Origin of the sequence: Spirosoma utsteinense (assembly GCF_014282275.1) — a bacterium.
GTDB classification, from domain to species: Bacteria; Bacteroidota; Bacteroidia; order Cytophagales; family Spirosomataceae; genus Spirosoma; species Spirosoma utsteinense.
The window spans coordinates 288,358-334,859 of the sequence record NZ_VFIA01000001.1 but is presented as its reverse complement, the minus strand read 5'-3'; the positions used below and the strand labels follow the sequence as shown (position 1 = coordinate 334,859).

General features: G+C 53.7%; 39 protein-coding genes and 1 other RNA gene (1 of these 40 running past the window's edge). 18 read left to right on the top strand and 22 right to left on the bottom strand.

Annotated elements, in window-relative coordinates; all coding sequences use genetic code 11:
- Positions 1 to 127: 127 nt before the first annotated feature.
- From FH603_RS01340 to FH603_RS01320, 5 genes are all read right to left on the bottom strand, one after another.
- Positions 128 to 1,135 carry a glycosyltransferase gene (locus tag FH603_RS01340; protein WP_186735247.1) on the bottom strand — a complete coding sequence of 336 codons (1,008 nt, stop codon included), beginning with the start codon at positions 1,133 to 1,135 and terminating at the stop codon, positions 128 to 130.
- 87 nt (positions 1,136 to 1,222) lie between these two features.
- Positions 1,223 to 2,506, bottom strand: coding sequence for a glutamate-1-semialdehyde 2,1-aminomutase (gene hemL, locus FH603_RS01335; protein WP_186735245.1), 1,284 nt, complete (start codon positions 2,504 to 2,506; stop codon positions 1,223 to 1,225).
- A gap of 100 nt (positions 2,507 to 2,606) precedes the next feature.
- A complete protein-coding gene (locus FH603_RS01330; protein ID WP_244967981.1) occupies positions 2,607 to 4,397 on the bottom strand; it encodes an amino acid ABC transporter substrate-binding protein in 1,791 nt (596 codons plus the stop codon).
- A gap of 144 nt (positions 4,398 to 4,541) precedes the next feature.
- Positions 4,542 to 6,422 (bottom strand): membrane protein insertase YidC, encoded by a 1,881-nt coding sequence (gene yidC / locus FH603_RS01325; RefSeq protein WP_186735242.1) that lies wholly within the window; start codon positions 6,420 to 6,422, stop codon positions 4,542 to 4,544.
- A gap of 139 nt (positions 6,423 to 6,561) precedes the next feature.
- A complete protein-coding gene (locus FH603_RS01320) occupies positions 6,562 to 8,268 on the bottom strand; it encodes a CTP synthase (protein ID WP_186735240.1) in 1,707 nt (568 codons plus the stop codon).
- Between the two features lie 342 nt (positions 8,269 to 8,610).
- Between FH603_RS01320 and FH603_RS01315 the strand changes: the two genes are divergently transcribed.
- A complete protein-coding gene (locus FH603_RS01315) occupies positions 8,611 to 10,980 on the top strand; it encodes a T9SS type B sorting domain-containing protein (protein WP_186735238.1) in 2,370 nt (789 codons plus the stop codon).
- A 29-nt stretch (positions 10,981 to 11,009) separates the two neighbouring features.
- Here the strand turns inward: FH603_RS01315 and FH603_RS01310 are convergent, their stop codons facing one another.
- The 6 genes from FH603_RS01310 to FH603_RS01285 all read right to left on the bottom strand — a co-directional run bounded on the left by FH603_RS01310 (position 11,010) and on the right by FH603_RS01285 (position 17,532).
- Positions 11,010 to 11,537 carry a hypothetical protein gene (locus FH603_RS01310; RefSeq protein WP_186735236.1) on the bottom strand — a complete coding sequence of 176 codons (528 nt, stop codon included), beginning with the start codon at positions 11,535 to 11,537 and terminating at the stop codon, positions 11,010 to 11,012.
- Positions 11,528 to 12,454, bottom strand: a complete 927-nt coding sequence (locus FH603_RS01305; protein ID WP_186735234.1) for a vitamin B12 dependent-methionine synthase activation domain-containing protein — start codon at positions 12,452 to 12,454, stop codon at positions 11,528 to 11,530. Before FH603_RS01305 ends, FH603_RS01310 begins: the two co-directional genes overlap by 10 nt.
- Before the next feature lie 37 nt (positions 12,455 to 12,491).
- Entirely contained in the window at positions 12,492 to 13,235 is a 744-nt protein-coding gene (locus tag FH603_RS01300; RefSeq protein ID WP_186735232.1) for a peptidase associated/transthyretin-like domain-containing protein, read from the bottom strand.
- A 163-nt stretch (positions 13,236 to 13,398) separates the two neighbouring features.
- Positions 13,399 to 14,889 (bottom strand): S41 family peptidase, encoded by a 1,491-nt coding sequence (locus FH603_RS01295; RefSeq protein WP_235985294.1) that lies wholly within the window; start codon positions 14,887 to 14,889, stop codon positions 13,399 to 13,401.
- 251 nt (positions 14,890 to 15,140) lie between these two features.
- Complete coding sequence (locus FH603_RS01290) at positions 15,141 to 15,779, bottom strand: gluconate 2-dehydrogenase subunit 3 family protein (RefSeq protein ID WP_186735230.1); 639 nt, start codon at positions 15,777 to 15,779, stop codon at positions 15,141 to 15,143.
- Between the two features lie 7 nt (positions 15,780 to 15,786).
- Positions 15,787 to 17,532 (bottom strand): GMC oxidoreductase, encoded by a 1,746-nt coding sequence (locus FH603_RS01285; RefSeq protein ID WP_186735228.1) that lies wholly within the window; start codon positions 17,530 to 17,532, stop codon positions 15,787 to 15,789.
- A 262-nt stretch (positions 17,533 to 17,794) separates the two neighbouring features.
- Here FH603_RS01285 and FH603_RS28885 point away from each other — a divergent pair, with 262 nt between their 5' ends.
- Positions 17,795 to 17,926 (top strand): hypothetical protein, encoded by a 132-nt coding sequence (locus FH603_RS28885; RefSeq protein WP_262891241.1) that lies wholly within the window; start codon positions 17,795 to 17,797, stop codon positions 17,924 to 17,926.
- Here the strand turns inward: FH603_RS28885 and FH603_RS01280 are convergent.
- Together FH603_RS01280 and lpxK are read right to left on the bottom strand one after the other, a co-directional pair.
- A complete protein-coding gene (locus FH603_RS01280; RefSeq protein ID WP_186735226.1) occupies positions 17,923 to 19,965 on the bottom strand; it encodes a putative porin in 2,043 nt (680 codons plus the stop codon). The two genes, FH603_RS28885 and FH603_RS01280, sit on opposite strands and share 4 nt — an antisense overlap.
- A 52-nt stretch (positions 19,966 to 20,017) precedes the next feature.
- Positions 20,018 to 21,082 carry a tetraacyldisaccharide 4'-kinase gene (lpxK, locus tag FH603_RS01275; protein WP_186735224.1) on the bottom strand — a complete coding sequence of 355 codons (1,065 nt, stop codon included), beginning with the start codon at positions 21,080 to 21,082 and terminating at the stop codon, positions 20,018 to 20,020.
- An 85-nt stretch (positions 21,083 to 21,167) separates the two neighbouring features.
- Between lpxK and FH603_RS01270 the strand changes: the two genes are divergently transcribed.
- Entirely contained in the window at positions 21,168 to 22,274 is a 1,107-nt protein-coding gene (locus FH603_RS01270) for an o-succinylbenzoate synthase (RefSeq protein WP_186735222.1), read from the top strand.
- A gap of 96 nt (positions 22,275 to 22,370) precedes the next feature.
- Here the strand turns inward: FH603_RS01270 and hemF are convergent, their stop codons facing one another.
- The 3 genes from hemF to ssrA form a co-directional block, all read right to left on the bottom strand.
- On the bottom strand, positions 22,371 to 23,279 hold the full coding sequence (gene hemF / locus FH603_RS01265) for an oxygen-dependent coproporphyrinogen oxidase (protein ID WP_186735220.1): 909 nt from the start codon (positions 23,277 to 23,279) through the stop codon (positions 22,371 to 22,373).
- A gap of 50 nt (positions 23,280 to 23,329) precedes the next feature.
- Positions 23,330 to 23,956, bottom strand: coding sequence for an AlbA family DNA-binding domain-containing protein (locus FH603_RS01260; protein WP_186735218.1), 627 nt, complete (start codon positions 23,954 to 23,956; stop codon positions 23,330 to 23,332).
- 443 nt (positions 23,957 to 24,399) lie between these two features.
- Positions 24,400 to 24,773: a transfer-messenger RNA gene (gene ssrA / locus FH603_RS01255) on the bottom strand.
- Between the two features lie 175 nt (positions 24,774 to 24,948).
- Here ssrA and FH603_RS01250 point away from each other — a divergent pair.
- Complete coding sequence (locus FH603_RS01250) at positions 24,949 to 25,590, top strand: hypothetical protein (RefSeq protein WP_186735216.1); 642 nt, start codon at positions 24,949 to 24,951, stop codon at positions 25,588 to 25,590.
- A gap of 38 nt (positions 25,591 to 25,628) precedes the next feature.
- Here FH603_RS01250 and FH603_RS01245 read toward each other — a convergent pair whose 3' ends face one another.
- Complete coding sequence (locus FH603_RS01245) at positions 25,629 to 26,603, bottom strand: alpha/beta hydrolase family protein (RefSeq protein WP_186735214.1); 975 nt, start codon at positions 26,601 to 26,603, stop codon at positions 25,629 to 25,631.
- A gap of 337 nt (positions 26,604 to 26,940) precedes the next feature.
- Between FH603_RS01245 and cobT the strand changes: the two genes are divergently transcribed.
- The 4 genes from cobT to FH603_RS01225 are packed head-to-tail and all read left to right on the top strand — an operon-like array spanning position 26,941 to position 29,994.
- Positions 26,941 to 27,957 carry a nicotinate-nucleotide--dimethylbenzimidazole phosphoribosyltransferase gene (cobT, locus tag FH603_RS01240; RefSeq protein WP_208492994.1) on the top strand — a complete coding sequence of 339 codons (1,017 nt, stop codon included), beginning with the start codon at positions 26,941 to 26,943 and terminating at the stop codon, positions 27,955 to 27,957.
- A 35-nt stretch (positions 27,958 to 27,992) separates the two neighbouring features.
- Complete coding sequence (locus tag FH603_RS01235) at positions 27,993 to 28,775, top strand: adenosylcobinamide-GDP ribazoletransferase (protein WP_186735210.1); 783 nt, start codon at positions 27,993 to 27,995, stop codon at positions 28,773 to 28,775.
- Positions 28,776 to 29,417 (top strand): histidine phosphatase family protein, encoded by a 642-nt coding sequence (locus FH603_RS01230; RefSeq protein ID WP_186735208.1) that lies wholly within the window; start codon positions 28,776 to 28,778, stop codon positions 29,415 to 29,417.
- 7 nt (positions 29,418 to 29,424) lie between these two features.
- On the top strand, positions 29,425 to 29,994 hold the full coding sequence (locus tag FH603_RS01225) for a DUF6580 family putative transport protein (RefSeq protein WP_186735206.1): 570 nt from the start codon (positions 29,425 to 29,427) through the stop codon (positions 29,992 to 29,994).
- Between the two features lie 44 nt (positions 29,995 to 30,038).
- Here FH603_RS01225 and chrA read toward each other — a convergent pair whose 3' ends face one another.
- Positions 30,039 to 31,241, bottom strand: coding sequence for a chromate efflux transporter (chrA, locus tag FH603_RS01220; protein WP_186735281.1), 1,203 nt, complete (start codon positions 31,239 to 31,241; stop codon positions 30,039 to 30,041).
- A 98-nt stretch (positions 31,242 to 31,339) separates the two neighbouring features.
- A complete protein-coding gene (locus tag FH603_RS01215) occupies positions 31,340 to 32,299 on the bottom strand; it encodes an isopenicillin N synthase family dioxygenase (RefSeq protein WP_186735204.1) in 960 nt (319 codons plus the stop codon).
- A gap of 260 nt (positions 32,300 to 32,559) precedes the next feature.
- On the opposite strand from FH603_RS01215, the gene FH603_RS01210 reads away from it, so the two are divergent.
- The 5 genes from FH603_RS01210 (at position 32,560) to FH603_RS01190 (ending at position 37,307) form a co-directional block, all read left to right on the top strand.
- Positions 32,560 to 33,660: a carboxylate-amine ligase gene (locus FH603_RS01210; protein ID WP_186735202.1), complete on the top strand. Its 1,101-nt coding sequence runs from the start codon at positions 32,560 to 32,562 to the stop codon at positions 33,658 to 33,660.
- 74 nt (positions 33,661 to 33,734) lie between these two features.
- Complete coding sequence (locus tag FH603_RS01205) at positions 33,735 to 34,607, top strand: type 1 glutamine amidotransferase (protein ID WP_186735200.1); 873 nt, start codon at positions 33,735 to 33,737, stop codon at positions 34,605 to 34,607.
- A gap of 57 nt (positions 34,608 to 34,664) precedes the next feature.
- The gene (locus FH603_RS01200; RefSeq protein ID WP_186735198.1) at positions 34,665 to 35,882 is read left to right on the top strand and encodes a hypothetical protein; all 1,218 of its coding nucleotides are present in this window, start codon (positions 34,665 to 34,667) and stop codon (positions 35,880 to 35,882) included.
- A gap of 98 nt (positions 35,883 to 35,980) precedes the next feature.
- Positions 35,981 to 36,769, top strand: a complete 789-nt coding sequence (locus FH603_RS01195; RefSeq protein ID WP_186735196.1) for an SDR family NAD(P)-dependent oxidoreductase — start codon at positions 35,981 to 35,983, stop codon at positions 36,767 to 36,769.
- 10 nt (positions 36,770 to 36,779) lie between these two features.
- On the top strand, positions 36,780 to 37,307 hold the full coding sequence (locus FH603_RS01190; RefSeq protein ID WP_186735194.1) for a DinB family protein: 528 nt from the start codon (positions 36,780 to 36,782) through the stop codon (positions 37,305 to 37,307).
- Positions 37,308 to 37,322: 15 nt separating this feature from the next.
- Here FH603_RS01190 and FH603_RS01185 read toward each other — a convergent pair whose 3' ends face one another.
- The 3 genes from FH603_RS01185 to tilS all read right to left on the bottom strand — a co-directional run bounded on the left by FH603_RS01185 (position 37,323) and on the right by tilS (position 42,330).
- Positions 37,323 to 38,051 carry an SDR family NAD(P)-dependent oxidoreductase gene (locus tag FH603_RS01185; RefSeq protein ID WP_186735192.1) on the bottom strand — a complete coding sequence of 243 codons (729 nt, stop codon included), beginning with the start codon at positions 38,049 to 38,051 and terminating at the stop codon, positions 37,323 to 37,325.
- Between the two features lie 145 nt (positions 38,052 to 38,196).
- Complete coding sequence (locus FH603_RS01180) at positions 38,197 to 40,479, bottom strand: OmpA family protein (protein ID WP_186735190.1); 2,283 nt, start codon at positions 40,477 to 40,479, stop codon at positions 38,197 to 38,199.
- Between the two features lie 483 nt (positions 40,480 to 40,962).
- On the bottom strand, positions 40,963 to 42,330 hold the full coding sequence (tilS, locus tag FH603_RS01175) for a tRNA lysidine(34) synthetase TilS (RefSeq protein WP_186735188.1): 1,368 nt from the start codon (positions 42,328 to 42,330) through the stop codon (positions 40,963 to 40,965).
- Between the two features lie 33 nt (positions 42,331 to 42,363).
- On the opposite strand from tilS, the gene FH603_RS01170 reads away from it, so the two are divergent.
- The 5 genes from FH603_RS01170 to coaBC all read left to right on the top strand — a co-directional run.
- Positions 42,364 to 44,184: an OstA-like protein gene (locus FH603_RS01170; RefSeq protein WP_186735186.1), complete on the top strand. Its 1,821-nt coding sequence runs from the start codon at positions 42,364 to 42,366 to the stop codon at positions 44,182 to 44,184.
- Positions 44,185 to 44,279: 95 nt separating this feature from the next.
- Entirely contained in the window at positions 44,280 to 44,939 is a 660-nt protein-coding gene (locus tag FH603_RS01165) for a T9SS type A sorting domain-containing protein (RefSeq protein WP_186735184.1), read from the top strand.
- Positions 44,940 to 45,060: 121 nt separating this feature from the next.
- On the top strand, positions 45,061 to 45,960 hold the full coding sequence (locus tag FH603_RS01160; protein WP_186735182.1) for an outer membrane protein assembly factor BamD: 900 nt from the start codon (positions 45,061 to 45,063) through the stop codon (positions 45,958 to 45,960).
- Between the two features lie 79 nt (positions 45,961 to 46,039).
- A complete protein-coding gene (locus FH603_RS01155; protein WP_186735180.1) occupies positions 46,040 to 46,354 on the top strand; it encodes a DNA-directed RNA polymerase subunit omega in 315 nt (104 codons plus the stop codon).
- A 98-nt stretch (positions 46,355 to 46,452) separates the two neighbouring features.
- Positions 46,453 to 46,502, top strand: the 5' end (the start) of a protein-coding gene (gene coaBC / locus FH603_RS01150) for a bifunctional phosphopantothenoylcysteine decarboxylase/phosphopantothenate--cysteine ligase CoaBC (RefSeq protein ID WP_186735178.1). The gene runs 1,171 nt beyond the window's last position; the window shows 50 of its 1,221 coding nt (coding positions 1-50); its start codon is at positions 46,453 to 46,455; its stop codon lies beyond the right edge, outside the window.

Genomic DNA, 46,502 nt, shown 5'->3' with positions numbered 1-46,502 from the left:
TTGGAGTTTCACGGTGGCTACGGCTGAAGATAAACTCAAACGATGGTATGAGCAGGTCAATCCTATGAATAAATCAGATTATTCTAATAATTAAATTGGACAAGTACTAGTGTAAACGCATTCCGGGTCAGGATGGATATTCCATCGTTGCACCGGTCTCGCGGAAATGACTCGGTTCGCGCAGTCGTTTCCATCCTTCGCTCAGGAACCCTGTCCCATACCCGACCAGTTGTACCCAGGCGGCTGCCACACTCAGCAGGCCCACCTTAAGGCTCTGTTGGGTCCAGGTGGCGTGAATCAAAATCAGTGCCGAGAATACCAGCAGCACCCCCAAAGCTACCGCTAAAAGGACCGGACTAACCAGCGCCCAAACCGGAATCGAGGCCAGGCCCAGCGTAAACAGTGCCGGAAACGCGTGGACAGCCTTCAGTTCTTTGGGATAATAGCGGGCAATATTGATCCGGGCCCGGCCGAAGAACCGGAGCTGGCGAAAGAACTGCCCGAAGTTTGTCCGGCGTTTATGGTAGATCAACGCATCCGGGACGAGACCGGTTTTGAAGCCGTTTTCGATGATACGGATGGCAAACTCGATGTCCTCCCCCATCCGGCTCAGTTTATACCCGCCCGTTTGCTCCCACACCTGCCGCGACAGGCCCATATTAAAACTACGGGGGTGGAACGTTCCGCCCAGGTTTTTCCGGCTTCCCCGGATGCCACCCGTCGTAAACGGCGATGTCATCGAATAGCTGATGGCTTTCTGAACGTCGGTAAAATCCGGGTGGGCCGCATCGGGTCCGCCGTAGGCATCGAGCCAATCGGTCTGGAGCCGTTGGTTGACAACGGCAAAGTAAGGCGAGGGGATAAGCGCGTCGGAATCGAAAATGACGAAGTACTCGCCCGTAGCCCGCTCAAAGCCGTAGTTGCGGGTAAACCCCTGCCCCGTGTTCTCCTTGTAGAAATAGCGGATTGTCAGCTGGCTGGCAAATTCCTGTACCACCCCGTCGGCCTTGTTGGTCGAGCCGTCTTCGATCACCAGCACCTCAAAATCCCGGTACGTCTGTTTTGTCAGACTGACCAGCAGTTCGCGCAGTTCGTCGGGGCGGTTGAAGACAGGGATGATGATCGAGAAACGCATATCGGACGGAATTACGGGACTACAGGACTCGCTGGCGGGTTATCAATTCATCCGGGAAAGAAAATCCTGTATTCCTGTCTAAAAAAATCAAATCGCTTCGGTCAGGCTTTCGGCATGGGCCTGGATAACCTGCCCGATCAGCTCGTCGGTCAGGGCTACGGACACGAACAGGCTTTCGAACTGCGACGGGGCCAGATAAACACCCCGCTTGAGCATGGCATGGAAATACCGACCGAACATAGACACGTCGCAGGTTTTGGCGTCGCTGAAGTTCGTAACGGTCCGTTCGGTCATAAACGGCGTGAACATGGAGCCAATCTGGTTGATGGTGAAGTTCAGGCCTGCCTTAACGAATCCTTCCCGGAATCCGGCGGCTAGTCTACCCCCAACCTCATCCAAACGCGTATACACGTCGGGATGATCGTTCAGGTGATGCAGCATCGCCAGACCTGCCGACATGGCTATGGGGTTGCCCGACAGCGTACCCGCCTGATAAACCGGACCAGCAGGCGCGACGATATCCATGATCTCGGCCCGGCCACCATAGGCACCAACGGGCATACCGCCCCCGATGATCTTGCCCATCGTCGTCAGATCGGGGGTGATCCCGAACCGTTCCTGCGCCCCGCCTTTGGCGAGCCGGAAACCCGTCATTACCTCATCGAAGATCAGAACCGCTCCATGGCTGGTACATAAGTCCCGCACCCCTTCCAGGAAACCCGGCTCAGGCAATACACAACCCATATTACCTACTACAGGCTCCAGGATCACCGCAGCGATCTGATTGTGGTTCGAATCGAATAGCCGTTCTACAGCCGCCAGATCGTTATAGGGCGCTGTCAGCGTATCGGCCGCCGTCGCTTTGGTCACGCCGGGCGAATCGGGAATTCCCATCGTCATGGCCCCGCTGCCGGCCGCAATCAGAAACGAGTCGCCGTGGCCGTGGTAGCAGCCTTCGAACTTGATCATCTTGTCGCGGCCCGTAAAGCCACGGGCCACCCGTATTGCCGCCATCGTGGCTTCGGTACCGGAGTTGACCATCCGCACCTTCTCCACCGACGGTACCATGCTGATGATCAACTCGGCCATTTCTACCTCCTTGCGGGTTGGCGCACCGAATGAAAATGAATGCTGGATGGCGTCCCGTACGGCTTTTTCAACGGGCTCGAACGCATGGCCCAGGATCATGGGACCCCAGGAATTGATCAGCTCGACATAGCGATTACCATCTTCATCATAGACGTACGGGCCTTTGGCCGATTTAATGAACAAGGGGGTACCCCCTACTGACCGGAATGCCCGTACCGGAGAATTGACCCCGCCGGGTATAATTGTCTTAGCCTTCTCGAAAAGTTGTTCGCTGGTTGTCATTCGTATAGTGGGTAGTGACGCAACCGGTTTGTCTCACAGGCGTCAGTCATTTTATTAAAAAAGCCGTGACCCGTGAGCCGAACCGGATGGTGCCGCCACGCTAGTTTATTTTGATAAATCGGCCGTCTTCGTACTTCACGATGGGAACGACCTGGTTTTCGTTACTTTCTGTATAATCGAAGCCCGACAGAACATAATCGCCCTCGGGATCGGTACGCAGGGCGGTTCGACTACGGAACGGAACCCCGTTTTTAGCCATCTGCCGCCCGAAGAACAGCAGCATATCGTACCCTTCCCCGGCGAACACCGATGGAATCGTGTTCCGTTTGGCAATATACTGTTCCTGGAACGCCATGACGGGCTCGCGCATGGTGTCGATATAGTCCGGATAGAGGAGATACAGCTCCCAGCGCGTAAAGGTCGACATCGGGTTGCGGTAGTAATCGAAGGCGCTGGCCGTAGCGATCAGTGGGGCCGAAACCCGTCGGCGACTCAGGGCATCCAGCATCCGGGCACCATCGTCATCGTTGCTACTGGCAAAGAAAACATGGCTCACCGTGATCGGCACTGGCGTTGTCGGCACCGCCGAAACCGACCCGACGGTAGTCATTTTCCCATCGAAGCGCATGGCCTCGGCCATTGCCTGCGCGGTACCGCTTAGTCTCTTGAAATCAAGTATCTGGTAGTTCTGCTGTTTCAGCTCGGCCTGGTAAGCGGCTGCCAGCAGGGAATCCTTGCGCGACGTACCAAAGTAGATCGCTACCCGTCGGGCACCCCCGCCTATCAGACTCCGGGCCTGTTCGGCTGCGCGCCGGGCCTGCTCGTTCAGCGATGGCTGGGCCAGAAACGACATGGGCTGGCTGGCGACCAGTTCGCTACCGGTCGCAATCGGATTGACAAGCAATATGTTGTTCTGGTTGGCAAAAGCCGATGCAATTCGGTTCGGCTCTACGTATAGCGGCCCGATAATCAGATCCGTTTGCGCAAAGCCGGGACTGTTGACCAGTTCCAGGGTTTTATTGGGATCGTTCTCAACATCATAGGCAAACAGGTTTACTGTAATTCCTTCCTCCTGAAGCTTCGCCCTGGCCATTTTCATCCCCTCATACAGGTCATAGGCGTACTGGTTGGAACGCCCTCGCTTGTCGGCATCGAATTCGTCCAGGCGAAACGGAAACATCACCGCCACGTTGTAGTACCCTTTGGCGCGGTTTGGGCGGGTTGTCGGGCGGTTGGCCGAAGTCGTGGTACCAGATGAGACAGGCGACACAGGACGGCCTGCAACCGAAACGGGGACACCGAACTGGTTGGTCAGCCGGTCGGAAAGCTCCAGATCGTCTTTGTCGGTGGCGGTACGCTGAATCAGATCGATCAGCGCCAGTGCCACAGGTTTATCGTCAGGATAGTCGCGGTTGATTCGTTTCAACCGGTTCAGATCCGTCAGTCGCCCCATGAAGTTCTGCTCCAGTTTAACCCCTTCTGTCCGGAGGGCTGGCGTACCGATTGGTTTGAGCGCTGCCAGACCATCTTCATACTCTCCCATCTCCATACAAACGGCCGCCAGCAGGTACTGCGCATCGTCGATCTTCTGCCAGTTGGGGAAACGCGTCACCAGTTGTTTCAGCATGAGCCGTGACTGGCTGAAGTTTTTCTGGCGAAAATCCGCCAGCGCAACATAGTAACTGGCATAGGGAGCCAAGGGCCCGGTGCGCTGAATGATCGGATTCAGTTCATTCTTAGCCCTGTCGTAGCTCCCGGTCTGTATCAGTCGGATGGCTTCTTTGTACCGTTTCTGAGCCTCCACCGACACCTGGGCGTTGACCGTCAGAAAACAGGCTACCACGAGCCAGCCTGTCAGGGATAAGCGGTACCAACGGAAGGTTGTATTCATGATCTGCTCGGTTGGGTTAATGCACAAAAGCAACGCCGTCGCGTTGCTTTTGTTGACTAAATAGGTAGTGTATAGAATGATGTAACCGGCACGTATACGTTAGCAACATGTCTGTTCGTATCAGCACACACCATCCCGAAACGATTATTTCTTTTGTTTTGCTTTTCGGCTGGCCTCATCGGCCAATTTCCGGGCTTCGTCGGCCGCTGCCAGCTGTTTCTGCAGCATCGCCTGAAAGCCGCCCGGTTTCTTACCCTGACCGGATGCATTCTTGCGCCGGTTTTCGTCCAGTACTGCTTTCAGTTTGTCTTCATCGACAAACCGGCGGATCAGTTGCTGCTGGGCAATCGTTACCACGTTGGACACGAAATAATAAAACGTCAGGCCAGCGGGGTATGAGTTCAGCACGAACATGAACATCAGCGGGAACACGTAGCTCAGGGCTTTCATATTTACCGGGCCGGGCTGCGTGGGGGTCGTCTGGTTATTGTAATACGCAAACGCAATGGACGAAGCCGTCATCAGTACCGTAAACAAACTCAGGTGGCTGCCCACGAACGGAATGGCCGGGAACGTGATGAATGCGTCGTAGGTCGAGAGATCGCTGGCCCACAAAAATGGTTTCTGCCGCAGTTCGATCAGGTTCGGGAAGAGCATGAACAGCGAGAACAGGATCGGCATGGTGGCCAGCACGGGTATACACCCGTTGAGCGGACTTACCCCTACTTCCTGGTAGAGTTTCATCTGCTCCGACTGCTGCTTGGCCATGTCGTCGCCCACTCGCTCCTTCATTTCATTCAACTCCGGTTGTAATACCCGCATTTTAGCCATACTGATGTATGACTTATACGTCAACGGGGTTAAGACGAGCTTGACAAATACAACCAGCGCAATGATCAGCAAGCCGTAGTTGCTGATGAATTTCTCCAGAAAGTTAAATACGGGGACAAAGAAGTACTTGTTGATCGGCTTCAGTACGGAGTAACCCAGGTACACGTTCTGGTCGAACTCAGGAGCTACATCACCCAGTAGCTGGAAATCGTTGGGGCCGTAGTAGAACTTGTAGTTTCCTTTGCCAGCCTTCACATCGGCCATCGGCAGCGACACATCGGCAATGGCGGTCTTGACCACGTCGGCTACGTCAGGATTAACGAGTGCTTTGAAACTCGCTTTTTGCAGGGGGGCGTTTTTTGCAACAAACCCCGCCAGAAAGTATTTGTGCTTGATGGTGAACCACTGAACGGGTTCCTCAATGGTGGCTTCCTCGCTCGACTCACTTTCTTTTAATTTATCGAAGTTCTCGTCAGCGGTGAGGTAGTTGATGGTAGCGGCCATCCGGTTGTTCTTGAAGTCGTTCTCGTATTGCTGCATCTGGTCCATCCACAGGAACCGGATGTTATCGTTCCCAACGAGGTTGGTGAGCCCGTTGAGTTTAAGATCGTAGTCCATCACGTAACCATCGGCGGGTATGGCATATACCTGCTCCACCGACTGCCCCGGTGCGATCTCGGCCCGGAACACAATCGACTGCGACTGCCCGCTCACGGTGCCGCTCTGGGCGGTCGTCTGGTAATAGAGCTTGTGCAGATCAACTTTGCCCCGACTGGTGGGTAGCTCGAGGGCGGTCTGGCTGGTTTCCGCATCGATCAGCACCAGCGGCTTCTGGTCGTAGGTTTTATACTTCTTAAGGATGACTTCCTTCACGCGCCCACCCTGGGTGCTGAAGGTTACTTTCATGTCCTTATTTTCAACGACAATGTCACGGGACTGGCCCACCGCTACGGATGAGAATTCGCCGTATTTTGCTTTGGCTGCGGCCGAGTCGAGCGGCTGTCCCGCTGAGGTACTTGCAACAGCACTCGAGGCTGACCCCACGGGGGCCGTAACCCCGGACGTATTCGACGGTCGGGTAGTTTGGGTGGTTTGAGCGGGCTCCTTCTCCGGCGCGGGTTTTGGCACCAGTAACTGGTAGCCAACCAGCATTGCCAATATCAGGACAATGCCAATAATCTGATTACGATCCATTAGGTAAGTTAGTAAGTCTGTCAGCCAGCGGGTTAGTCAGTCTATGCGGGGGTACGTTCGTTGACACACCCGGCTCACAGACTGACCAACCCATCGACGGGCAGACTAATTTCCTGCAAAATTACGCCAATCCGAGCGCTTAACCAACCACCTCGGCGGTTTCTACCGTCCGCTCCGGTGTACCGGCGGTGGATTCGGGCATGGGCGCCGTGCGTTTCTGCTGGCTGTAGGCCAGGGTAGCCCGAACGAACTGAACAAACAGCGGATGCGGATTCATGACGGTACTTTTCAATTCGGGGTGGAACTGTACGCCCATGAACCAGGGGTGATTGGTCAGTTCAACGATTTCAACCAGACCTGTCTCGGGGTTGATGCCCGTTGGGCGCATACCGGCGCGCTCGAAGCGCTCCAGGTAATCGTTGTTGAACTCGTAGCGATGGCGATGGCGCTCACTGACCTGGTTCTTACCGTAAACCTGGTGCGCTTTCGAGTCGCGCTTAAGCTTACAGGCGTATGCCCCCAGTCGCATCGTCCCCCCCTTATCGGTAACGGTTTTCTGCGCTTCCATCATGCTGATGACCGGATTGGGCGTATGGGGCTCCATTTCCGTCGAGTGGGCATCCTCGATACCCATCACGTTACGGGCATACTCGATAACGGCCATCTGCATCCCCAGGCATATACCAAGGAAAGGAATGCCGTTTTCCCGAACGTAGCGAACAGCATTGATCTTGCCTTCTATACCCCGCTCGCCAAATCCGGGGGCTACCAGCACCCCGTCCAGTTCGCGCAGTACCTCGGTGCAGTGATGTTCGTCGGCCAGCGTTTCGGACTGAATCCATTCCAGCTTCACCTTGCACTCGTTGGTGGCACCGGCATGAATGAACGACTCAGCGATTGATTTATAGGCATCGTGCAGTTCGACATATTTACCCACCAACCCAATCGTGACCGTTTCGCCGGGATTCTTGAGCCGCCCCAGGAATGCTTTCCAGGCATCCAGATCCGCGTCTTTGTCGTTGTAGAGATCGAGCATGTATAAAGCCCGTTGATCGAGACGCTCCTTCTGCATCAGCAGGGGCACGTCGTAAATCGTTTCGGCATCGATGGCTTCGATAACCGAAGCAACCTGCACGTTACAGAACTGCGCAATTTTTCGGCGGATGTCCTGCGGCAGCGGGTGTTCGGTACGGCAGGCGATGATATCGGGCTGCACGCCGTTTTCGAGCAGCATCCGCACGGAGTGCTGCGTGGGTTTTGTTTTCAACTCACCCGCCGACTGCAGGTACGGCACCAGCGTCAGGTGAATAACGAGTGTATCTTTCTCCCCCAGTTCGAATTTCAGCTGCCGAACGGCCTCCACAAACGGCAGCGATTCGATGTCGCCTACACAGCCGCCAATCTCGGTGATGACGATGTCGTACTCCCCGGTGTTGCCCAGGAGCCGGATGTTGCGTTTGATTTCGTCGGTGATGTGCGGAACTACCTGTACCGTTTTCCCCAGAAAATCCCCCCGCCGTTCGCGGGTGATCACGTTGTTGTAGATACGCCCGGTAGTGATGTTGTTGGCCTGCGAAGTCGGGCGGTTCAGGAACCGCTCGTAGTGACCCAGGTCAAGATCGGTTTCAGCGCCGTCGTCGGTAACGTAGCATTCACCGTGTTCATACGGATTGAGTGTGCCAGGGTCGATGTTAATGTACGGATCGAACTTCTGGATAGTTACCGTAAGGCCCCGTGCCTGAAGGAGTTTGGCTAATGAAGAGGCAATAATGCCTTTGCCAAGTGATGAAGTGACTCCGCCTGTGACGAAGATGTATTTTGCTGATTTGGGTCCCGTAGCCGCCATGATTGAAACCTGTTTAGGTCGTTACGGGGCATAAAGGTACGCAAGTTTTAAAAGGAAATCGCGAAAAAAATTAGCGATAGTCGGTAAGAAAGTAACAGTCAACCAACTACGCTCCTTATTTTTTTCCGGCACGGTTTATTGTGGCCAAGGCCGGTTAACCGGTATTGGCCCGTCAGACAACAGCAGGGGCTCTTACCGGTCAGGGGCCCTGGCCCAATTGCTTAGCCCGCGTGTCGGCTGGTCTGTTATTTTATCCCGCTAAATCTATATAACAAAAACTATTAATGATAAATTGCTATGAAATCTTCGTTTTAGCACAACCGTTTTCTGCTAGCCTGCCCTATGCCTACCACTACCCTTCGTATGTTCGTAGTGCTCATCCTGCTGCTGACCTCGGTGCCGGTGCTGGCAACGCACCAGGTGGGCGGCCAGCTGGAAATGCGTGCGGTGGGCAACCGGCCGGGCCAATACCGGATCATTGTCACTAATTATTTCGAAGCGGGCCGACGGGCCGATCAGCAGAGTGGCGGGCCGCTGGGCATTTTTCGCCAACGGGATAACCAACAGATGCTTACGTTTCAGGTGCGCGAAACAGGTCAGCGTGAGAACGTTATTTATGCCAACGAGTTCTGCGCGGAACTGCGCAACCTGAAATTTGTCGTGGCTACCTTCGAAGCAGATCTACAACTCGACCCGGCCACCTACAGCGACCCGCAGGGCTATTATATTTCCTACCAGACCCGGAACCGCAACGCGGGTATCGATAACCTGGTCAATCCGCTCCTGACGGGTTTTACCTTTTACCTGGCCTTCCCGGCCCTCCAGCAAAATGGTCTAGCCATCCCCTACTCATCGCCCCGCTTTCCGCCCATCAACGGCGAGTATGTGTGCGTAAATGAGCCATTTTCTTTTCCTTTCGGCGGCACGGACCCCGACGGCGATGAACTGCGCTATTCGATGGTGACACCCCTGGACCAGAAGAACACGGGCCGTACCCCGACTACCTCACCGGGGCCCTACCCCGACGTTGTCTGGCAGCCGGGTTATGGCGCTTCCAACGCGATCCCGGGCAGTCCGGCCCTGACCATCGACAGTAAGACCGGCCAGTTGTCGGTTACAGCGACGCAATTGGGCTTATTCGTATTTGCCGTTAAAGTAGAGGAATATCGAAATGGGGTTAAACTAGGGGAAGTCAGGCGGGATTTTCAGTTTCTGGTCGTCGACTGCCCGCCCACCACCACGCCCAACCCGGCTATTCAGGTTATGAACCGGCCAACGGACCTGCGTACGGTTGACCTGTGTTACGGCGATTCGGCCCGGGTTCAGGCCACCCTCGACACAAGCTGGAATTACCAGTGGCGTCGGGATGGCGTCAACCTGCCCAATGCCAACGGATCGACCCTGACCGTTCGTGAGTCTGGCGACTACACCGTTTTAGTGTCCCCTAAAAAGGCATGTAGTAAAGTCGGCAATTCGCAAACGATAACGGTCCGTGTGGTGGGACAGGAAGCCACATTAGGTGAAACGGGCCATCTATGCGCCACCACCGGAACGGTCGATCTGGCGGTAACGAACGACACGGGGGTTGTGTACCAATGGTATCGAAACGACGTCTTACTCGCCGGTCGGGTATCGGATTCGGTTCGGGTGGAGCAGGAAGGCCGTTACCGGGCCGGACTTACCTATACCCGGTCGGGTTGCACCGTCTCCTCGAACACGCTCAGCCTGGCCCGATCGGCAGCCGTACAGGCAACCCTTACCTCGACCACGGGTATCAACCGACTGTGTCCGCAGGATTCGCTGCCGCTACTGGCCGGCGGTGGTACGCAGTATATCTGGGAACGCGACGGGCAGGTTATCGCAGGAGCCACAACGGCCCAATACCGCACACCGGCCGGCGGCACGTTCATACTCACGGCTATCGATGAAAATGGATGCCGGGGCGTTTCGACACCGCTGGTTATCGTACCGGTCCCGCCCGTGACGGTTCGCTTCGACTCCATACCGGGGGTGTGCGGTCCTGATGTTCCTGCTTATACACTCCGGGCCAGTCCGCCGGGGGGCGAATTTGACGGGCCGGGCGTCATCGACGATACATTCAGTGCCCGAAGCGCCGGGGTCGGTAACCATCCGCTCACCTACACGGTAAAACCCGCGCCCGAATGTGCCGGTACCGTCGCGTCGCGGGTGGCCGTAGTCGCGCCTATTCCCACCATCCAGCTACCCGACAGTCTGATTACCTACCGGGGAAACACCCTGGCCCTGGCCCCCGCCTACACAGGCAACCCGGTTACGTTCGAGTGGTCGCCCCCGACCTACCTCGACAATCCGTCGATGGCCACGCCATCCGCAGTGTCCATCGACCGCGATATCACCTACACCCTGACCGTAGGAAATGAAACCGGTTGTACGACCCGCGATACGGTCCACATCACCGTCTACGAGCGGGTCTGGATTCCCGACGCTTTCTCGCCCAACAGCGATGGCCTTAATGACGTGTGGGTCTTATCGGGTATCGAGGCTTTTCCGCAGGCGACAGTGACTGTGTTTAACCGCTGGGGCGAAGTCATCTACCAGTCAGACAAGGGCTACCATCAGCCTTTCGATGGTCGATCGGGCGGTATCGACCTCCCCACCGGCCTGTATCCCTATACCCTGCATACCCTGCCCGACAAGCCCGTTATGCGCGGCCGTGTGGTCATTGTACGATAGCGACGGGCGGGCACCCGGGAGTCATCCGGTCACGCGGGTACTTTCTCGTAGGATACTATGCTCAGGCTGGGATGCCTGTCCAGCATAAACGTATCGTACCGATGGCTGGTAGCCGGTTCGGTACCAGGCCCTGTTGGTAGACTGAGCAACAGTGTATTACCAACGGTGTCGAGCCAGATTAGTGTATCGGTCAGGTACGTTAAGGCCACCCGGTGACGAGTCGGGTCGGTGGTATCGGAATCTAGCAGGGAGAACAGGTAGTCCGTAAAGACGACAGGCTGACCCAGCACATCGGTCAGGCCGGGTATCTGACCATTTAATCCGCTCACGTACAGACCAATGGCGAACCCCACCCGGATGGGCAGGGCCGGATCAGACTGCGGTATGGCCGTGCGTAGCTGCTGCCAGCTTGTGAACGGTCGATCGGCCGTGTAGGTTTGTATCTGCACCCGAAACTCGTGGTACGTATCGGTCAAAACCGCTTTCTCGAAGTCGGTGCGGGCGGTACTGGCGTCGATGACCTGCCGGAAGACCAGCCGGATACGGATCAGGGGCATAGGCATGGCGTCCGGTCTGCCCCCGTAAAGGGCGAAAGAAGGTTTCGACTTTGGGGATGCGCCAGAAAAAAACCACTGGACACCCGCGACGGGCGATCACCGGGAAGATGGAACGCACCGGCGTCTTCCCAGGCGTCGACACCCAGCTGTTTCAGCAGCTGGGCTTGCAGCGTCTGTCCCGGACATTCCGGCCCGCCAACGTCCACCCGAATACCCTGATGTGTTCCCGTCAGCACCTTCTCATTACTCAGGTCGTCGTCATCGCAGTAGGCCCAGATAAACCGCCGGAGCCGATAATGCAGGTAATCTACCAGGGCGGAGCGGTATAATTCACAAAGATCGGCTGTCAGCAGTGATCGATAGTCGTGCTGACCGGTGGCCGGTTGCCCGGCGGGTCTGTCGACATCCGTTCCCAGGCGTAGGGCATACCCGCCCAGGTAGTCCGATTCACCCACCCGGAGTGCCATTGCAGGCTTGATGAAATCGGCAACACAGTACGATCGGCTGTCAGAAACCTGAATACGCGGGAATGACAGCCCGACCGTTGTGCCGCCTGTTGTTTCAACCAGCACCTGATCGCCCCGGGCACTGGCTCGCCAGACGCCAAATACAACCTCAGGCCTGAGGTTGTCGCCCACCAGTTCATCCAGCCGCGCCCGGGCATCGGTATAGAGCGCTCGGGCGGGTGGTCCCCAGTGAACATCGTCCAGCACGTCGGGAAAGGGAAGCGGGAATTCCCATTTCCTGAAAAATAAATCCCAGTCCATATATCGCCGTACCTGATCCGTATCTGAGGCATCGAACGTGGATACGCCCAGAAAATGGCTGGTGAAGGGCTTGAAACAGGTCCAGTCGATGGCTTGCTGATCAGCGACCGTAGCGCGGGCGCTGGTCCGTTCCGGCTGTAGCGTATGCATATCGGATTGGTTTATGCCTTCACGAACAAGGTATGGGTCAGCGTATACCCCCCGATGTGGCATTGGCGACCACGGTTGCCAATTCATTACCGAGGGAGTCGCGGAGAATGCCATCCCCGGTATTCTTGAGCGAGTTCTGCCCGTGGGCTTTGTAGAGGTCCGTTGTGTAGACGGCGGTGTTGATTTCCTCCGGGAAAGCTACCTGGGTGGTCAATTTCAGGCTGTTATCGACATAAACCTGCACGTGGAGGTGCGTGGCCCGACCCTGATACCAGCCGGGGTAGATGCCCGTAAAGGTTACCTGCCCACTGGCATCGGCATATTGGAGCCCCCGCAGAAACGTCCTGGTCGTATTGTTCTGCGTGCCCAGGTAACCCGAATTGCTGTAGCCCGAATAATAACCGTCCTTGTCGCAGTACCAGATATCGACGCGGGCATTGGGCAGCAGGGCGCAGCTGTTGGAAACGTTTTTAACGGTAAAGACCATATCGAGTTGCAAACCCGTCTTCCCTTCCCGGATATCGACCCGCTGCAAAGCCGATCCCCGGCTGTTGTAGAGCGGATATGGGCCATCCGTTTCGGTGTCGGTAACGACACAATTTCCGGTCGTGGTGCCCGTCGTACTGCCCACCCCGGTTGTTGTGCCCGTCGCGTTCGTCCCTGCGGGGGCAATCCCGGTTGTATCCTGGCTACAGGCTTGCAGAAGTACGGGTGCCAGCGCGGTGCCAGCGAAGGCTTTTCGCAGGAAGTCCAGCCGGGAAATAGGGGCGTCGATTTTCATAGCAGGTTACGTGTCAGATTTTCTATTCGATTCATGATTTTATTACGTTGCATCAGGCGCGTTCGTTGTCCCGGCAAACGGGTGTGTGGCGCACGGCTATACCTGTGCCGGCCCGGGGGCGGTGTTTATCCATAGACCCGGGTTTGGAACCATCCGGAAGGGACTACCAGTGCAGCATCTTCATCGTTTTCACCATACGCCCCCCGCCCGCTTTGCGCTGGATCGAGGACCCGACGCCGGCGAGTGGGTTGGCCTGCCTAACTCCTGCCCGGGCCGGGGCGGCTGTTCCCGATAGCTGACCCAGGGCCGTGCTCAGCAGCGCTTCGCGGGTGTCGCCCAGCGGCAGCAGGGTAAGCGGCTCCTCCACTTCGATCGTGGGCGTAAAACCCGTCGAGTAATCGGACTGACCGGCGCTGTTGAACGATTTAAAGACAATAGGCTGAATACCCCACGGTATCTGGCCACTATCATCGGTAATGGTAATCGATCCGACGTTTTTGCCGTAGGTCGTCGTTCCAATCGTGATGACGCTCATGTAGGGACGTAGCCCATTGATGATCAGTTCGCTGGCCGATGCCGTCTGATCGGTCGTCAATACGAACAGGCGCGTGAGATTGCCGCCAATATTCTGGGCTTTAGTCAGGAAGTTCTGCACAAAGAAGCTGTCGCCATACTTTTCCTGCAACAGGGGCGTGATGGAGGTATTCCATTCTTCGCGGAAGTAGACTTTTCCCGCACCGACACCTTTCCCGATCAGACTGGCCAGATTGGCCGATGAGGAGGTATAGCCGCCGGGGTTGTAGCGTAGATCGAGCACCAGTTCGTTGACGCCTTTGGCTTTAAAATCGCCAAAGATGGCATCCAGTTGCGCATCATATTCATTGGCGTTGCTGTTGTTGGCACCGGGAACAAACTGGTTATAGACCAGGTAACCGACCGTCTTACCCCCTACCGAGTAAACCGAATCCAGAAATACCGGATTTTCCTGATACACCGTGGCCGTGACGGTCTTGCTCAGGTCGGTATCCACCAGCGAATTGCCGCTAACACTGGCCAGGCCAAAGGTAAACGTGGTCGTGCTGCCGAACAGAAGATCGACGTAGTTGGTACGGGTAAGCAACTGGCCGTTGACTTTACTGATGATGTCGCCCCGTTGGATACCCGCTTTTTCGGCCGGGGAGCCGGGTAATACATACAGTACCTGAGCAATGATATCGTCGGACCCCGACGACCGCAGGTAGAGGTTGTATTCCATACCCGTTGTGGTCGTTTCTCCGCTCAGGCTCGCCTGAAGATCGGCAGCACTCGCTTCGATCCAGGAGAACCGATCACCCGTGGGATTGGTCGTGGCGTCGTAGGTATTGAGGATCGAATCGAAGAAAATCTCGGGGGCAAGCGTCGTATCGGGATTCGCGGGTATTTTGTCGTTCCAGTAGTACAGATCCCGCATGTTGGTCAGTATCCAGTTGTCGACGACCCCATTTTTATTGGCAGCATCGGCAACGGACAGGGGCGTCACTTCAGCAGCCTGGTCTTTACAGCCCGTCAGGCATACAATTAACCCGGCCAGCAACACCCATTGGCCCATAGCGTACCCTATAGTCAGCGGACGGATAGCGCCCCGAATCACTTTGTTCACAACGTAATTAGTCATTTTGATCCAGCAGATAAGTTGTTTGTTGAGTTACCTGCTGACTGTACGTTAATCTCCTCGTCTGTGTTGCAAAGTCTGCGATACGTATCGAGCATGCCCCGGATTATGCCGACGCAGGCGGCATCGGAAACCGGCTCGTCCTGACCTACGTGACGGTATTTCATTGACCAGGCCACTGGTGACCGTATGGGTGTGATGCAAAAAAAAAGCCCTCATTTTTCAATGAGGGCCTTCTACAATCATTCATTTCGTTATTTCCCGGGGTTCATCTCCCGCTCTTCGTACGCCAGACCGTACTGCTTCAGCACGTCGTCCGGTACACCCTCCCACTGGTTGGGGACGTTGCCCACATACCCAATGTCTTTGATGCCCATCTGACTGGAATAAAAGCCCGATGCAGTCAGGTTACGCATCATGCTGAAGAAGGAAGCGCCCTGGGTCATATCCGGTTTGGCCAGTTTAGGATAGGCAATCTGGTCGACCATTTCGATCTGCTGGGCTTTGGTGCATTGCACGAACTGCTTTCCGTATCGCTTCTTGCAGGTGTTGTCGAGCCAGCGAATACCACCGCGCATGGGCGTCTGGTTGCGGGGCTGGTCCTTCATCATAAACTCGATGAACGCCGGCACACCCGACTGGGACGCGCTACCCGACCGCTCATCGGCGGGGATAATAATGTCGGACAGAACCGTAACGGTCTGCAACTCATGGGGCGTGAAGAATTTCTCACTCATGAGTTTAGCATCGCGCTCAGCCTCGAATTTCTGACGACCGCCCGGTATTTTGAGCGGCTTTACATCGGGTGGCGCGGGTACGGCGGCTTCAACGGGCCCAACGGCCAGGCCAAAACCGGTAAGGGATAGGGCTTTTAGGGAGTCTCTGCGTTTCATATTGCCGTTATATATTTTTCTTTTTGACCTGATCGATCAAATATTCACTGGTGCGCATCGAACTGGCCAGAATGGTCCAGGTTACGTTCTTGTCCCCCTGCGAGGGGAAGGCTGCCGCGTCGACAACAAAGAGGTTCTTCACGTCATGTGCCTGCTGGAACTTGTTGAGCGCCGACGACTTTGGATCGTTGCCCATGCGGGACGTCCCTACTTCGTGGATGATCTTGCCGGGTTCGGCCAGTCCATAATTACTGCTCGCGTCAGGCTTGGCACCCAGGGCAATACCACCCATCGAGTGGATGATCTCCTCGAACGTGTCCTGCATATGCTTTGCCTGGTTGACCTCGTTCTGCGACCATTTGTAGTTAAATCGCAGCACCGGAATGCCGTATTTATCGACTACGTTCGGGTCAATTTCGCAGTAGTTGCTCTCCAGGGGAACGGGCTCTCCGCGGCCTGCCATGCCTACGTAGGCACCGTAGAACCGGCGGTAGTCGTCTTTCAGAGCGGCACCATACCCACCGCCCGGCTTCATCTTGCCGTCGCGACCGGGAATCATGCCATTCATTTCTTCAACGCCCCAGCCAAAGCCATAAGCCGGCATACCCATGCCGCCCCAGTATTCGATGTGGTACCCGCGCGGGAAATCCAGCTTCTTGTTATCGAGCCACCAGGGAGTAAACACGTGCATGCCGCCAACGCCATCTTCGTTGTAGCGTTTGCGGTCCATCAGGGCCGGCACAAACGCCGACCGGCTGGCGCCCGTCGAGTCATTGATGTATTTACCAACGACTCCGCTGGTATTGGCGAGTCCGTTAGAAAAACGGCTCGATTTGGAGTTGAGCAGCAACCGTGCCGTTTCACCCGCGCTGGCCGCCAGTACAACCGTTTTACCTTTTACCGTAACTTCCTCCAGCGTGCGCGTGTCGACGTAACTAACGCCGGTAGCGAGACCCGTTGCGGCATCGGTCAGGACTTCGCGCACCATAGCCCCGTTGATGAGGGTGACGTTTCCCGTTTTCAAGGCGGGCTTCACCAGCACCGACGACGACGAAAAATCGGCGTATGCCTGACAGCCGCGACTACACTGGCTACAGTAAAAACAGGCACCCCGCTCTTCGTTGATGGGTTTGGTCAGGATCGACAGCCGTGACGGAAGAACCGGAATGCCAATCGTTTTGGCTCCCTTCCGGATCATCATTTCGTGCAAACGAGGTTTGGGTGGCGGCAGGAAGATGCCGTCCGGCTCGTTGGGGAAATTTTCTACCGAACCGAACACACCGATCAGCTTGTCGACACGGTCGTAGAACGGTTTCAGGTCGTCATAGCCGATAGGCCAGTCTACGCCAACGCCCGTCATACTTTTCCGACGGAAATCATCCGGCCCGAAACGCAGGGAAATCCGGCCCCAGTGGTTGGTACGTCCACCCAGCATGCGTGACCGGAACCAGTGAAATTCGGTACCGGGTGCGGTGGTATAAGGTTCCCCTTCAATGTCCCAGCCGCCCCATGCTGCGTCGTAATCGCCGAAAGCGCGGGTTGTGCCGGCTCCCCGACGGGGCGACTCCCAGGGCCATTTCAGTTGGGTAATGTATTTTGGATCGGCGGGGTCATAGTAGCCGCCCGCTTCCAGCAACAGGACCTTGGCCCCAGCTTTAGCCAGCGTATAAGCCGCCATGCCGCCCCCTGCCCCCGAACCGACGATGATGGCGTCGTACTGAACCGGGGCTTTTTGATAATAAAACGAATCCATACTGAAGAATAGGTTTGTAAGGTTTGATCACCAGGTCAACCGTAACCACTACAAATAAAGTAATAAACAGAGATTTATTACCCCCCGTTAGCCAGCAAGTTCATCTACCCCCCGAAGATTTACCAACCCCAACCGGCAGATTCCCTGATAAACACAAGTTGGGTACCTGATTTTGTATGCTGTTGAGTGATAAGGCATAGACCCGCAAAGACAACATATTTACTCATCATCATTTAACAGGCCCTTAGCTGAATACTACTCAGTGAATAATTTACGCCTGTCTGGTCTGTTTTTTTTCATGACCGTGCTGGTCTTTGTGGCAAACGGCGCTACGGCTGGCGGCAAAGCCGGGTGTGTTCGGACACGTCCGTTCCTGCGGCCCCTGCATACCTAATCGAACAGGTACCAGTCGACTCCAAACGCAAAGCCCCGTCGCATTTGCAGAAAATCGGGGGCCACAAAATAACCGGGGGTTTGCAGGAATCCCTGGTTGGCATGGGTTAGTTTGATAAAAAGCCGGGTCCGGTTTACGCGCAGGTTGGCGTAGACATCGGCCAGGAGGTAGCCCTCCACCTTTTGCCGGTTCTGTAGATAGAACTGCTGCGTAAGCGGCATATAGGCATCGGCAAAATAGGCCGATTTGTAGTGCAGATCGATCCCCGCCTGTATATACAGTACTTTGGCGTAGAGAAATTCATACTGGAATCGGGCGTTCAGGAAAACGGGTGGCGTTCGCAGAATATCTGTTCTCGACTGAACGGTATAGTAGGCCTGCCCTGCCAGCAGCAGTTTCCCCACACCCAGGCTGTAGCCAAGGCCGGTCCGGAACACACTGAACGAGCCTTCTGCCTGCCGCGCTACCGCGTTGGTATCGAAATACGTGTAGTTACTGAGCAGCTGGTAATCGATGCTCGGCTCGATGCGCAGTTTCCGGTAGCGGAGGTTGAGCTTGCCGAAGGCATAATTGTAGCCCCGCAGCTTGAAATTATTTCGCCAGAAGTAAATGGCACTCTGGTAGCGTTCCTGGAGAAGCGTTGGATCGACGAGCATGGCGGTATAGCCCGCTGTCAGAAATTTGCTTTCCAACTGCCCCTGCAATCGAAATCCGCCCCCTATCTGGTACTCTGCCTCGGCCGTAACGCGCGAGAGGCTGTCGGGCAGGTAATAACCCAGCCAGCCCCCGAGGAAGGTTTCGGCACGGCGGGTTTCATATTCATTAAAGCGGTTGGCAGCGGTGTTATAGCGGGTATATTGACCGTAGATACGGCTCCGCAGGTAAGCCCGGTAGTTGAAGGCCGATCCGCCCCGCTGGTAGATCCCTTTTAACCCGAACAGGTTCTCCACCAGCCGGAAGCGGGCATCCTGAAATATACGGGACGAGTCGCCCAGCGTCGTCAGGTTAGGATCGTTGGCGCGGGATGGATAAAATCCGTTGGGGAAGCCCGGTAATACCCGCTGGTTGAGACGGAGGGTATCGTCCTGATAGAAATTTTTCTGCCGCCGGTAGTCGAGCCGGTGAAAAATCTGTATCCCCTTATCCAGTACGTATTGATGGTAGACATGCCAGTCATTCCGTATTTCGCGCCCGTTCGGTCCTTTGCGGGGGGCGGTGGGCGGACCACCACCGATCAGACGGGCATCGCCATCATAATTGTACCGGATCGTCAGCGTGTCGCCCAGTTCATTGACCCGCTGCCCCGGCAACACCCCTCCCTGTTCGTCGAGACTGTGGTTCATATTGATAAAATGGACCAGCAGGGTGTATTTATCATCTTTGGAGCGGTAGTTCGTATGGCCCAGGAAGCCCCAGTTCTGCGCCAGCAGCTTGTTGGGGTCGTTGGGGCCGCTGGTACCAAACTGTTTCTGGGAGGTAAACCGCTGGACATTGAACCCGGCATTAAAGCGGGGATTGATGTTTTGCGTGAAGTCGAACCGGAGGATGTTCTGGTTTCGCCCACCCAGGGCCAGGTACATATCCGAGAAAGGGGATTTGGTATCGAAATAGCGTACGTTCATCGTCTGGTACGCATAGGGCGAAAAGGTATAATAGCCCGTTTGAGCACCCAGTTGCTGCGGTACCTGCACGAATATGGGCCGCATCGGCGTACCGAGGTTGCCCAGATCCTGGTATTGGTTCTGATTGCGCTGCACATACGTGAACCGATGAACATCATCCATCGTCGTATCGACCGTATAGCGTTTAGCCCGGTTGTTGAAAATATCCTCCTCCAGCCAGAACCGAGTCGACGTGGGGCCGTAGATGACCTTGGTCGAATCATCGATGCCGGTACCACTACCGCTGCTGGTAGCCGTTGTACTGCCCGGACGAGCCCCGAAGCCGTTTGGCATCTGGCTACCGCCCGGAAATTGCTGCGCCCACCCTGCGGTAGAAAGTAGAAGAAAAAGAAGGAGTACCCTAAAACGTCGATTCATTGGATCAAAAGTACGTCAAATCGCCGGACAGCCCGAACGAAGCCAGGCTCCGTTAACGAATTTTAAGGGTTGCTGTATCCAGAAACTGGTTGAATGCCCGATCATGCTCCCCCAGCAGGACCATCTGAACGGGCAGGAAGAACAGGGGTAGCGTAGCGCGCTCGGCAGGCGACAGCAGCGCATCGAGTTTTACCCAGTCTTTTTCGGTCGTGAGCAAACTTACCCCAGACGCTAAACCGGCCAGAAGCCGATCGAAATCGGAACGGCTATACACCCGATGGTCGGCAAAGCGGTGGTGGTGGTGCATGACAAACTGCTGCTGTACATACTGCTCCAGCGGGTCGGCATTGGCCAGACCCGATACAAGCACGACATCTGCCAGCCCCGTTACAGGCTGAAGGGTAGCAAACGCCGTTGGCTGATCATACCGGAGGCCGGCAAAGAAAACCGGGATCTGTGGCCGGGTATATTGCCGGGCTCTTTCCTCGATCAGCCGCTGGTCGGCCAGTGGCAAATCGACCGGGCATTTGGTAATAATCAGGGCATCAGCCCGTTGGGCTCCATTCCGGTTTTCCCGCAACCGACCCGCAGGAAATGGATAGTCGGTATAGAAAGGCCGGTTAAAATCCATCAGCAGTAGGTTCAGGTCCGGGGAGACCGCCCGGTGCTGAAACGCATCGTCGAGCAGAATGCGTCTGGTAGCTGGGAAACGTGCCTGGATGGCTTTGATGGCATCTGCCCGCCGTTCGCCTACGCAAACCTGTATCTGCTGACCAAACTTCCGGTATAACTGCAAAGGCTCATCCCCGATCGTAGCGGCAGTGTCGGCCGTTGAGGCTACCCGGAAACCTTTTGTGTGCCGACCGTAACCCCGGCTCAGGGTGACCGTCCCGGCAGTTGTTGATGCTTCCCGGTTTAAATGCCGTTTAATCAAATATTCAATCATAGGTGTTTTGCCCGTTCCACCGACGGTCAAATTCCCTACGCTGACCGTGAAGATATCTGGATGATATTTGGCAAACAATCCATTGTCATACAGCCAATTACGAATTTCAGTAATGAATCCGTAAATTCTACTGAGAGGCTTCAGTAACCAGGTAAAGGCGGAGTGTTTCACTAATAATTTAGTAACATTGGCTTTTATGAGCGGTCAAAAGTAGTACTTTTAGGATTGTGAACGCCCGCCATCACTCACCGGTACAATGAGTCTCAAAGCCGACTATCTAAAATACACCTTACACTTTCGCTTTGAAGCGGGTACGTCGCGCGGCACCCTCACGGAAAAAACGTCCTATCTAATCCGGCTCTCCGACGATGAAGACCCGACCATCATTGGCTACGGGGAATGTGGGCCCCTCAAAGGGCTCAGTTACGACGACCGGCCTGATTTTGAGGCCCATCTGAGTCAGTTCTGCCGTGATTTTAATGAACTCGATCTACAGCTCTTCAGCTGGAATCTGCCCATTATTTTAAACCAGGTCATTGGTCAGGAGTTTCCCAGCATCCTCTTTGGCTTCGAAACGGCCATGCTCGATTTTCTGGCGGGTGGCCGACGGGTTCTTTGGAAAACGGATTTCAGTCATGGTTTACGCCTGCTGCCCATCAATGGGCTCATCTGGATGGGTAGCCCGGCCTTCATGCGGCAGCAGATCGAAGAAAAGCTGGAAGCGGGCTTTACAACCCTCAAACTAAAGATCGGTGCCATCGATTTTGAGCAGGAATGTGAGCTGCTGGCCATGATCCGGGAGCGGTACACGCCGGAGCAGATTACGCTGCGGGTAGACGCCAACGGTGCTTTCCGGCCCGACGATGCCATGGCTAAACTCGAACGACTGGCTACCTATGGGCTGCACTCCATCGAACAACCAATCCGCGCCGGTCAGCCCGACCTGATGGCGGAGCTTTGTCGTCACTCCCCCCTGCCCATCGCCCTCGATGAAGAGTTGATCGGCCAGATGGAATACGTCCATAAGTTCCGGCTCCTCAAAAAAATACAACCGCAGTTCATTATCCTGAAACCTACTTTGCTGGGTGGTATGCGCCATTGCGATGAATGGATCGAACTGGCGGGGCGGCTTAACATCGGCTGGTGGGTAACCTCAGCCCTGGAGTCGAATATCGGCCTGAACGCCGTAGCGCAGTATACGGCCCAATTCAAAAATCTAATTCCGCAGGGCCTGGGTACCGGACAGCTTTACCAAAACAACTTCGATAGCCCGCTCACGATTCAGGATGGGCAGTTACGCTACAACCCCGCCCAACCCTGGGATCTGAGCCAACTTACAGTGAATCAGTCCGTCAGTCGGTGAGTCGGTCAGTCCGTCAGTTGGTGAGTCGGTTAGTCGGTGACGCGAAAACACTGGATGCGTCAGCCACTGACCGACTCACCAACTGACCAACTGAATTTACCATTCCACGCCTTTCCGCAGCTTTGTCAGCGTCTGAGCCTCATCGCTATTCGGTTCGGGATGGAAATCGTATAGCCAGTTCGCCTGCGGGGGCATGCTCATGAGAATAGACTCTGTGCGGCCGTTGGTTTCCAGACCGAATTTGGTACCCCGGTCCCAAACCAGGTTAAACTCCACATACCGTCCCCGACGAAGCAGCTGCCAGTTTTTTTCCCGTTCACCAAACGGCAGATCGCGGTTTTTGTGCATGAAATGAGTGTAGATCGGCGCAAAGGCATTACCTACATCCTGAACGAACGCAAACAGGTCGGCTTTGTGCGTATCAGACTCGGGTTTCAGGTAATCGAAAAAGATACCACCAATCCCCCGCGTTTCCTGGCGATGGGGAATATAGAAATAGTCGTCGGCCCACGGCTTGAATTTAGTGTGGTAAGCCGTGTCGTGGCGGTCACAGACGTTTTTGAGGTATTGATGGAACCAGTGGGCATCTTCGTCCACGACGTAGTGGGGTGTCAGGTCGATGCCGCCCCCAAACCAGTTGTGGCCGGTGCTCATCTCGAAATACCGGACGTTCATGTGGATGATAGGCACCATGGGGTTGCGCGGGTGCAGCACGATAGACACACCGGTGGCATAAAATTCGGCTGGCTCATTCAGATTAAGGGAACGCAGCGTGGCTTCTGTAGCTTCGCCGTGCACCACCGAATACCCTACTCCCCCTTTTTCGATCACGGCCCCGTTGACCATTGTCCGCGAACGCCCCCCGCCCCCACCGGGCCGTTCCCAGGCGTCCTCCCGGAAGGTTCCGACACCGTCGGCCTCTTCCAGTGCCCGACAGATCCGGTCCTGCAAACCGGCGAAGAATTCAGTAATTGTTTCTTTGGTAATTGGCTGTTGCAAACTCATATCGACCGCAAAGTTCGTAAGGATTGGGCATAGTTAGCTACCGACAACCATCATTCGGCCAGCTTCAGCGCGTACCGGACCGGTCTCGACTTATTGATCAGCAGCAGCAGACCCTGCTCAGCGAATTCGGTCAGGAGCTTCCCTGCCCGGTAAGCGGACACGTTGATCAGCTTCGCATATTTCTCGGCGGTTATATCGTCATTCCGGCGTAGGTACAGAATCAGCGTTCGGGCCACTGGCGACTTCAGCAGGGGTGCCACAGCGGTTGCGGGCGCAATGATTAGCTTACTTGTCGGCACCGATTTATCTTTGGCCCGGACATAGATGGTGCGCTTACCGGTTTCATCCATGGCGTAATGCGGCTTTTCAATACTTTCTTCTACCCTGATGATGAGCACCTTACGGCCATCGGGCGATATTGTTTCATACGATATTGAAAGGGCTGGATCGGCCAGGCGGTCGGTTGCTTCTTCGATCTTGTACATTTCGCGGCTTTCCGACGCTACCCCCGTAATGGTCCCGTTGTCGGCTACACCAATCAGAAGCGTTCCACCGGCGGTGTTGGCAAAGGCCACCAGCGTGCGGGCAATACGATGGGCAGCCGAGATCGAACGTTTGAACTCCAGCCGGGTACTTTCACCCTGTGCAATCAGGTCATCGAGTTGGTTACGGGTCATGAATGGATAACAAAAATGCCGACAAATTGTCCGCCCGGCCCGGGTTGTTTTGAGGAGACGGAACACGCTGCGGTTAAATTATGACCTGAATCCGTACCAGCCAAATGCAGGACTATCCGTTGGTATCCGATAGCACTGGCGAAGATGCCTGGAGCCCTGCCAACGATCGGGCACAAGGCAAGCCGGATTGATGGGTTAACGACTTAACGATGAAATTATTAACTCAGCACTAACCATCCATCGACAAGTATGCCAGCGAAACAACGAATAATCTACTTAAACATATGGTTTTACTTCAACCAAGTGGATACGTTCGTGGCGCGGGGTGGTCAGGCTGAGCACCGAAACATAGACGCTGAAGAGCAAGATCTTGCTTTTCTTATCAACATGTTCGGGTAGAAAAAAACCCCTGAAATCAATCTGATTTCGGGGGTTTCGGAATTTTGTGGAGACGGAGAGATTCGAACTCTCGTCCAGTCAAGGAACCCGTCGTGCCTTCTACATGCTTAGCCGCGATTGGGATTGTCGGGAATCGGGCAGGCTCGCGGCAGGCCAACCCTCATCCGTATGTGCTTGTGTCTCACTCAGCCGTTAACACCATAAACTGAGCCAGCGCTGCGAGTCGATGCCTCCTGATCCAGCCAGCAGCACGTAGGCCGGGGAGACAATGGCTATTGCTTAATCCTCCGGATTAGGCAGCCATGGCGTAGTTATATTCGCCAGTTATTGTTTTGACGATTTGTTTGGGCGGGAAATACCGTCAACTCCCGGCATGCTTACACGCGACCTCTGCAAGCTGTCAATTCCGGTCGTCCCCAGAACGACGCCAGTACAAGCGCGTATACCCTGAACTCATTGCCGCTCACTTTAGTTCGACGTTCACAGTGGTTCCTGATGGGTTGGGTCGTATCATTCAGTGAAACCAATTCGTTTAGAATTAGTTACCCCCCTATTCCTTTACTCTTTTTTTTCAGTGTCATGCCCCTACTACGATGACGCTTACTCCATTTGAAACCAATCTCTACCAGCAACTGACGCCTTTTTTCGGTCGGCATCAGTATGTGTTGCTGCCAGAACGCAAACAATATCGAAAATTGACCGACGCCGGCTTTCAGAACGTGATTCTGTCGCCCGCTTTCTACGGCGACGAGACGATGCTGGAAGTGAACTTCGGGGCGCGCAATGAACAGGTTGAGCAAATCGCCCAGCAATTCCTGAACAACGTGACCGATTACCGGCCCGATGCCAATACCCTCATCCTGTCTATCGGTAAGTTCAACGGTCTCCAGTATTTTCGCTACAAGATCCATTCGGAGAGCGAGTTGGCCGATACCTGCGACCATATCGAGGATTTTTTCACCAACAGGGGATTCGATTTTTTGCAAACGGCCTCTTTACTGCCAACCCTCGACCGACTGCTGAACGAGCATCCCGGTCTGCCCAGCCTGTATGTGTACAACCAGACGCATCGGTGCTATAAAGGCCTGATTGTGGCCCGGCTGAACCACAACCCCCTGTTCGATACGCTGATCGACACTTACCGCCAGTTGCTTGTTCAACAATCCCAGAATCCATACGAACAGCTTCACTTCGAGCGGCTGATCTCCTACCTGCAACACTATTCGCCGAACTGATAGTTGGGAGTTTGTCGCCCGCAGCGGATTGGCTTACCTCATCCCTTTATAAAGTGGGCAATTTCGGCTGCCAGACCGGCGGTGAGTGGCCCGCCGGGTTCATTATAGGACGTTATGGCTTCCTGCATAGAGTCGGTCCTGACATCCTTAAGGCCATGACTCATCGCTTCGAATAGTTTGATCCTGGCACTGGGCCGGGCGGCTTTCAATAGTTCGGCATCCTTCACCGACACCTGAACATCGCGCATTCCCTGGATGATCAACACCGGTATGGTCAGTAGCTTAAGTTGAGCCGCCGGATTGTACTTCATCCACGAAATAAGGTAGGGCTGCACGCTGGGGCGAAACAACTGCCTGACCGGTGCATAAGGGGTTGGCAGCTTCCTCAGGGTATGACCCCCTTTCAACGAGTCCAGCGCCCGAAAAACTTCCTGTTTCGACTCATCGGGCAGTTGCTTCCCTACCTGTGTCTTCAGTTTTTCGCAGATGTCATCCCCCGGTCCGGCCAGCGACACGAATACGTCGGCTTTGGCCTGCCGGGCGGCTACCATGCCAATCAACGACCCCTCGCTATGGCCAACGATCCCAACGTTGGAGAATCGTTTGTCATTGCGCAGTTGCTTTATCCAGCCAACGGCATCCTCGATATAAGTGTCGAACGTCAAACTAGCCTCGTTCATATTCAGTAACTTACTGGTACCAACGCCCCGTTTGTCATACCGCAGGACCGCGACGCCAGCCTTACTCAGACTATCGGCCAGCAATTTATACGAATTGGCTTTTACGCTGCCCATCTGACCCGCCGGAATGGGGTTGTTGCCATCCCGATCGGTGGCGCCGGACCCGGCAATCAGTAAGAGTACCGGCACCCGCCCCGTTGCCCCATCAGGCAGCGTTAAGGTGCCATTAAGATTGAGGTCAGCGGTTTTAAGCTGCACCATTTCCTGCGTTTGCGCCAGCCCGGCCACGCTGATCAGCGATACCAGGAAAGTAAGCATGGGTAGACGGATCATGGTTGGAAGATCATTTACCGCGTTAAAGTAACATCGTTTCTGTTAACGGAAGGAAAAAATCGGCCGGGGTCCGGCCATGGCGTTTATTTTCTTTCCTCCAGTCTAAAAATCCGGTCCGGAACGACGGCGAAATAACCGGATGCATAGAGAACGAGCCCCGTAAGTGGTTGGCCCCCGAACCACCATTTCGGCAACTGAGCTGCCGGGAATACCCATTGACTCCCGGTCGATCGCAATCTATTTGTCCATTTTAGTCGGGTTTTATCTGTTCCTATCAACGCATTTGAGAACTTTGGGGTTGATTTGGCATCGCAGCCCGATGCGCCGTCCCGACTCTATGAACGATTCTCACCTTTCCGATCCGTTGACTGACCGCATTCGCCAACGCATCGACAACAAAACCAAACCCCTCGGCGCGCTGGGCCACCTGGAGGAACTGGCCCTGCAAATTGCCCTGATCCAGCAAACAGAAACTCCGATCCTGAGCAACCCCCATGTGATCGTGTTTGCCGGTGACCACGGGCTGGCGGCCGAAGGGATAAGTGCCTACCCGGCCTCGGTAACCTACAGTATGGTCAACAATTTCATTGCCGGTGGTGCAGCGATCAATATCTTCTGCCGGCAGAACGGACTTCAGCTACTGGTCTGTGATGTGGGGGTAGCTGGTACGTTTTCGGCAACGTCCGATACCTTCGTCAAGTACAAAATCCGGCCCGGCACGCGCAACATGCGGCAGGAGCCAGCCATGACGGCCGACGAGTGCGAAGCAGCCCTGGATGCCGGAAAAACGCTGGTTAACGGTGTTAAGTACCGCGATTGCAACATCGTCGGCTTTGGCGAAATGGGTATTGGAAACACCTCGCCGGCCGCGCTGCTCATGCACCGGATGACGGGCCTGCCGCTGACCCAGTGCGTGGGTCGGGGTACAGGGCTGGATGATGCGGGGCTGGCCCGTAAACTGAGCATTTTAGAGGAAATAGCCGACCGGTATGCGCACCTGACCGAGCCAATGGCCGTGCTGGCGGCCATGGGTGGCCTGGAAATTGCCGCTATCGTGGGCGGTATGCTTCAGGCGGCCGAACAGGGTATGGTTATTCTCGTCGATGGGTTCATTGCCACATCGGCCCTGCTGGTTGCCAGGGCCCTGAACCCGGCGGTGCTGACCCATGCCATCTTTTGCCACCAGTCTGCCGAAACGGGTCACCAGCAGATGCTGAAGGCCCTTCAGGTTAAACCTTTACTTCAACTGGACCTGCGATTGGGCGAAGGAACGGGCTGCGCACTGGCCTACCCGCTTGTTCAGGCAGCGGTTGCCATGTTGAACGATATGGCAACGATGGATAGTCTTCAGTAAGCATTCAGGCCGACCACTCACCTCTCCCCGTTTATATGCGTCTTTTCTTTACGGCACTCATGTTTTACACCCGCCTGCCGGTGCCGAAACACATCGATCACTCGCCCGATGCGCTCAACCGATCGACCCTGTTCTTTCCGCTCATCGGCTGGATCATTGGCGGCATTGGCATCGGCACTTACTGGCTGGCCACGGTTCTCTTCCCGCCCACTTACCTACCTATCCTGTTCAGCATGGTGGCTACCGTCTGGGCCACCGGCGCTTTTCATGAAGATGGGTTTGCCGATGTCTGTGATGGATTCGGGGGGGGCTGGAACAAGACGCAGATCCTGACCATTATGAAAGATAGCCGACTGGGCACGTATGGCACCATAGGCCTCGGCCTGCTGCTGGCGGTGAAGTTCTTCGCGCTCCAGTCGATGCTGACTGCCGAAGCTTTCGGCTGGGCGGTAGCCCTGAAGTATATCTCAGCGCATAGTCTGAGTCGGCTGACAGCCGCAACGGTCATTCGGGCGCTTCCCTACGCCCGCGAAGATCTCGACGCCAAAGCGAAACCGATTGCCCAGGGCATCACAGCGGGGCAGTTGGGCCTTGCTGCCATACTGGGTCTGTTACCGCTGCTGGCTCTGGTTGGGTATACGGGATTATGGATTTATCTAACCTTTCTGATTCCGCTGGCGTTAGTTCGGTGGCGGCTTATTGGTTTCTTCAGCAAGTGGCTCGGTGGATACACCGGCGACTGCCTTGGCGCTACCCAACAACTCACCGAAGTGATCGTTTATCTATCGTTTGTATCCCTGTTATGGGTATCTGTTTAAATGGACATTTATCTTATCCGCCATACCGAAGTAGCTGTTGGCCGCAGTCTGGCCTACGGGCAGTCGAATGTTGACCTGGCAGACAATTACGAAGAACAGCGCGACAAACTGACGCTGCACCTGCCCGAAGACCCATCGGCTATTTTTTCATCGCCCCTGAATCGTTGCCGCCAACTGACTGAAGACCTGGCGGTTGCGCTCGATACGGGCAGTCGGATTGAAACGGCACCAGGACAGACGACCGTCGTCGATTCGCACCGCCCCGCCGTGCAGTTCGACGACCGGCTAAAGGAATTTCACTTCGGCGATTGGGAGATGATGCCCTGGACCGACATCGGCCGCGATGTCCTGGACCCCTGGATGGCCGATTTTGTGCATGTTTCAACCCCTAACGGCGAAAACTTTCAGGACGTCTTTGACCGGGTTGGTGCCTTCTGGCGTGAAAAAATTATTCCCCTGTCCGAACAAGCGCCGGGTCAACCTGTGTTCATTGTTTCACACGGTGGAGTAATTCGTGCTTTGCTGTGTTTATTTCTGGATTTATCTTTGCATAACGCTTACCGGATTAACCTCGATTATGGTGCTGTTACCAAATTGACCCTGACAGGTTCTTCCTATACAATTCAATATATCAACCGCTGACCACCTGATGAAGTCGCTCCCGATTCGTTTGATCACCCTGACCACCATCGTCCTCGCTACGGCGCTGTTTCGTTTGGTGCCTCACTGGCCCAACTTCACGCCTATTGCAGCCCTGGCTTTGTTTGGTGCAGCTATGTTCGAGCGGAAGTGGCTGGGCCTGGTAGCTCCCCTGGCAGCTATGCTGCTGAGCGATGCGCTGATTGGGTTTCATAGCAGTATGACTGCCGTTTACCTGAGTTTTGGCCTTACATGGCTGCTGGGCGTCTGGGCAATTCGTCGTACGGCCCGGCAGAAAGTGAGCGCTGGTCGTATCGCTGCGGCTTCTGTGGCGTCCTCAATCCTGTTTTTTCTGGTTACCAATTTCGCCGTCTGGTACGGTAGCTCATTCTACCCACAAACGATGTCGGGTCTGGTAGGCTGCTATGTGGCTGGACTGGCTTTCTACAACGGTACGTCGTTCTTCCTGAACGGGCTGGCAGGCGACCTGTTCTTCAGCGCCCTGCTGTTTGGCGGCTACTACCTGCTGCAAATGCGTTTTGGCGAATTGAAGCCTGTCCGGGTGCGGAACAACAACTAGTTCCGTATCGAGACCTGTTGCACGAATAAGGACAGGGCGATTGGTCAGAAGAGCAACCCTACGAGCAACCCGCCCAAGATCAGGGCGTAGGGCGGGGTTCGGGTGTAAAGCATCAACCCGATGGTTACCAGCACCACCACGACGGAGGGCCAGTGCGGAATCATGGGCTGAAACAATATAATGGCGGCTGCGGCTGTCAGTCCGGTGCTGGCCGCGTTCACTCCCTCCAGCGAGGCCCGCACGACCCGGTATCGTTTGAGTTGTTCCCAGAATCGGTATACGAAGAAGATCAGGAATGTACCGGGCAGAAAAATGCCGGCCGTCGACACAAAACTACCCCAAAACTGCCCGCTAATGCCCTCGTGCCGCATCGATAGCGCCCCGATGTAGGAGGCAAACGCAAAGACCGGTCCCGGCACCGCCTGCACCAGACCCAGCCCAGACAGAAATTCCTCCCGGCTGAGGTAGTGCTTGAAGGCAACAAATTCGTTGTAAAGCATTGGCGTCAGCACCTGCCCCCCGCCAAATACCAGACTCCCATTTCTGTAGAAGTTTTCGAATAGACGTACAGGAAGCGATTGGGTCAGCGCTCCCAGACCGGCAGCGGCCACAAAAACCCCTAACCACAGAAAAAAGTTGGCCCATTGCACCCGTAACGGTTTTTTGTCCATCCGCTCCTGCTTCTCGTAGGTGAGCGCCGTGGTGAGACCGCCAACGAGGATCACGATGGGTGTCATTACCGGCGATCGGAACACGTAGGCAACCAGTGTGGCTGTCAGGGCCAGCGCCAGACTGACCTTGTTCTTTATCACTTTCTGCCCAATCCGATACCCCGCCACGACCAGAAATCCGACCGCCATTGGCTGAATGAACCGGGTAAAATGGATCGACAGGTTTTGTTGCTCCAGGTAGTACATGCCCATCCCGGCGGCTGTCATAATGGAGACACCGGGGAGTATCCAGATAAGCAGGGTGATATAGGCGAGGTTGGGGCCACCAATTTTAAAACCAACGGCCGTAATGGTTTGTGTGGAGGTTGGCCCGGGCAATACCTGCCCCAGGGCATTGAGCTCCATCAATTCGCTTTCGGTGATGTATCGGCGCTTTACCACAAACCGATCATAAAGCATGGCCAGATGTACCTGCGGCCCGCCAAACGTAGTCAACGCCAGGATCAGCACATCTTTCAAAAAGATGACGTACCGGATTCGACGAACGGGTTGAATATGAGGAAGGCTTGGGCGCATCATACGGAAAAAGTCATTCCCTGCCCCGGTCTATCATGACCGGTCGTACTGATACAGGCTACTCCGGGACAGGGAATGACAAGCATTAAGCTGACTAACTATTCTTTCTTGAGTCCCAGCTCCATGAGCCGTTCGTTCAGAAAGTCGCCGGCAGTCATGTCGACGTATAGTTTAGGGTGTTGCTGATCGACGCAGGTATCGAGACAGCTCAAGTTCATATCGGCACGGGGGTGCATGAAGAACGGAATTGAGTAGCGCGACTGATTCATTTTTTCGCGGGGCGGATTCACAACCTGATGAATGGTCGATTTCAGTTTGTGATTTGTTAGTCGGTCGAGCATATCGCCTACGTTCACAATCACCTGATCGGGCAACGCCGTGATACCAATCCATTTACCATCACGCCGGAGCACTTCCAGCCCATCGGCCGATGCGCCCATCAACAGCGTAATGAGGTTGATATCACCGTGGGCAGCCGCCCGCACCGCACCGTCGGGCGTAGTGTCGGGGTCGAGTGGAAAATAGTGAAGGGCCCGCAGGATGCTGTCGCCCTGCTGGACTTTATCGTCAAAATAGGTTTCTGGCAACTCCAGATACAGCGCAATAGCCCGTAGCAACATCTTGCCCGCACCCTCCAGGGTCCGATACGCCGTAAGGGCGGCATCGCCAAACTCAGGGTACTCGGTGGGCAGCACATTGGCAGGCATATCGCCTGCGGGTTCGGGCTGACCGATGTGATAAAACTCTTTCAGATCGGCAACCTTGAATCCTTTCGCGGTTTCCTTACCCTTGCCGATGTAGCCCCGCTGTCCGTTCAGCTCAGGGTGCTCATACTGTTGTTTAACCGCATCGGGAGCCGAGAAAAAGGCCTGAGCCGAGTCGTATAAGCGCTTGGTCAAGTCATCGGTGAGGCCGTGGTTACGAATGGCGACAAAACCAATCTGGTTGAAAGCCCGGCCCAGATCCTGAACAAAACGGGCTTTCCGATCGGCATCACCCGATGTAAAATCAGCTAAATTCAACGAGGGAATCTCGTCGTATAACTCTTGGGGTTGCATAGACTAAACTGTTTTTACAAAAGTACAAAAGTTTGTCTAATGGCAGGGCGGGCAGACAAACCCATGTTCGTCAACCTGCCTGCCTTAGGTGTCGGTTTACCAATACCAATAATTATCAATGGTACGAACATTCCTATTTCGCGTCAGTTACGCATAGAAAGCAGGCGGAAAAGAGGGAATAGAGTTTAGTGAAATTTCTGTACCTTACCCATCTAATGTAAGCCCAGCTGACGAATAACGCATCTAACCCCCGCGCGCCAATGCCCGTATTTACCCTCGGAATCGAAGAAGAATTTCAAACCATTGACCCAACTACGGGTGAGTTGCGCTCCCACATGTCGAAGATCGTTGAAGGCGGCAAAATCATCCTTCAGGAACGTGTAAAAGCCGAAATGCACCAGGCCGTTGTTGAAGTTGGTACCGATATCTGCCAGAATATTCAGGATGCCCGCAATGAGGTGACCTACCTGAGAAAGATGATTATCGAGCTTGCCGACGCCCAGAACCTGAAGATTGCTGCCGCCGGTACTCACCCCTTCTCCGACTGGCAGCAGCAGTTGATTACTCCCAACGAGCGCTACGACCAACTCATCGATGAACTCCGCGATGTGGCGCGCTCGAACCTGATCTTTGGCCTCCATGTCCATGTGGGCATCGAAAGCCGGAACGAGGGCATTCAGATTATGAACGCTGTCCGGTATTTCCTGCCCCATATTTATGCACTCTCGACAAACTCGCCGTTCTGGCGCGGCCGCAACACGGGTTTTAAGTCATACCGTTCCAAGGTTTTCGATAAGTTTCCCCGTACGGGTATACCCGATTACTTTTCCTCGGCAGCCGAGTACGACGAATACCTAGCGCTGCTGGTAAAAACCGGCTGTATCGACAATGGCAAAAAGATATGGTGGGACATTCGTCTTCATCCGTTCTTCGACACCATCGAGTTCCGCATCTGTGATGTGCCGATGCGCGTTGACGAAACCATCTGTCTGGCGGCCATTATGCAGGCACTGGTAGCCAAAATCTATAAACTCCACAGGCAGAATCTCAACTTCCGGCCCTACCGGCGTATTCTGATCAACGAAAACAAGTGGCGGGCCGCCCGCTACGGCATAGAAGGCAAACTCATCGACTTCGGAAAGCAGGAAGAGGTGCCCACCCATCATCTGATCCACGAATTATTGAATTTTATCGACGACGTAGTCGACGAACTGGGTAGCCGTTCTGAATGTGAATATGTCTTGAAAATCCTGGAAATGGGTACTGGTGCCGATCGGCAACTCGCCGTTTTCCAACAGCACAATGACCTTAAACGGGTGGTGGATTACATCGTGGAAGAAACTTCTTTCGGAATCAGGTAGTTGAGTATAGAGCGGCTGCAAAGCCGCTATTTTCGTATCAATCGGTGCGGTGCACCGACCGCTCTTTATTCATCATGGGTTTACTTAAAATTGCCGTTCTCGACATGAATAACAACCAGGCCAATGAAGGCATGCGTTGTATCTTACAGGCCATTCGGAACGTACAGGGAAAGGAGGCTGCTCAACTGGCCTTCGACGTGTTCAATGTTCGGGGCAATACCGAAATCCCGGACCTGTCCTACGATATCTATATCTCATCCGGTGGACCGGGTAGCCCGCTGGCATCTGACGAGCCCTGGGAACGGCCTTACTTCCAGTTGATCGACCAGCTTTTCGACTGGAACCGCCGGAACGACCGCAAAAAATTCGTTTTCCTCATCTGTCACTCGTTTCAACTGGTCGTACGGCATCTGGAGCTTGGCACACTCAGTAAACGTCGCTCCACGTCATTCGGCATTTTCCCAATGCATAAAGTTGGTGAGGGGTATGTAGACTCACTGCTGGCAGGCTTACCCGAACCGTTTTACGCGGTCGATTCGCGCGATTACCAGGTCACAACCCCCGATAAGCAACGGCTGGATAGCCTTGGCGCGTCGGTGCTATGTCTTGAAAAATCCCGCCCTCATGTCCCCCTGGACCGGGCTGTGATGGCTATTCGCTTTTCGGACGAGGTCGTAGGGACCCAGTTTCACCCCGAAGCGGATAACGAAGGCATGCTGCGTTACTTTCTGAGTGACGAAAAACGCAGTCAGGTCATCCGGAACTTCGGCCAGCAGAAATATGATGAGATGGTTAACTATTTACAGGACCCGGATAAAATCGCGCTGACCGAATCGGTTATTCTACCGGGCTTTCTTCGCCAGGTGATCCAGGGACAGCGTAGCCCTTCCCACATACTGGAGCAGCTGGTTGCCAGTGAACAACTTTTTGAACAGGAACAGCCTTAAGTCATCCAGGCGCACTGGCGATCCTTTCTGTTTATTTTGATACCTCGTTGATCAAACATGATTAAGCCCTTACGTCAAGCCTATAATGAAGCCTTCAGCCAGGAACAGTACCAGGCATTTCTGAACAAGATCGATCAGGATTACCCCGATCAGCTGGACTTCCGTGTAGCCGAAACGCCCGTATTTATCTCTAAAGTGCTAACAGATAAGCTTCTGTCGGCCTGTAACGATATTGTTTCAGTCATTACCCGGGATGATTTCAAAGCGCAGGCAGAACGGGCTATTCCGTCCGAACAGTGGGTACCCAATGAGCGGGACGATGAACACGCGCAATTCATCGCCATTGATTTCGCCATTTGCCGTGAGGAGTCCGATGATTCATCGCCGGGCGAGCTTACCCCTCAATTAATAGAGCTACAGGGCTTTCCATCACTTTACGGTTTCCAGCCTTACCTGGCGACTCAGTTTCGTCAGTTTTTCCCCATTCCTGATACTCTCTCCCATCTGTTCAATGTAGCCGACAATACGGAATACATCGAAACGCTGCGGCAAATGATCATTGGCGACTGTAATCCCGAGGAAGTTATCCTGCTGGAGATTTATCCGGAACGCCAGAAAACCCGCGTCGACTTTGCCCTAACGGAAGCCTATATAGGTGTGTCGCCAGTCTGCATTACCCGCATCCGGAAAGATGGTCGGCAGATATTCTATGAAAAGGACGGACGGCAGATTCCTATCAAACGTATTTATAACCGGCTGATATTTGATGACTTGCAGAATTTCCCCGATCTGCAAACAGACTTCCACCTCACCGACGATGTGGATGTGGAATGGATAGGGCACCCCAACTGGTTCTTCCGCATCAGTAAGTACACGCTGCCCCTGTTGAAGAGCCCCTATGTACCAGCCAGCTATTACCTGTCGGACCTCAAGGAATACCCAGTCGACCTCGACAATTACGTTCTCAAACCCTTGTTCTCCTTTGCGGGCAGCGGAGTAAAGCTGCACATCACAGCCGCCGATCTTGACGCCATCCCGGTCGACCAGCGCAATGGCTACCTTATTCAGCGCAAGGTTCGGTATGAGCCCGTAGTTCAGGCACCCGACGGTCTGATCAAGTGCGAAATACGCATGCTGTTCATCTGGCCTGAACATGACCCGAAACCCACCCTCGTAACCAACCTCTGCCGGTTGAGCCGGGGTGAAATGATTGGCGTTCGGTTCAATAAAGATTTTGACTGGGTGGGTGGTACCGTCTGTTTTTTCGAACAATAAATTCCTGTGGTTCAACCACGTCTGCATATGGGCAGTAGAGCACAGGCTCCTGAATGCCGATGTACGATCTGGTTGGCCGTTTTCCCATCGTTTATCTCATGGAAACACAATCCGTTTCATCCATTGAAAAAGCCGTTTTTGATCTTACCGGTAAAGTCGCCGTTATAACGGGTGCCAGTAAAGGTATTGGCGAAGACATTGCCCGGCTGTTTGCCCGTTTTGGCGCGAAGGTCATTGTCAGCAGCCGCCGACAGGAAGCACTCGACCAGCTGGCCAATGAAATAAAAGAGCAGGGCGGGGAAGCTACCGGCATTGCGGCCCATACCGGCGATATGGAGCAACTGGAACAACTGGTTAACAAAACCATCGACGTATACGGCGGCATCGATATTCTGGTCAACAATGCAGCCACTAACCCCGTATATGGTCCCTCGCTCGACTGCGATGCACTGGCCTTCGACAAGATCATGGGCATAAACGTCAAGTCGCCATTTGAGTTGAGCAAACTCTGTTATCCCAGCATGAAATCACGGGGCGGTGGCAGTATCATCATGATGAGCAGTATAGCGGGTCATACGCCTGATCCCGGTTTGGGTATTTATAGTGTGAGCAAAGCCAGTATAAACATGCTCACCAAAGTACTGGCCAAAGAATGGGGACCCGACGGCATCCGGGTCAACGCTATTTGCCCTGGTTTGATTAAAACCAAGTTTAGCCAGGCGCTGTGGCAGGACGACAAAACACTGGCTCATTTCACCAAACGACTGCCAATTGCCCGCATGGGTACGACTGATGAGATCAGTCCGCTGGCTTTATTTCTGGCTTCGGATGCGTCGTCCTATAGTACAGGAAGTCTGTTCTATGCCGATGGAGGAACGGTTATCTAACCTCACGCGTATGGAATCCACGAACAAACCCGAAGTGTGGTTGCGCGGTCCTCTTCCCGACGTCCCGGCCTTACTCCAGCCCGTTGCCCATGCGCTGATGCAGGCTCGTGAAGAAGTGACCAGCCTGCTGCAAGGCTTTCCCGATGACCTGCTATGGAAGCAACCATTGCCAGTTGCTTCCGTTGGCTTTCACCTTCAGCATCTGAGCGGTGTGCTCGACCGTCTCTTTACTTACGCGTGGTCAATGGCCCTTTCTGACAGGCAGTTAGCTGATTTGAAACAGGAAGGTAAGCCATCACCGAATGACCCACTTTCGACGGAACAATTAGTGACCCGGTTCAGTGTGCAAGTGGAAACGGCCCTGGCTCAGCTTCGCACAACAGACGATCAGACGCTGACAGCGGTCAGGCTGGTTGGACGGGCACAGATACCCTCGACCGTCATAGGTTTACTGGTTCACGCGGCAGAACACACCATGCGGCATGTAGGCCAGTTGATCGTAACAGTAAAGTTGGTTACTGCCAGCGCCCATGATTAGTTCCGAATCAGTATTTTATAGAATACCTAACCGGCCCCCATCTACAACAAGAGTCGTGCCATTGATGTAGCGGGCTTCGTCAGAGGCCAGGTAGCAAATAGCCGATGCTATATCAGCCGGTTGGCCAATAGCCCCTTCAATTTTTTCTTCTCCACTTTTCACGTTTGGATTTTCCCAAAGCATTGGTGTATCGATAGCCCCCGGCGCGACGCAGTTAATGCGCACTTTAGCCATATCATACTCTAGCGCCACCCCCCGCGAGAAAGCCTCCATACCGCCTTTGCTGGATGCATAAGGAATCACATTGGCCGTACTCTGGAAAGCGTGTACAGAACTTACATTGACAATTGCCCCTCCGTTCATGTGGGGGATCGTGAATTTGCAGAACAGAAATACGGCCCGCAAGTTAACCGCTAACACCTGATCCCAGTCCTCAACGGCCAGGTCGACAATAGGCGTAAACGTCATCATGGCTGCGTTGTTGACCATTACGTCAACTCGACCCCAGGTATCTAACGCCTGCCTTACGGCCGCTTCTACCGCCTTCGCATCCGCCACATCGACGTCGGCAAACTGGGCGTCACCCCCTTTACCTTTAATGGTGTCGACAACTTCTTTGCCGCGCTCTTCGTCTCTCCCAACCACCAGCACCTTCCCCCCTTCTTCGCCCATCCGCTCGGCAGTAGCCCGCCCAATTCCCGACGTAGCGCCGGTTACAATACACACTTTATCCTTAAATCGCATAGTTCAGGTTGTTTACAGACTAACCAACTATGCGAATGAACTGTTTTTGGGGGAGTCAACAATAGGGAAGCATGAAAAAGCCGTGGGTGGCTGGCACAAAGCGAATTCGCTTCGTGCCAGCCACCCACGGCTTTTTCATGCTTCCCTATTGTACTGCCAGAATCTTGAATTCGGTTCGGCGGTTTCTCTGGTGCTGCCGTTCAGAGCAGCTAACGCCATCGGCACAACCATTCAAAATTTCAGTTTCGCCAAGGCCTCGGGCCAGCAGGCGGTCGGGCTGAATACCCCGCGAAACCAGGTAACCCATGGCAGCGCGGGCGCGGTTCTCCGACAGGCGAATATTGTAGGTATCGGTAGCGCGGGCGTCGGTATGCGACCGGAGTTCGATCTGCATTTTGGGGTACTCGTTCAAGAGTTCGACGACGCGGTCCAGTTCACGGGCCGCATCCGGCCGGATGAAGAACTTATTCAGATCATAGTAGATATTTTCCAGCTCGAATACGTCACCAACACCATACAGACTCAGCGAGTCGGTTACGGGCTTGTTGGTCCGTTTGGTCTTATTGAATTGCGCCTTTTTGGTAGCGTACTGATCTTTCTGGGCAGTTATCGTATAAGGCGCATTGGCTTTTGTGCTGAACTCATACCCGCCGTCTGGCCCCGTTACCACCGTCTGCTCCGACTTATCTTTTTCATTGCGTAAGGTCACCTTCACCCCGGTTGCGGGCAACTGGTTAACCTCCGTCTTTACAATGCCTTTTAAAAGGGTGTTTTCCGTTCGTTCGAGATAAATCGAGACGTTCATCACTGACTTAGGCGATTGGGTGAGCGTCGAGAATCGGATGCTGTTCATGGCAAATCCTTCCTTGATCGCTTTGAATTCGTACTCGGTGTTAGCATCTACACACAGTTCGGTCTGGCCGGACAGGTTTGTCAGTTTCAGCTCCTGATTGGCACCATTACGCAGGATTCGCACATCGGCATTTTCGAGGGGCGTGCTCGTCTTAGCGTCGTAAACGAAGATATTCAGTTGTTTGCAAATCCGCCGGAACGCGTAAATATCATCGTCGCTAACCCCTTTTTTACGGTTACTGCTGAAATAACCGTTCGTACGGCTTCGATCCGTTATAAATCCGAAGTCGTCTTTCTCCGAGTTGATCGGGGCACCCGTATTCTGAACGCCCCGGTACGCTACGCCATCCCGCAATTCAGCAAAAAACACGTCCAGGCCGCCCAATCCTTCATGTCCATCCGAGGAAAAATACAAATTGCCACCTTCATCGATGAATGGAAACATTTCGTTTCCTTCGGTATTGATTTCCTTGCCCATATTAACGGGCGTCCCCCATTCACCTCCCCGGTACTCTACCACATAAATATCGGTGCCCCCATATCCACCAGGCATATCGGAGACAAAATACAGCTGTGAATCATCGGGGGAGAAGGCTGGGTGACCTACAGAATAGTCGCTATTATTGAACGGTAACTCTTTAACATCAACCCATTTTCCGCTAACGTTCGCCGACGAGTATAATTTTAATTTCCTGATTCCGTCTGAGCTTTTCCCTGATTTACCCTTGCTGGAGTTGTTCCGGGTAAAAACGATAAAGTTCTGATCTCGTGTGAAGGTCATGGGTCCCTCATGGTACTTGGTATTCAGCGTCCGGCTGAACACTTCAGCTTTCGAAAGTGGCTGCGTCCCGGCAGCTGCGTCAGCGGGCACTACTTCGTCGGCCCCGCCCCCACCAAGGATAGCGGCTGATGCTGGTACGACCAACTCACCCCCCGGAATACGCAGCTGGGCGGTGTCAGGATGAAAATACAGATCCAGAAATGGCGTCTGATTCCAGTTGAAAACACGTTTAATGACTCCGCTTTCGTCACGAGCCGATACGAACACCAATCCACCTTTATAGTACATCGGGCTAAAATCGGCTTGCCTGGAGTTGAGCGGTAAGCTTTGCACCTGAAACGAAGACGAATCCTGGTAGAAACGGCTCATGTCCATGTAGGAAACAGTGAACCGACGGCCTCTTAGATCTTTGGACTGTTTCTCACCGTATTGGCTATATAGTTTTTGAGATTCGCGGTACTTGCCGTTGGCCGCCAGTGACTGAGCATAATACAGATACACTTCACTTTCCAGGTCGGAGTAGTCTTTCACTAACTCACCATAAATTCGTTCGGCATTCCGGGTGTCCTGCAACTTTCGGTAACTATAACCCAGTTTAAGCAAGGCATCCCGCGTATCGGCAGGATCTTTCTTTTTATCCACACGCAGAAACTCTTCATATCCCCGCACAGCATTTGCATAGCTAAGATCATCAAACTGCTTGTTAGCCGCTCGCAATCGCGCATTTTGGGCCTGAAGAGTCAGGCTCCATAATGCCATTCCAGCTATGAGTAACACACGGATAATTCGATTCATGGTGCTAAGGAAAGTTGTTGACATTAGCCTGTCAGAAGTAGTATCAAATTAAATGCCAAACTTCCTATAATAGCTACATTGCCTAATCGTGCTTATGAGTAAGTACATGTAACCACTTACCCGATGTTTGTCAAATTAAATGCCAAAGTAGATTTGGCAGGTGAAATCGCATTAGTTGGCTTCGTGCGATGTTCAACAGTCAGCTCCTGAAACGATTGGACAATTCTGTTAAGCAGCCGCTTCATGGCCTCGTACCAAACTAGTATTTCCCTGTGTTGGAACGACCCAGGGTACATTACCTGAACAGATCCACTCTTTAATTTACGTTCATTTAGACCCCATGCCCTCAATTGGTCACCGATTTACTGGGGACTGACGTCAACGAAAACGCTAACTTACTGGACTACAGGCAACCGTTTGCCCGGCTAGTTTTACACCGGCTAGAGAAAACTAGTCTATACCATACGATGTGGTTCAGCTTGACTATAGGTCACTTCGTACGATAGTCAAAACGTTTTTCGTTCTGGTCGTCACCCGATACTGGTGATCGATACGACGACCAATTACCCAGACGATTTGACCCTGGGATAGTACAACGGCCGTTTGTTCCCGTTCGTGGCGACTTAGCTTGAGGTCGTTCAGCAAGTCGCTGACCAGCTTGGTACCCGCCATTCCCAGCGGACGAAACCGGTCTCCTAACTGCCAGGGCCGAATTGTTACGGGGAAAACCACTTGATCGGCATCCAGACAAGCGCTGTTTGGGTCGGTAGCGGGTGTGAAGCCGGCTGGTTTCGCTTCTACGCCGAACGTCAGGGTAAAATATCCAGCTACATTTATAGGTACTCCTGACCATGAAGCAACGTCAATCTCATAAGGAGTATGAGCCCGGAACGGTTCCAGCAACAGGCCAGTCATCTTATTCAGTCGATCATGCGTTATTCGGGTAACAGCCTCATTAATTCCCGCCGACAGAAACGTCTGCCCCGTTTGTCGATGCAATGATTCGATCATTTGCAGGGTCTGCCCCTCAGTAAAACCGTAAGGCTTCAACCATTCGGTCAGCCGGAATGCCAGCTCTGGTTGTGCCAGCAATTTATCGGCAGGCAGGAAAAACCCGTTCATGACCGGAGTCGCTACCACTTGCCACGATCGGTCGAGTTCATCCCGGACGAGGGCTTCAGCCGCTCTGAGCCGCTCAACAGTTCGCGGCAACGTATGCCAAAGCCCTGGATTGAGTTCGTGAAGTATGGGCGTAACGTGGTGGCGTATCCGGTTCCGGGCGTACTTGTCGTCTGCGTTCGACCGATCTTCGCGGTAAGACAGGTTACGTATGGCTACGTAAGCCTCCAGTTCCTGGCGCGTAGCAAACAGAAGCGGACGGATTATATCGTCCTGACGGGCAGAAATGCCATGTAAACCAGCCAGCCCCGTACCACGCGTCAGGTTTAACAACAGCGTTTCCAGAACATCATTTTGGTGATGGGCTGTTGCCACCCCGTTATACCCATGCGCACGAATCAGTTGCCTGAACCAGTCGTAACGTAGATCGCGGGCGGCCATTTGGATTGATATGCCCCGCTCAGCCGCTATGGCCTTCGTTTCAAAACGGGTCAGATGAAACGGAACCCCGTAGTCGATAGCCATGTTTTGTACAAAAACTGCGTCGCCATCCGACTCATCCTCCCGCAGGCCAAAGTTGAAATGCGCTATGGCAAACCGCAGGCCGGTACGTTGAAACAGGTCGGCCATAACAACGGAGTCCAGTCCGCCACTTACCGCCAGCAGGATGCAATCGGCGCAACCGAACAATCGTTTCTCGTTAATAAATCCTAAAAAATCCCGTTCCAACATCCGTACTCGGCCCGAAGCCGTATTTTTGTCGCTATGGTTCGTTTCCTCCTTTATATTGTCACGTGTTTCATCCTGCTTGGTTCGCTGCTTCTGTCTGCCGACGTTCTCGCTCAGACGGGCCGCCCTCCCATGGCCGGTAGTACGGCCGCTGACAAAGTGGAATTGCTTCCCGGGTCCGACAGTTTAGTAGGCGTCAACAGCCCCGGCCAGGTCATCAGAAAGATCTACAACAACGTCCGGTTTCGCCAGAAAGGGGTGCTGATGTATTGCGATCTTGCCATTCAGAACGTAACGACCAACGTTATTGAAGCCTATGGAAACGTACGGCTCGTTCAGGGCGACACGATCAACGTCCGGGGTGATACGATGTTCTACTACGGCAACACCCGGCTGGCCAACCTGCGCGGTCACGTGGTCATGCGGGACCGAAAGATGACCCTTACTACAGCCCAGCTCGACTACGACATGGTATCGGGCGTGGCCCATTACCCACCCGGAGCCCCAAATCGTCCTGGCCGGATTGTTGATAAAGAAAACGTGCTGACCAGTCAGGAAGGCTATTATGATACCCATACCAAACTGTTTACGTTCCGGCAAAACGTCCGGCTGGTAAACCCCAAAGGTACGCTTACTGCCGATTCACTGCTCTATAATTCCCTTAGCCGGCTTGCAACGTTTCAGGGTCCAACGCGTATTACCAATAAAGACGGTGTCCTAACCTCCACCGAGGGTCAGTATAACACAGCGACCGGTATTTCGAACTTTCAACGTCGGGCCACTGTCGACACCCCTAAATATCGGATAACCGGTGATTCACTTTATTACGATAACGTGTCGGAACTGGGCATCGCCAAAGGAAATGTCATCATGGTCGCCAAAGATCGGAAAGCCATCATTACGGGAGAGCATGTTCGGTACAATGGGAAGGCCGGAATTTCGCGGGTAACGGGACGTCCGGTGGCAAAAAGTCTGGCCAGCGAAACCACCAGGGACACCCTCTACCTGCGCGCTGACACGTTGTTTTCCTTCGACAACAAACGGACGAATACCCGTCGGCTGATTGGTCAGAAGAATGTATTCGTTTATAAATCCGATCTGCAAAGCAAATGCGATTCGCTTATTTATGACTCCGCCGATTCAACGATTTATTTCTTCAAGAAACCCATCGTATGGAGTCAGAACAAATACCAGATGGAGGCCGACACGATGCGGGCGCTGTTAAAAGATAACCGCATCAACACCATGTTTCTTAAAGCAAAGTCATTCGTTATTTCGCTCGATACGCTCAGGAATTACAACCAGATTAAAGGACGAACGATTACCGCCTACTTCGTATCGAAACTGATTCCGGCTTCGACTACGCTTACAACAACCGGCAAAGCGACCCGGCCTACGAATAAAGTTACGGCCTCGGCGAAGACCGGGGCCCCGGCCCTCAGCTTACCCCAGGTCACGACCGCAACCTCACCAGCGCGGGAAGAAACATCCCTGAACCGGGTAATTGTAGAAGGCAACGGGCAGAGTATCTATTACGCGGTGGATGACAAGAATAAAATGATTGGTCTGAACCATGTCGAGTGCAGCCGGATGAACCTTGAATTTACTAATAATAAAGTAGGTCAGATCCGGTTTTACGGTCGCCCCGATGCACAGCTCATTCCACCAAAAGAGTTTACGGAAGACAGCCAAAAGCTCGATGGATTTCGCTGGCGTGAAGCTGAAAAGCCAACGAAAGGCCAGGTCCTGTGGCTCGAAATACCACCGGCTGAACAACCGGCGGCTAAAAAACCATTAAAAATCAGGAGTTCAGCTAAACCATTGGCCAAGAAAAACGTTCAAAGGGGTAATAATTGACTTTTTTAACAATTTTTTAGACACCTCCCCGTTGACATTGTCTTTTATGATGAATAGGTTTGCGGTGGGTAATAGTGTACACGAAGACGATTTCTATGAAGCAATATATACTTATTGGTTTTTTGACGGGTTTGCTGATGGCAACAATCCCACTCCGAGCGCAGGTAGCGCTGCGCGATTCCGACGCCCGAAAGGGTAGCCGGCTGGAGCTGGGACGTACGGCATCGACCCGCAAAACCACCGCACCACTGCTAAACTCCCGTCGCTTCTCGATGGCTCCGGAGCCCGTTCTTTCAGGACTCGATCGCTCCGTAACGACTCGTAAAAACAAAGCCATCAACGAACACTACCGGTCCTTGTTGATGGCGACACCGGTGGCTAAATCTGGTGCCCGCACAGCGTCGGCCGAAGCAACCAATGCGCCTGCCCCGGCTGAAGCCCGAACCGCACCTGAGCAGGAAGGAAAGGTTGAGAACAGGTTGTTCACTAACGAACGCCTTTGGGTCTCCAACGTATATCCTAACCCAGCCGATGACGTTACGGAAATCGATTATCAGATGAACGGAGCAGTAGGCGAGGCTAAACTTGTGTTGCTGAACGTTCTTGGCGCTCCGGTTGCTGAATATGGACTGGATCGCAACGACCGAAAAGTCCGCATCGTTACCCGCGACCTGGCAACCGGCTATTATCTGTACCAGCTATCGGTAGAAGGCAAAAAAGTGGCTACGAAACGGCTACTTGTTCGTCATCAGTAAGCTTGTTGTGATCTGTTAAATAATCATAAACAAGGTAGTATAGGCCCTTATTTCGGCACTATACAGGCTGCACCGTCGTTAGGACAGTGTAGCCTGTTTTTTTTTCGTATCTTTGCATCGTATGCAACAACGTCATATTGGTAAGGTTCTGCTGGGAGCCTGGTTCGTAGTTTTACTTAGCTCATGCAGTCCGTTCTCGAAATTGCAGAAAAGCGGTACGGATGATGAAAAATACAAAGGAGCCATCCAGTACTATAAGAAAAGCGACTGGTATCGCGCTGGCTTACTTTTCGAGGAACTGATCCCGGTTCTAAAAGGCAGTACAGAATCGGAAATGGCTCAGTTTTATTACGCTTATACGCAGTATCACCAGCAACAGTATCTGCTCAGCGCTACTCTCTTCAAGAAATTCTATGAGACGTTTGCCCGGAGTGATTATGCACAGGAGGCTATGTATATGTACGCCTTCTCGCTCTATAAAGACACCCCCGCTTTTAACCTCGATCAGTCAAATACACTAACAGCTACGTCGGCCCTTCAGGATTTTGTAAACGCCTATCCTGAAAGTCAGTACAAGGAAGAATGCACACGCATGATTCTGGAATTGCGTAAGAAACTGGAGCGAAAGGCGTACGAAAAGGCCAAACTCTATTATAAAACTAGCGGCTTCAATATCGCATCCTACAAATCGTCTGTTATTGCGATCGAAAACTTTCAGAAAGAATTCCCGGATTCGGAATACAACGAGGAACTTGCTTTTTTAAAGGTAGATGCCGAGTTTAGTCTGGCCCAGAACAGCCTTGAAACGAAGCAGAAAGAACGGTATCAGGAAGCAATGAACTATCATCAATTGTTTGTCGACAAGTACCCAACCAGCCGATTCCTTAAACAATCGGAGAAGATGTACGAAACCAGTCAAAAAGAGCTGGATCGGCTGACGAAAGAAGAGCAGGCCCGTGAAAAGGGAAAACTGAAGACGCCCGACGCTAATCGCCCGGCCAAAGTAACGGCTGCTAACTAAAATAGTAAACCTCGCGGGCGCTGGACGTGTCCTTCATACATATCCGGTAGCCGCTATTCAACTGTCAATATCCCAAATTATGGCATCAAATCAGTCGATCATCACCCGCAATAATGATAAGATTGCGATCAAAACGGGTAATCTTTACGAATCAGTTTCAATTATTTCGAAGCGCGCCCGTCAAATTGCCGCCAAGAACAAAGAAGAACTGAGCAACAAACTGTCGGAATTCGTTTCGGCCGTCGACAACCTTGAAGAAGTCTTCGAAAACCGTGAGCAGATCGAAATCTCCAAGTTTTATGAGCGCATGCCGAAACCAACATCGGTTGCTACAGACGAATTTCTGGAGGATAAAATCTATTGGCGCTATAGCGAAGACGAAGGCCAGCAATAGCCGAACCGTCGCCCCTTTTAATGTAGACCGCACGGTACTGGTACCCGTGCGGTTTTTCTGTTTTGCCCATACAGCTAGATTCCTATTTCTTACGCCCAATGTCAGTAAACGGTAAACGCATCCTATTGGGTGTAACGGGCAGCATCTC

Coding starts and splice junctions, on each gene's coding strand:
- FH603_RS01340 (WP_186735247.1), bottom strand. CDS start 1,135: ATGCGTTTCTCGATCATCATCCCTGTCTTCAACCGCCCCGACGAACTG.
- hemL (WP_186735245.1), bottom strand. CDS start 2,506: ATGACAACCAGCGAACAACTTTTCGAGAAGGCTAAGACAATTATACCC.
- FH603_RS01330 (WP_244967981.1), bottom strand. CDS start 4,397: ATGAATACAACCTTCCGTTGGTACCGCTTATCCCTGACAGGCTGGCTC.
- yidC (WP_186735242.1), bottom strand. CDS start 6,422: ATGGATCGTAATCAGATTATTGGCATTGTCCTGATATTGGCAATGCTG.
- FH603_RS01320 (WP_186735240.1), bottom strand. CDS start 8,268: ATGGCGGCTACGGGACCCAAATCAGCAAAATACATCTTCGTCACAGGC.
- FH603_RS01315 (WP_186735238.1), top strand. CDS start 8,611: ATGCCTACCACTACCCTTCGTATGTTCGTAGTGCTCATCCTGCTGCTG.
- FH603_RS01310 (WP_186735236.1), bottom strand. CDS start 11,537: ATGCCCCTGATCCGTATCCGGCTGGTCTTCCGGCAGGTCATCGACGCC.
- FH603_RS01305 (WP_186735234.1), bottom strand. CDS start 12,454: ATGCATACGCTACAGCCGGAACGGACCAGCGCCCGCGCTACGGTCGCT.
- FH603_RS01300 (WP_186735232.1), bottom strand. CDS start 13,235: ATGAAAATCGACGCCCCTATTTCCCGGCTGGACTTCCTGCGAAAAGCC.
- FH603_RS01295 (WP_235985294.1), bottom strand. CDS start 14,889: ATGACTAATTACGTTGTGAACAAAGTGATTCGGGGCGCTATCCGTCCG.
- FH603_RS01290 (WP_186735230.1), bottom strand. CDS start 15,779: ATGAAACGCAGAGACTCCCTAAAAGCCCTATCCCTTACCGGTTTTGGC.
- FH603_RS01285 (WP_186735228.1), bottom strand. CDS start 17,532: ATGGATTCGTTTTATTATCAAAAAGCCCCGGTTCAGTACGACGCCATC.
- FH603_RS01280 (WP_186735226.1), bottom strand. CDS start 19,965: ATGAATCGACGTTTTAGGGTACTCCTTCTTTTTCTTCTACTTTCTACC.
- FH603_RS01270 (WP_186735222.1), top strand. CDS start 21,168: ATGAGTCTCAAAGCCGACTATCTAAAATACACCTTACACTTTCGCTTT.
- hemF (WP_186735220.1), bottom strand. CDS start 23,279: ATGAGTTTGCAACAGCCAATTACCAAAGAAACAATTACTGAATTCTTC.
- FH603_RS01260 (WP_186735218.1), bottom strand. CDS start 23,956: ATGACCCGTAACCAACTCGATGACCTGATTGCACAGGGTGAAAGTACC.
- FH603_RS01250 (WP_186735216.1), top strand. CDS start 24,949: ATGACGCTTACTCCATTTGAAACCAATCTCTACCAGCAACTGACGCCT.
- FH603_RS01245 (WP_186735214.1), bottom strand. CDS start 26,603: ATGATCCGTCTACCCATGCTTACTTTCCTGGTATCGCTGATCAGCGTG.
- cobT (WP_208492994.1), top strand. CDS start 26,941: ATGAACGATTCTCACCTTTCCGATCCGTTGACTGACCGCATTCGCCAA.
- FH603_RS01235 (WP_186735210.1), top strand. CDS start 27,993: ATGCGTCTTTTCTTTACGGCACTCATGTTTTACACCCGCCTGCCGGTG.
- FH603_RS01230 (WP_186735208.1), top strand. CDS start 28,776: ATGGACATTTATCTTATCCGCCATACCGAAGTAGCTGTTGGCCGCAGT.
- FH603_RS01225 (WP_186735206.1), top strand. CDS start 29,425: ATGAAGTCGCTCCCGATTCGTTTGATCACCCTGACCACCATCGTCCTC.
- chrA (WP_186735281.1), bottom strand. CDS start 31,241: ATGCGCCCAAGCCTTCCTCATATTCAACCCGTTCGTCGAATCCGGTAC.
- FH603_RS01215 (WP_186735204.1), bottom strand. CDS start 32,299: ATGCAACCCCAAGAGTTATACGACGAGATTCCCTCGTTGAATTTAGCT.
- FH603_RS01210 (WP_186735202.1), top strand. CDS start 32,560: ATGCCCGTATTTACCCTCGGAATCGAAGAAGAATTTCAAACCATTGAC.
- FH603_RS01205 (WP_186735200.1), top strand. CDS start 33,735: ATGGGTTTACTTAAAATTGCCGTTCTCGACATGAATAACAACCAGGCC.
- FH603_RS01200 (WP_186735198.1), top strand. CDS start 34,665: ATGATTAAGCCCTTACGTCAAGCCTATAATGAAGCCTTCAGCCAGGAA.
- FH603_RS01195 (WP_186735196.1), top strand. CDS start 35,981: ATGGAAACACAATCCGTTTCATCCATTGAAAAAGCCGTTTTTGATCTT.
- FH603_RS01190 (WP_186735194.1), top strand. CDS start 36,780: ATGGAATCCACGAACAAACCCGAAGTGTGGTTGCGCGGTCCTCTTCCC.
- FH603_RS01185 (WP_186735192.1), bottom strand. CDS start 38,051: ATGCGATTTAAGGATAAAGTGTGTATTGTAACCGGCGCTACGTCGGGA.
- FH603_RS01180 (WP_186735190.1), bottom strand. CDS start 40,479: ATGAATCGAATTATCCGTGTGTTACTCATAGCTGGAATGGCATTATGG.
- tilS (WP_186735188.1), bottom strand. CDS start 42,330: ATGTTGGAACGGGATTTTTTAGGATTTATTAACGAGAAACGATTGTTC.
- FH603_RS01170 (WP_186735186.1), top strand. CDS start 42,364: ATGGTTCGTTTCCTCCTTTATATTGTCACGTGTTTCATCCTGCTTGGT.
- FH603_RS01165 (WP_186735184.1), top strand. CDS start 44,280: ATGAAGCAATATATACTTATTGGTTTTTTGACGGGTTTGCTGATGGCA.
- FH603_RS01160 (WP_186735182.1), top strand. CDS start 45,061: ATGCAACAACGTCATATTGGTAAGGTTCTGCTGGGAGCCTGGTTCGTA.
- FH603_RS01155 (WP_186735180.1), top strand. CDS start 46,040: ATGGCATCAAATCAGTCGATCATCACCCGCAATAATGATAAGATTGCG.